This is a genomic window from Streptomyces sp. NPDC039424 (assembly GCF_055639495.1).
In genome coordinates, this window is sequence record NZ_JBVKAI010000002.1 from 267,844 (window position 1) to 323,053 (window position 55,210).

A 55,210-nucleotide genomic window follows, 5' to 3' on the forward strand; every position below is an offset into this window, starting at 1 on the left:
GCTGCCGTACGGGCACGTGGGGCCCGGACTCTACGTCGAGCGGGAGCCGTCCGTCTCCCCGGAGCCGGTGACGCTCGACGTGACGACCGTGGCGTACGACGTACGGGCGGACCACGATCTGCTGGCGCTGGACCGCCTGTTCGGCCTCACGACGGCACGCGACCTCCGGCAGAGCCACTTCCCCGGCATGAGCACCGCCCCGCTCGCCATCGGGGCGGCCCGCCAGTCGACGGTCGCCCAGTTCGGCGCCCTGGGCTTCCGCGCCGCCTCTGTCTCGGCCGTGATGGCCGCGCCGGGCTCCGTCCCCCAGTACCGCCACGAAACCACCGTCGTCCGCGCCGTCTTCGACCGCCCCTTCGGCTTCCTCGCCACGGACCGCGGCACGGGGCTGGTCCTGGTGGCCGGATGGGTCACGGAGCCCAGGGTGTACGACCGGGCCGTCGGGGGCGGATTCTGAGCAAGGGGCCGGACGCTGGATGCGCCGGCCCCTGTCCGTGACGTGCCGAACCGTACGACCGGCTCGGTCAGGACTGCACGGCATGGCCGAGCTGACCGAGCTGGAGACCGACCCTCTCGGCTTCAACACCACCGCACTCGTGTCCCAGCCCGAACGACGCCGTCTGCACGTCGGCGACTACCGCGTGGTCTACACGATCGACAAACGGGGAGCTGGTGGTCTGGGTCGTTCATGTGGGACACCGGTCCACCGTTCATGAGACCTGATTGCCGCTGAGCCCACCTCAGAATATCCAGCACCCATCCAGCACGGTGACGACGAAGGAGGCGGACTCGATAGCGTCCGCCCCCTTCTGAGCTGCAGGTTTGCCACGTCAGTGACGTGGTGTTATTTCATCCGCTCAGACGTTGAAGCGGAACTCCACCACATCCCCGTCCTGCATCACATACTCCTTGCCCTCCATCCGCGCCTTGCCCTTGGCGCGGGCGTCGGCGACGGAGCCGGTCTCGACCAGGTCGTCGAAGGAGATGACCTCGGCCTTGATGAAGCCCTTCTGGAAGTCGGTGTGGATGACACCGGCGGCCTCGGGGGCGGTGGCGCCCTTCTTGATGGTCCAGGCGCGGGATTCCTTGGGGCCGGCGGTGAGGTAGGTCTGCAGGCCGAGGGTGCGGAAGCCGACGTGGGCGAGGGTGGCGAGGCCGGGCTCGTCCTGGCCGACGGACTGGAGGAGTTCCAGGGCCTCGTCCTCGTCGAGTTCGGCGAGGTCCGCTTCGAGCTTGGCGTTGAGGAAGATCGCCTCGGCGGGGGCGACGAGGGCGCGCTGCTCGTCCTTGAAGGCGTCGTCCGTCAGCTCGTCCTCGTCGACGTTGAAGACGTAGAGGAAGGGCTTGGTGGTGAGCAGGTGCAGGTCGTGCAGAAGCTCGGCGCGCTCGCTGCCCTGGACGATGCCCTGGGAGAAGAGGGTGTCGCCCTTGTCGAGGATCTCCTTGGCCTCCTCGACGGCCTTGACCTTCGGCGCCACGTCCTTCTTGATCCGCGACTCCTTCTGGAGGCGGGGCAGGACCTTCTCGATGGTCTGGAGGTCGGCGAGGATCAGCTCGGTGTTGATCGTCTCGATGTCGTCCTTGGGCGAGACCTTGCCGTCGACGTGGACGACGTTCTCGTCCTTGAAGGCGCGGATGACCTGGCAGATCGCGTCGGACTCACGGATGTTGGCCAGGAACTTGTTGCCCAGGCCCTCGCCCTCGGAGGCGCCGCGCACGATGCCAGCGATGTCGACGAAGTCGACGGTGGCCGGCAGGATCCGCTCCGACTTGAAGATCGAGGCCAGCTTGGCCAGACGGGGATCGGGGACGCCGACCACACCGACGTTGGGCTCGATCGTGGCGAACGGGTAGTTGGCCGCCAGCACGTCGTTCTTGGTCAGGGCGTTGAACAGGGTCGACTTGCCGACATTGGGCAGACCGACGATTCCGATCGTGAGCGACACGTTGCGACTTCCCGTACGTGAGAGGGCCAGAGGCTGCCAGGAGGTGAGGGGCCAGGGGACCGGCCGATCCACCAGTCTACGGCGTCCCCGATATGGGCCCGGCGGCCCTGGGGATTGCTGGGGCGAGCTCCGGCCAACGGCGTGTCTGATGACCCGTTCGGCACATAAACCAACCTAGGTTGGTCCAGTGGAGCAACACAGGACGCCACCCGAGCGACACGGACCGCGACGAGGTACACGACCGACGCCCCTGCCGCCGCAGGCCAGACGGCGCCCGGGGGACGAGCGACGGCCCGCCCCGGGGACGGCCCGGCCCGGCGCGGCGGCACGACGGCTGCCGAACCCCAGGCTCACCGGGTTGGGTGGGGGGCTGTTCGGCGCGGCGGCGATGTTCCTGCTGGGCTGCCTGGACCAGTTGCTGTTCGGGGCGTCCCTCACGATGTACGGCGTGCTGTTCCTGCCGGTGTGCGTGCTGACCGCGCTGTGGGTGCGCGAGGGCGACCTGCTGACCGCGCCCGTGGTCGCGCCGATCGCCTTCACCGTGGGCCTGGTCCCCGTGGCCGACAGCACCGGGGGCATGGGAGGCCGGGTCATGGGCCTGGTGACCGCGCTGGCCACACAGGCGGGGTGGCTGTACGGGGGGACGCTCGTCGCCGGTTCGATGGTGCTCGTACGGCGGGTGCAGCTGGTGCGCCGCCGGACGGCGCGGCGCCGGCCGGGCTGACCACCCGGACCGGCCACCCGTCGGCAGCGCCCGGACTACCCGTTCTTGGCCGCCCGCATCGCCGCCCCCACGATCCCCGCGTTGTTCTGCAGCTGCGCGGGGACGATCTCGGCCTTGATGCCCTCGATGAGGTGCAGGAACTTGCCCGCCTTGCGGCTCACTCCGCCGCCGATGATGAACAGCTCCGGGGAGAAGAGCATCTCGACGTGGGCGAGGTACTTCTGCACCCGGTGCGCCCACTGCTCCCAGGTGAGGTCGTGGTCCTCCTTGGCCTTGCTGGAGGCCCGCTTCTCCGCGTCGTGGCCGTGCAGTTCCAGATGGCCGAGCTCGGTGTTGGGGACGAGGGTGCCGTCCACGAAGACGGCGCTGCCGATGCCGGTGCCGAAGGTGAGCAGGATGACCGTGCCCCGGCGGCCCTGACCGGCGCCGAACTCCATCTCGGCGACGCCCGCCGCGTCCGCGTCGTTGACCACGGTCACCGGCAGGCCGCCCAGCCGTCCGCTGAACAACGCCCGCGCGTCCGTGTCGATCCAGCCGCTGTCGACGTTCGCCGCCGTACGCACCGTCGCCCCGCCCGTGACCACGCCCGGGAAGGTGAGCCCGACCGGGCCCGTCCAGCCGAAGTGCTCGACGACCTGCTTCACGCCGTCGGCCACCCCGTCCGGCGTCGCCGGGTGCGGGGTGAGCACCTTGCAGCGTTCCTGGGCCAGGTCCCCCCTCTCCAGGTCCACGGGAGCACCCTTGATCCCGGATCCGCCGATGTCCACACCGAAGATCTGCATGACTCCACGCTACGACGTACGACTGTCGGTCAGGTCCGGGAGGTAGCGCCGCTCACGCCTGGGGCGTACCCGAACCGCCCCGCTCGGCCACCAGCGCGGCGGCCTCCTCGCGCAGGTCGCGGCGGAGTTCCTTCGGCAGCGAGAAGGTGATGGACTCCTCGGCCGCCTTGACGATCTCCACGTCGCCGTAGCCGCGCTCGGCGAGCCACTCCAGGACCTCTTCGACCAGGACCTCGGGCACGGAGGCGCCGGAGGTGACGCCGACCGTGGTCACGTCCCGCAGCCAGGCCTCGTCGATCTCGCTGGCGAAGTCCACGAGGTAGGCCTCGCGGGCGCCGGCCAGCTTGGCGACCTCGACGAGCCGCTTGGAGTTGGAGGAGTTGCGGGAGCCGACCACGATCACCAGCTCGGCCTGGGCGCCCATCTGCTTCACGGCGAGCTGGCGGTTCTGCGTGGCGTAGCAGATGTCGTCGCTCGGCGGGGAGATGAGCTGCGGGAACTTCTCCTTCAGGGCGTCGACCGTCTCCATGGTCTCGTCGACGGAGAGCGTGGTCTGGGAGAGCCAGACGACCTTGGACGGGTCGCGGACCTCGACCTTGGCGACGTCCTCGGGGCCGTCGACCAGCTGGATGTGGTCGGGGGCCTCGCCGGAGGTGCCGATGACCTCCTCGTGGCCCTCGTGCCCGATCAGGAGGATGTCGAAGTCGTCGCCCGCGAACCGGACGGCTTCCTTGTGGACCTTGGTGACCAGGGGGCAGGTCGCGTCGATGGTGGCGAGCCGGCCGCGCGCGGCCTCCTCGTGGACGACGGGGGCGACGCCGTGCGCGGAGAACATCACGATGTTCCCCGGCGGCACCTCCTCCGTGCGCTCGACGAAGACGGCGCCCTTCTTCTCCAGGGTCTGCACGACGTACTTGTTGTGGACGATCTCGTGCCGGACGTAGACCGGGGCCCCGTACTGCTCCAGGGCCTTCTCGACGGCGATCACGGCGCGGTCCACACCCGCGCAGTAGCCCCGGGGGGCGGCGAGCAGGACACGGCGGCCAGGCGAAGCAGTCATGGCACCCATCGTAAGGCCGCGTACCGGGGGCCGAAGATCGCGTGTCCGTGAGGCGGCGGCCCCCGGGGTTGTCGGTACCGGCCGTTACGCTCGGGCGCATGGCTGTGAACACGTCCGCGGACGCCCCGCTCCCCGTCGGCGAGGTCTCGCGGCTCATCGGGGGCTGGATCGACCGGCTCGGGGCCGTGTGGGTCGAGGGGCAGATCACGCAGTTGTCGCGGCGGCCGGGTGCCGGGGTGGTGTTCCTGACCCTGCGCGACCCGTCGTACGACATCTCCGTGAGCGTCACCTGCTACCGGCAGGTGTTCGACGCCGTCGCCGACGTGGTCGGCGAGGGGGCGCGTGTCGTCGTGCTCGCGAAGCCCGAGTGGTACGCCCCGCGCGGGCAGCTGTCGCTGCGGGCCGCCGAGATAAGGCCGGTGGGGGTCGGGGAGCTGCTGGCCCGGCTGGAGCAGCTGAAGAAGACCCTGGCGGGAGAGGGGCTGTTCGCGCCCGAGCGGAAGAAGCCGCTGCCGTTCCTGCCGCAGCTCATCGGGCTGGTCTGCGGCCGTGCCTCCGCCGCGGAGCGGGACGTGCTGGAGAACGCCCGCCACCGCTGGCCCGCCGTCCGCTTCGAGGTGCGCAACGTCGCCGTGCAGGGCGTGCACGCCGTCCCGCAGGTCGTGCAGGCGGTGAAGGAGCTGGACGAGAACGCCGAGGTCGACGTGATCATCGTGGCCCGCGGCGGCGGCAGCGTGGAGGATCTGCTGCCCTTCTCCGACGAGCAGCTGGTCCGGGCCGTGGCCGCCTGTCGTACGCCCGTGGTGTCCGCGATCGGGCACGAGCCGGACAATCCGCTGCTGGATCACGTGGCCGATCTGCGCGCCTCCACCCCGACCGACGCCGCCAAGAAGGTCGTGCCGGACGTGAGCGAGGAGCTGGAGCGGGTGCGGATGCTGCGAGGCCGGGCGCGGCGGTGTGCGACGGCGCTGGTGGAGCGTGAGGAGCGGGGGCTCGCGCATGCGCTGTCGCGGCCCTGCATGGAGGATCCGCACCGGATGATCGACGAGCGCGCCGACCATGTGGCGTCCCTCGCCGACCGGGGCCGCCGGACCCTCGGTCATCTCCTCGACCGCGCCGACTCGGAGCTGACGCACACGCACGCGCGCGTGGTGGCCCTCTCCCCCGCCGCGACCCTGAAGCGGGGGTACGCGGTGCTGCAGAAGGCCGACGGCCATGTGGTGCGCGACCCGGGCGAGGTGACGGCGGACGAGGCGCTGCGCGCGCGGGTCGCCGAGGGCGAGTTCTCCGTACGAGTGGACACATAGGGTGGGTGGATGACCGGCAAGGTGGATGAGGCGCTCGGCTACGAGCAGGCGCGGGACGAGCTGATCGAGGTCGTACGGCGGCTGGAGGCGGGCGGTACGACGCTGGAGGAGTCCCTCGCGCTCTGGGAGCGGGGCGAGGAGCTGGCCAAGGTCTGCCGGCGCTGGCTGGAGGGGGCGCGGGCCCGGCTGGACGCGGCGCTGGCCGAGGAGGAAGAGGAAGCGGCGAAGGAGTAGCAGCAGCGGCGGCTGTGAAGCGGATCACCATGCTCCGGCATTGGTTGAACCTTGAACTTCCTTGACGTACGGTCGTGCCGTCAGCCGGTCCGGTACCCCGGATCCGGACGTCACCCGTAGAGAGTTCAGCCATGCCCCTCGCTCTTGACCCCGCCGCCCAGGACCTGCTCTTCCGCGAGGCCCGCACCGCCAACGCCTTCACCGACGAGCCGGTGACCGAGGAGCAGGTGCAGGCGATCTACGACCTGGTCAAGTTCGGTCCGACCGCTTTCAACCAGACCCCGCTGCGCATCACGCTGGTCCGCTCCCCCGAGGCCCGCGAGCGCCTGCTCCCGCACATGGCCGAGGGCAATCGGGCCAAGACCGGCGCCGCCCCGCTGGTCGCGATCCTCGCCGCGGACAACGAGTTCCACGAGGAGCTGCCGCACCTGTTCCCGGCCTTCCCGCAGGCCAAGGACGCCTTCTTCGCCGAGCGTCCGGTGCGTGAGCGCTCCGCCACGCTGAACGCCGCCCTGCAGGCCGCGTACTTCATCGTCGGTGTCCGCGCCGCCGGTCTGGCCGCCGGCCCGATGACCGGCTTCGACCCCGAGGGCGTCCGCAAGGAGTTCCTGGACGACGACCACACCCCGCTGGTGATCGTCAACATCGGCAGGCCGGGCGAGGGCGCCTCCTACCCGCGCTCGCCGCGACTGGCGTACGACGAGGTCGTCACCACCGTCTGAGCGGCCCCGCACGACATGACCGAGGCCCCCGGCAGCTGCCGGGGGCCTCGGTCATGTCGCGGGTGCGGGCGCTCACGCCATCTTCAGCGCCTCGGCCATCTTCGTGAGCTCCGCGAACGACGCCGTGCCCGCCACCACCGTCGTGGAGCCGGGGGTGTCCTCCAGCACCAGGGCTTCGTAACGGCCACCGGAGTAGCGCGTCCACGTCCGGCCGTCGATGCTCTGGGTGACCTTGGTCGCCTTGGCGCCCTGGCTGGCGCTGTCGATGAAGTCCGCGCGCTTCTGAGTGGACTGCTCCACCGTCACGTACTGACCGTCGGGATTCTGGAAACCCAGATGCCAGCGGTCGAAGTCGTCACCCTGGAAACGGACGGAGGTCGCCTTCCAGGAACCGGGCAGGCCCTCGGGCGCGGCGACCGGGTAGTCCGCGGCGCGGCGCGCCGTCAGGAGCTCGACCCGGTAGTCGACCCGCTTGAGCTCAGGAGCGTGGTCGTCATGCGGGACGAAGAGGTAGATGACCCCCGCCGCGATCCCGATCAGGCCCAGGGAGAGGATCATGTCCCGGGCCGTCTTCTGCTTGCCTTTCGTACCTGCCACGCCCTCTATCGTCGCAGGTGCCCGACGCGCTCATCCGTGGGGTCCCCTGCTCATTTTGTCTGCCTAACGATAGAGTCGGGGGCATCACCCTCATCCGGCCGTCGTCGTATCAGAAAGGTGCGCTCCGATGACCGAGCATCATCACCTGCCCTCCGAACTGGATGTGCCTTCCGAGGCACCCGACCGCAACCTCGCCCTGGAGCTCGTCCGGGTGACCGAAGCCGCGGCGATGGCCGCGGGCCGCTGGGTCGGGCGCGGCGACAAGAACGGCGCCGACGGCGCCGCGGTGCGCGCCATGCGGACCCTCGTCTCCACCGTGTCGATGAACGGCGTGGTCGTCATCGGCGAGGGCGAGAAGGACGAGGCCCCGATGCTCTTCAACGGCGAGCGCGTCGGCGACGGGACCGGGCCCGAGGTCGACATCGCCGTGGACCCGATCGACGGCACCACGCTGACCGCCAAGGGCATGCCCAACGCGATCGCCGTCCTCGCGGCCACCGAGCGCGGCGCGATGTTCGACCCGTCCGCCGTCTTCTACATGGACAAGCTGGTCACCGGCCCCGAGGCCGCCGACTTCGTCGACATCGACGCGCCCGTGTCGGTCAACATCCGCCGGGTCGCCAAGGCCAAGCGGGCCACGCCCGAGGACGTCACCGTGGTGATCCTCGACCGCCCCCGGCACGAGGGCATCATCAAGGAGATCCGGGAGACCGGCGCCCGGATCAAGCTGATCTCCGACGGCGATGTGGCCGGCTCGATCCTGGCGCTGCGCGAGGGCACCGGCATCGACCTGCTGCTCGGCATCGGCGGCACCCCCGAGGGCATCATCTCGGCCTGCGCCGTGAAGTGCCTGGGCGGCACCATCCAGGGCAAGCTGTGGCCCAAGGACGACGAGGAGCGGCAGCGGGCGATCGACGCCGGGCACGACCTCGACCGGGTGCTGACCACGGAGGACCTGGTGACCGGCGAGAACGTGTTCTTCGTCGCCACCGGGATCACCGACGGCGAGCTGCTGCGCGGCGTGCGGTACCGGTCGGAGACCGCGACGACCGACTCGATCGTGATGCGGTCGCGGTCCGGCACGGTGCGGAGGATCGACTCCGAGCACCGGCTGAGCAAGCTGCGGGCCTACAGCGCCATCGACTTCGACAGGGCGAAGTAGAAGACAGGGCGAAGAAGAAGGTCCTACGTGAATGGGGCGCTCCCGGTGCGGAGGGGGCGCCCCATTCACATGCGGGTGAGCTCGGCTAACCCGCCGCGGCTATGCGGCTCGTCGCACGTGCCGCCTTCTTGAGTTCCATGTCGCGGCGGCGGCGCCGGGCGAGGACCACACGGCGTTCGGCGGCGGTCAGCCCGCCCCAGACGCCGTACGGCTCGGGCTGGAGCAGCGCGTGTTCGCGACACTCGACCATCACCGGGCAGCGCGCGCAGACCCGCTTGGCCGCTTCCTCGCGCGACAGCCGGGCGGCGGTGGGTTCCTTGGAAGGTGCGAAGAACAGGCCGGCCTCGTCGCGCCGGCACACCGCCTCGGTGTGCCAGGGGGCGTCTTGGTCCCTGTCCCGCTCCGGCACCCGCTGGGCCGGAACGGCGGCTACCTGCAGGGACGAATGCGGCGGTTGCAGCACGGTCTACTCCTGACGACGGCTTCGCGAGCGAGAGACGATGCAGCAAGCCCTACCCGCTGTGCGCGCGCCTATGCACTGCGTTCCGGGCCGCGGGAGTGCGGCGGCTGGTTCGCGACCCTGTGCGCCGGCTGTCGAAGGACCGAATCGTTCCGTTTCCGGTCGTCTTCACGACCGTCAACGGTCCAGGTGTTTGCGCAAACCCTTGTCGACCTTTCGCTGCACGCGGTCGAGGATGTCCGAGACGAGCTTGCCCCGCTTCGGCCGCGCCTCCACGTTGCCCAGCACGGCCCATCCGTCCACGTACACGACGGGGGCGTCGGACTCGACCGAATCCAGCGTGTCCACCTCGAAGGCGCCGAGCACACCGCCGCCGGTGCCGCGCAGCGACACGTTCTCCGGGACGCGTATCTCGACGTTGCCGAAGACCGACACGGCCTTGATCACGACCTGCTGGTACTCGAAGATCGCCTCACTGAGGTCGATCTCGACGGTGCCGAAGACGGCGTACGCGTGCAGCCGTCGCCCGGCGCGCCAGCGGCCCCGGCGGACGGCGCTGCTGAACACCGCCACCACGTGGGCGTCCGCCTCGGCCGGTATCGCGCCGGCGGTCGGGCGGGGCGGTACCGGCGTGTAGGCCGGGGGCGCCTGGCGCTCGTGGGCGGCGGGCAGGTCCCGTATGAAGGCCTCCAGCTCACCGACCGTCTTGGCGCTCAGCACCCCCTCCACACGCTCGGCGTGCTCGTCGGCGGTCAGACGCCCCTCGGCGAGGGCGTCCCGCAGGATGTCGGCGATGCGGTCACGGTCGGCGTCCGAGGCGCGCAGTTCGGTGACGCGCGGTTCGGTCTGCTTGTGAAGGTCCACGGACAGCAGCGTAGCGAAACGCGATAGATCGCGACCAGGGGTGTGGACAACCTCGGCGTGCCGAACTGAGCCTTACCTCACAGGCTCGCCGTCAGCGGCAGGTTCTACGCTGGTGGGCGCCCGCCAGCGTCGGCGGGCCGCCGTCCGTAGAGTGAGGAATGGGCTGAGATGCCTGAGTTCGCGTACACCGATCTGCTCCCCCAGGGAGAGGACACCACCCCCTACCGGCTGGTGACCTCCGAGGGTGTCTCCACCTTCGAGGCCGACGGGCGGACCTTCCTCAAGGTGGAGCCGGAGGCGCTGCGCAAGCTGGCCGAGGAGGCCATCCACGACATCCAGCACTATCTGCGCCCGGCCCATCTGGCGCAGCTGCGCCGCATCATCGACGACCCCGAGGCGTCCGGCAACGACAAGTTCGTCGCGCTCGACCTGCTGAAGAACGCGAACATCGCGGCGGCGGGCGTGCTGCCCATGTGCCAGGACACCGGCACGGCGATCGTCATGGGCAAGCGCGGGCAGAACGTGCTGACCGAGGGCCGTGACGAGGAGGCCCTCAGCCGCGGCATCTTCGACGCGTACACCCGGCTGAACCTGCGCTACTCGCAGATGGCCCCGCTGACCATGTGGGAGGAGAAGAACACCGGTTCCAACCTCCCCGCGCAGATCGAGCTGTACGCCACCGACGGCGGCGCGTACAAGTTCCTGTTCATGGCCAAGGGCGGCGGCTCCGCCAACAAGTCGTTCCTGTACCAGGAGACGAAGGCCGTCCTGAACGAGGCCTCCATGATGAAGTTCCTGGAGGAGAAGATCCGTTCGCTGGGCACGGCCGCCTGCCCGCCCTACCACCTGGCGATCGTCGTCGGCGGTACGTCCGCCGAGTACGCCCTGAAGACCGCGAAGTACGCCTCCGCGCACTACCTGGACGAGATCCCGGCCGAGGGCTCCGAGCTCGGTCACGGCTTCCGGGACAAGGAGCTGGAGCAGAAGGTCTTCGAGCTCACCCAGCGGATCGGGATCGGCGCGCAGTTCGGCGGCAAGTACTTCTGCCACGACGTACGGGTCGTCCGCCTCCCCCGCCACGGCGCGTCCTGCCCGGTCGCCATCGCCGTGTCCTGCTCGGCCGACCGTCAGGCGGTCGCGAAGATCACGGCGGAGGGCGTCTTCCTGGAGCAGCTGGAGACGGACCCGGCGCGGTTCCTGCCCGAGACCACGGACGAGCACCTGGAGCAGGACGGCGACGTCGTACGCATCGACCTGAACCAGCCGATGGACGACATCCTCGCCGAGCTGACCAAGTACCCGGTGAAGACCCGCCTGTCCCTCTCCGGCCCCCTGGTCGTGGCCCGCGACATCGCGCACGCCAAGATCAAGGAGCGGCTGGACGCGGGTGAGGAGATGCCGCAGTACCTGAAGGACCATCCGGTGTACTACGCGGGCCCGGCGAAGACCCCCGAGGGCTACGCCTCCGGTTCCTTCGGCCCGACCACGGCCGGGCGGATGGACTCCTACGTCGAGCAGTTCCAGGCGGCGGGCGGCTCGAAGGTGATGCTGGCCAAGGGCAACCGCAGCAAGCAGGTCACCGCCGCGTGCGACGCCCACGGCGGCTTCTACCTCGGCTCCATCGGCGGGCCCGCCGCCCGTCTCGCCCAGGACTGCATCAAGAAGGTCGAGGTCGTCGAGTACGAGGAGCTCGGCATGGAGGCGGTCTGGAAGATCGAGGTCGAGGACTTCCCGGCGTTCATCGTGGTGGACGACAAGGGCAACGACTTCTTCCAAGATCCCGCTCCGGCTCCGACGTTCACTTCGATTCCCGTACGGGGCCCCGGCCTGGCGTAGTGCCTCTGGTGCGGCGGGGGATGGATCTCGCCCCCGCCGCCCCTACCCGTCCCATCCCCAGGGGCGCCGCCCCTTCGCCCCCGGCCCTGGGGGCTCCGCCCCCAGACCCCCGCTCGGCCCCGAACGGGCCTCGTCCTCAAACGCAGGACGGGCTGAGTGGTGCCGTCGGACGAACAAGGGCAACGACTTCTTCCAGGACCCGGCGCCGCAGCCGACGTTCACGTCGATCCCGGTGCGGGGGCCGGGGCTGGCGTAGCGCCGTCGGGGCGGCCGGGGAGGGATTGCGCCCCCGCCGCCCCTACCCGTCCCACCCCCAGGGGCTGCCGCCCCTTCAACCCCGCCCGGGGCTCCGCCCCAGACCCCCCTTCGGACTGCCGGCCTCGTCCTCAAACGCCGGACGGGCTGGTGGGTGCCGCCGGACGAACAAGCCGAACGACTTCCAGGAACCGGCGCCGCAGCCGAGATTGCGCACCCGCCGCCCCTGCCGGACTCCGCCCCCTGGACCCCCGTTCGGGCTGAAGAGAGGGTCGGGCCGGAACATCCCCGGCGCCCCGATCGCTGTACCGGGTATGAGCGAATACCGGATCGAGCACGATTCCATGGGCGAGGTACGTGTCCCGGCGGACGCCAAGTGGCGTGCCCAGACTCAGCGTGCCGTCGAGAACTTCCCCGTCTCCGGGCAGCGCATCGAGCGGGCCCACATCGAGGCGCTGGCCCGGATCAAGGGGGCGGCGGCGAAGGTGAACGCCGAGCTCGGGGTGGTCGACAAGGACGTGGCGGAGGCGATCCAGGAGGCGGCGGCGGAGGTCGCCGAGGGGAAGTGGGACGCGCACTTCCCGGTGGACGTGTTCCAGACGGGGTCGGGGACCTCGTCCAACATGAACACCAACGAGGTCATCGCCACGCTGGCGACGGAGCGGCTGGGCCGGCCCGTGCACCCGAACGACCACGTCAACGCCTCGCAGTCGTCCAACGACGTCTTCCCGTCCTCCATCCACATCGCCGCCACCGCCGCCGTCACCCATGACCTGATCCCGGCCCTGGAGCACCTCGCCTCTTCGCTCGGCCGCAAGAGCGAGGAGTTCGCCGACGTCGTGAAGTCGGGGCGGACGCATCTGATGGACGCCACACCGGTGACCCTGGGTCAGGAGTTCGGCGGGTACGCCGCCCAGGTGCGGCACGGCGTGGAGCGGCTGCACGCCTCCCTGCCGCGGCTCGCGGAGCTGCCGCTGGGCGGTACCGCCGTCGGGACCGGCATCAACACCCGGCCGGGGTTCTCCGCCGCGGTGATCGCGGAGGTCGCCCGGGTCACGGGGCTGCCGCTCACCGAGGCCCGGGACCACTTCGAGGCGCAGGGCGCCCGGGACGGGATCGTGGAGACGAGCGGTCAGCTCAGGACCATCGCGGTCGGGTTGACGAAGATCGCCAACGACCTGCGGTGGATGGCGTCCGGGCCGATGACCGGGCTCGCCGAGATCTCCCTGCCCGACCTCCAGCCCGGCTCCTCGATCATGCCGGGGAAGGTGAATCCGGTCATCCCGGAGGCCGTCCTCATGGTGGCGGCCCAGGTCATCGGCAACGACGCCACCATCACCACGGCCGGCGCGTCCGGGAACTTCGAGCTCAACGTCATGCTCCCGGTCATCGCCAAGAACGTGCTGGAGTCCATCCGGCTGCTGGCCAACGTCACCCGGCTGCTCGCCGACCGCACCGTGGACGGCATCGTCGCCCACCGCGAGCGCGCGCGCGAGTACGCCGAGTCCTCGCCCTCCGTGGTCACGCCGCTCAACAAGTACATCGGGTACGAGGAGGCCGCCAAGGTGGCCAAGAAGGCCCTCGCGGAACGTAAGACGATCCGTCAGGTGGTGCTCGAGAGCGGGTACGTCGAACGCGGCGACCTGACCCGGGAGCAGCTGGACGAGGCGCTGGATGTCCTGCGTATGACGCACCCGTAACCGGCGGGGAACCATTCGCGCCGCCCGGCCGGAACCGTGACGCGCGCCGCAGCGTCGTATGCCTCGGGCACCTAATATCTGTGCATGGCAGACGGTGGAGCGGTGAGACGCGTGGAACGCGGGGAAGCGGGCGGTGCCTCGGCCTTCTGGGCGCCCGGGAGTCAGATCCTGTGGCGGTACCGGGAGAACGCCGGCGACCGCTTCCACATCGCGCGCCCCGTGACCGTCGTACAGGACGACGCGGAACTGCTCGCCGTGTGGATGGCGCCGGGCACCGAGTGCGTGCGGCCGGTGCTCGCCGACGGCACCCCCGTGCACCTGGAGCCGCTCCAGTCGCGCTACACCAAGCCGCGCTCGGTGCAGCGCGACCGCTGGTTCGGGACGGGCGTGCTGAAGCTGGCGCGGCCCGGTGAGCCGTGGTCGGTGTGGCTGTTCTGGGAGCCGGGCTGGCGGTTCAAGAACTGGTACGTCAATCTCGAGGAACCGCTGGCCCGGTGGGACGGCGGGGTCGACTCCGAGGACCACTTCCTCGACATCTCCGTGCACCCGGACCGTACCTGGCACTGGCGCGACGAGGACGAGTTCGCGCAGGCCCAGCGGGACGGCCTGATGGACGCCCGGCTCGCCGAACGGGTGCGGGAGGCGGGGCGGGAGGCGGTGGAGGTGATCCGCGCCTGGGGCCCGCCGTTCTCGGACGGCTGGCAGCACTGGCGCCCGGACCCGTCCTGGGCGGTACCGTCTCTGCCGGAGGACTGGGACCGTACGCCCGCGCATGTGTCCTCATGAGACCCTTGATGCGCCCCCGGTACACAACCGTAGGATCGTCCTCCGCAAGGAGGATCAACCACAACTCCCGGGGCAGGTACCGGGCTTGACCGAACGTCACCGAGGGGCGGCAGGACGTGAGCGAGTGGTACGAGGGCAACACCACCGCGGACCTGAGACGGTTCGCCGGTGGCACAGGCACGGCCCCTGACCACGCGGGAATTCCGTTCCTGGGGCACGTATTCCGGGTATCGGGATTTCTGCGGGACGAACTGCGCGCCCGGCGCGCGGCCCCGGACGGATGGATTCGACACGCGTGACGGAGCAGCCCACCTCCTACGAGCGCCCCCAGGCGGGCCTCGACCCCGCGGAGCCCCGCGGGGCGCTCCTGCGTACCCCGGCACCGCTCGGCCCCGCCGCCTTATCCGCACAGGCCCGCGCCGGCGAGACGCCCTCCTCGCCGGCTACCACCACGCCCTGCGGCAAGGGGAAGGAGCTCCCAGTCAACGGCCCCGAGCACGCCCAGCCGTCCGCCGCCGAGCCGGACGCCCACCGCCCGCGCCCCGCGCCGGAGACCATCCCGGCCCAGCCGGGCGCCGAGGCGGATCCGGGCTCCGGCGGCCAGGAGCGCCGTACCGGGCGTGGACTGCCGCCGGGGCGGCCCCTGCCGATGCGACGGGACGGTGACCGGCTGCGCTTCGTGGGCGCCGCGACCCGGCGGATCGCCCGCGGCATCGACCTCGACGAGATCGTGATGGGGCTGTGCCGGGCGACCGTGCCCACCTTCTCCGACGCGATCCTGGTCTATCTGCGCGACCCGCTGCCGGTCGGCGACGAACGCCCCACCGGGCCCGTGGTGCTGCGGCTGCGCCGCACCGACCGGATCCCGGAGGAGCGGGACACCGAAGGCGGCTTCCTGCCCGCGCCGGCCCCGGAGAGCGACCTCCCGGAGCTGTCCTCGGTGACCGCCGAACTGTGCGAGGTGCGGCCCGGCGGCGCGCTCAACGAGGTGCTGCGCGGGGTGCGGCCGGTGTTCGCCGACTCCCCCGCCGCGCGCGCCGCGCTGCCCGAGCTCCTGGGCGAGGGTGGCGAGTCCGTGGTGCCCGAGGGACAGCACGCGATCCTCGCGCCGCTGCGCGGACGCCGCCGGGTGATCGGGGCCGCGCTGTTCCTGCGCCGTCCGGAGCGGCCGGCGTTCGAGGCCGACGACCTGCTGGTCGCCGCCCAGCTGGCCACGCACAGCGCCCTCGGCATCGACAAGGCGGTGCTGTACGGCCGTGAGGCGTACATCGCCGACGAGCTGCAGCGCACCATGCTGCCCGAGACCCTCCCCCGCCCGACCGGCGTCCGGCTGGCCTCCCGCTATCTGCCGGCCGCCGAGACCGCACGGGTCGGCGGCGACTGGTACGACGCGATCCCGCTGCCCGGCAGCCGGGTCGCGCTGGTCGTCGGTGACGTCATGGGCCACTCCATGACCTCGGCGGCGATCATGGGCCAGCTGCGCACGACCGCCCAGACCCTCGCCGGGCTCGATCTGCCCCCGCAGGAGGTGCTGCACCATCTGGACGAACAGGCCCAGCGGCTGGGCACCGACCGGATGGCGACCTGCCTGTACGCCGTGTACGACCCGGTCTCGCACCGCATCACCATCGCCAACGCCGGCCATCCCCCGCCCGTCCTGCTGCACCTGGGCGGCCGGGCCGAGGTGCTGCGGGTGCCGCCGGGCGCGCCCATCGGCGTCGGCGGCGTCGACTTCGAGGCCGTCGAGCTGGACGCGCCCGCCGGGGCCACGCTGCTCCTCTACACCGACGGCCTGGTGGAGTCCCGCCTCAGGGACGTGTGGACCGGCATAGAGCAGCTGCGCGAGCGGCTCGCCGCGACCGCCCAGCTCACGGGGCCCGACCATCCGCCGCCCCTGGAAGCCCTGTGCGACGAGGTGCTCGACATGCTCGGCCCGGGCGACCGGGACGACGACATCGCGCTGCTCGCCGCCCGCTTCGACGGGATCGCGCCGAGCGACGTGGCCTACTGGTTCCTGGAGCCGGAGGACGCGGCCCCCGGCCGGGCCCGCCGGCTGGCCCGGCGCGCGCTGGCCCGCTGGGGCCTGGAGGAGCTCAGCGACTCGGTCGAGCTCCTGGTCAGCGAGGTCGTCACCAACGCCGTCCGCTACGCGTCCCGCCCGGTCACCCTGCGTCTGCTGCGCACCGACGTGCTGCGCTGCGAGGTCGGCGACGACGTGCCCCAGCTGCCGCGGCTGCGCCAGGCACGGGCCACGGACGAGGGCGGGCGCGGGCTGTACCTGGTGAACCGGCTGGCCCGGCGCTGGGGCGCGACGCGCCTGAGCACCGGCAAGGTGGTCTGGTTCGAGCTGAACCGCAGTTAGGGCCTGTCCGGCGGAACGCCGGACAGGCCCTGGGCCGGTTCAGAGCCGCTCGGCCTACTGACCGGCGCTTCCCGGGTTGAGCGGGTTGTCCGTGATGCCGCCCGTCGGGGTGTTCGACGGGGTCGGTGGCGCGGACGACGTCGGTGGCGCGGAGGAGGTCGGCGGCTTGCTGCTCGTCGGGGGCTGCGACGGTGTCGCGGAGGACGGCGACGCGGAGGACGGCGGCGCGGAGGAGGGCGGCGCGGACTCGGTCTCGGTCGGCGACTGGGAGAAGGTCGGGGTCCTGGTCGGCTCGACCGCGGCGCCCTGGGTGGTGTTCAGGTCGAACTTGGCCTTGTGCGTGACCCCGAAGGTGTACACCGCCCAGATCTTCGCCGGGTAACCGCCACCGTTGATCCGTCCGGGGGGCTTGAGCAGGCCGGTCGCGCCCGTCAGGGGCACGTGCTCGTGGGTCTTGGGGTTCTCGCCGAACAGGCCGACGGAGGTGACCAGGTCGGGCGTGTAGCCGGTGAACCAGGCCGACCGGTTCTCGTCGGAGGTACCGGTCTTGCCGGCCACCTGCTGGCCGTTGCGCAGCGGGTTCCGCGCCACCGACTCATTGGCCGTACCGTCGTCGACCACGCCGGTCAGCACCGAGGTGACCGTGTCGGCGGCGGTACGGCTGATCACCTGGCTGCCGATCGGGTTGGGGATCTCGGGCGAACGGCCCTTCTTCTCCGCCGACTTGATGATCGACGGGGTCACCTTGGCGCCGTGGTTGTCGAGGGTGGCGTACACCCCGGCCATCTCCAGCGGGCTCGCGCCCATGGTGCCCAGGGTCTGCGCGGGCACCGCCTCCAGGTCCTCGGTGTCCATGCCCAGTTCGCCCGCGACCTCCAGGACGTTCTTCATGCCGACGTCCACGCCCATCTGCGCGAAGACGGAGTTGACGGAGCTGTTCATCGCCTGCTGGACGGTGATGTCGCCGTAGTTGCGGCCGTCCTCGTTCGGCGGCGCGAAGCCCACCTTGGTGCCGTGGTCCACGACCGGGCGGCGACTGGTGCCGTCGTAGATCGTGTCCGGGTTGATCGGCTTGCCGTCCTGCGTCTGGGCGCCCTGCTCCATCGCGGCGGCGAGGATCAGCGGCTTGAACGTCGACGCGGGCTGGAAGTCCCGGCGGGTGGCGTTGCTGTAGAAGTGCGTGAGGTAGTTCGTGCCGCCGTACAGGGCGACGACCTTGCCCGTCTTCGGGTCGACCGACACGGCCCCGGCCTGGACGTAGCCGTCGACCTTGCGCTTCTTCGGGTTGAGCTTGCTGGTCAGCTCGGACTTGACCGCCTTCTCCAGCTGCGCCTGCTTCTTCTTGTCGATGTTCAGGGTGATGGTCCAGCCCTGTCTCTCGACCTTCGCCTCGGCGTCGGTCCGGGAGATGCCCTCGTCCTTCATCAGCTGCTGTGCCAGCTGCGAGTTGGCGAGCGCGACCAGATAGCCCTTCTGGCCCTCCATGCCGGGGGCGCCCTTCGGCTCCTTGGGCTTGGGGAAGTGCATGTCCTTGCGCTTGGCGGCGTCCAGCCAGTGCTCCTCGACCATGTTGTCCAGGACGTAGTTCCAGCGCGCCGTGACCAGCTTCTTGCCGGTGGGGGACGCGGCCGCCCAGTCGTACTGGCTCGGCGCCTGGAGCAGCGCGGCGAGGTACGCGCCCTGTGCGACGCTGAGCTTTTCGGCGTCGACCTGGTAGTAGGCGCGGGCGGCGGCCTGGATGCCGTAGGCGCTGCGGCCGTAGTAGCTGGTGTTGATGTAGCCCGCGAGGATCTCGTCCTTGCTCTTCTCGCGTTCCACCTTCAAGGAGATGACCAGTTCCCTGAGCTTGCGGGTGACGGTCTGGTCCTGGTTCAGGTAGTAGTTCTTGACGTACTGCTGGGTGATGGTCGAACCACCCTGCTTGCCCTTGCCCGCCAGCGTGTTGAGCAGTCCGCGGGCGGTGCCCTTCAGGTCCACGCCGTGGTCGTGGTAGAAGTTCTTGTTCTCGGCGGCCACGAAGGTCATCTGGACCTTCTTCGGCACCTTCGCCAGGTCCACGGCCTCCCGGTCGACCTTGCCGTCCCGGGCCAGGATCGTGCCGTCGCTGTACTTGTAGATGTTGCTCTGCTGCTGTGCGGCCACGTTGCCTGCCGGGATGTCCACGGACAGGTAGAGCGCGATGAAGGCGCCGATGCAGAGCAGGCACAGTCCGAAGAACGTGCCGAGGATCTTCTTCCAGGTGAACAGCCGGCGTATTCGGCCCTTGGCGGGCTTGCCGCCGGCGGCCGGCTTGCCGGTCCCCGCGGCGGCCGCGGCGTTCGCCGTTGCGGGGGCGTTCGCCGCGGCCTGGGCGTTCCCGGTGGGCTGCGAGCGGCGCTTGGGCGCCGCGCGGTGGCCACCGCGCTGCCGCGCTCGTCTCTCTTCCGCTCGTCCCATGGGCCCCTACGCTCCGCTTCGGTCTCAGGTCAGCTCAGAAAGCTAACACCGCTGTATATGACAAAGGAGCTCCGATCCGCCCTTTTGCGGACGTGACAATCAGCACCCCGTTCCAAGAGAACCGACGGCTGACGAGGTCGGAGGGTTGCTTCCGGGGTGAAAAAGCGGGTGCCGCCGCGGCGGACCGCGGAGCGGGCCGTGTAGCAGAACCGTGACAATCGGCCCCCACCTGCGCGCCCGCACCCCCCGCCACGGCCTGCGCACTCCGCGTATACACCCGACGTATACACCCTATGTAGAGTGCTGTCATGTCCATCGGTCACACCCTTCTGGGGCTCCTGGAGTCCGGCCCGCGACACGGCTACGACCTCAAGCGGGCCTTCGACGAGAAGTTCGGTCACGACCGGCCGCTGCACTACGGCCAGGTCTACTCGACGATGTCCCGGCTGCTGAAGCACGGCCTCGTCGAGGTCGACGGGATCGAGGCGGGCGGCGGGCCCGAGCGCAAGCGGTACGCGATCACCGACGCCGGCATCACCGATGTGGAGCGCTGGCTGGCGACGCCGGAGAAGCCGGAGCCGTACCTCCAGTCGACCCTCTACACCAAGGTCGTACTCGCGCTGCTGACGCACCGGAACGCGGCCGACATCCTCGACACGCAGCGCGCCGAGCACCTGCGCAGCATGCGGATCCTGACCGACCGCAAGCGCAAGGGCGATCTGGCGGACCAGCTGATCTGCGACCACGCCCTGTTCCACCTCGAGGCCGACCTGCGCTGGCTGGAGCTGACCGCCGCGCGCCTCGACAAGCTCCGAGAGGCGGTCTCCGCATGATGGCCCCCCCCGCTGGTTCCCTGCTCACCGCCGACGGGCTGCGCAAGGCCTACGGGCCGACCGTGGCCCTGGACGGCGCCGACTTCTCCATCCACCCCGGCGAGGTCGTCGCCGTGATGGGGCCCTCCGGGTCCGGCAAGTCGACGCTGCTGCACTGTCTCGCCGGGATCGTGCCGCCCGACTCGGGCTCGATCACGTACGACGGGCGGGAGCTCGCCACCATGAGCGACGCCCAGCGCAGTGCGCTCAGGCGCAGTGATTTCGGGTTCGTGTTCCAGTTCGGGCAGCTCGTCCCGGAGCTCACCTGCGTGGAGAACGTGGCGCTGCCGCTGCGGCTGAACGGCACCTCCCGCAAGCAGGCCGAGCGGACCGCGCTCACCTGGATGGAGCGGCTGGAGGTCGACGACCTGAAGGGCAAGCGGCCCGGCGAGGTCTCCGGCGGCCAGGGGCAGCGGGTCGCCGTGGCGCGATCCCTGGTCACCAGCCCGCGGGTGCTCTTCGCCGACGAGCCGACCGGCGCGCTCGACTCGCTCAACGGCGAGCGGGTGATGGAGCTGCTGACGGAGGCGGCCCGGTCCACCAACGCCGCCGTGGTGCTGGTCACGCACGAGGCCCGGGTGGCCGCCTACTCCGACCGCGAGATCGTCGTACGGGACGGCAAGTCACGGGACATGGAGCGCGCCGTATGAGCGTGCGGCAGTGGTCCAGGGATCTGGCCATGGGGGCCCGGTTCGCCGTCACCGGCGGACGCGAGGGCTGGGTACGGATGCTGCTGACCGGCGTCGGCGTCGGGCTCGGCGTGGCGCTGCTGCTGCTGACGACGGCCATTCCGAACGCGCTGTCGGTGCGGCACGAGCGTGAACAGGCCCGGCTGGACTACACGTACAGCCAGAAGACGCTGCCCAAGGCGGACGACACCCTCGTCATCGCCGACATCGACTCCACGTTCCGCGACAGATCCGTGCGCGGGCGTCTGGTGGAGCCGGAGGGGCCGCACGCGCCGCTGCCGCCGGGTGTGCGGGAGTACCCGGCGACCGGCGAGATGGTGGTGTCCCCGGCGCTGAAGTCGCTGCTCGCCTCCGACGGGGGGAAGCTGCTCAGGGAGCGGCTGCCGTACCGGATCGTCGGGACCATCGCGGAGCGCGGGCTGGTCGGCTCGCACGAACTCGCCTACTACGCGGGCGCCAAGGGGCTCGCGGCGAAGATCGACCACTCCCAGGTGAACCGCATCGACCGCTACGGCGACCCGCACCCGTCCTCGGAGCGGACGGACCCGGTGCTGGTCCTGCTCACCCTCGTCGTCTTCGTCGTGCTGCTGATGCCGGTCGCCGTGTTCATCGCCGCGGCCGTACGGTTCGGCGGTGAGCGGCGCGACCGCAGGCTGGCGGCGCTGCGGCTGGTCGGCTCCGACAGCCGGATGACCCGCCGGATCGCGGCGGGCGAGGCCCTCGCGGGCTCCCTGCTCGGCCTGGTCCTGGGCACGGTCTTCTTCCTGATCGGCCGTCAGGCGGCGGGTTCCGTCGACCTCCTCGACGTCAGCGTCTTCCCCAGCTACCTCAACCCCTCCCCCCTGCTCGCCGTGCTGGTCGCGGTCGCGGTCCCGGCGGCGGCCGTGGCGGTCACGCTGTTCGCGCTGCGCGGGGTGGTCATCGAGCCGCTGGGAGTGGTCCGTACGACACGGCCGGCGCGTCGGCGCCTGTGGTGGCGGCTGCTGCTGCCGCTCGCGGGGCTCGGGATGCTCTTCCCGATGATCGGGCAGGGCCGCGACAACGGGGACTTCAACCAGTACCTGGTCGCCGGCGGCGTCATCCTGCTGCTCGTCGGCGTCACCGCGCTGCTGCCGTGGGTGGTGGAAACGGTCGTCGCCCGTCTCGGCTCCGGCGGGGTCGCCTGGCAACTGGCGATCCGGAGGCTGCAGTTGAGCAGTGGCACGGCCGCGCGCATGGTCAACGGCATCGCGGTCGCGGTGGCCGGGGCGATCGCGCTGCAGATGCTGTTCTCCGGGGTGGACAGCGCCTACACCAAGCAGTCGGCGAACGATCTGTCCCGGGCGCAGATGCAGGTGGCCGTGCCGACCGGGGTCGAACTGGCCTCGGCGACCGAGAAGTTCACCGGCACCAAGGGCGTGCGCAAGGCCACCGCCCTGGCCAGTGGCGAACTCGCGAGCACCCGCAGGGATCCCGGCACCTCCAGCCAGATCACCGTCGGCGACTGCGCCGCCCTGCGCGAGGTGGCCGCCCTGCCCTCCTGCCGGGACGGTGATGTCTTCGTCCTCCAGGGGGGCGAGTACGACACCGACACGCCGAACCTCGCGCGTCCCGGCCGGACGCTGTACATCGACCCGACCTACTCCGGTGACCGGGGCGCCGAGATCGCCTGGACCGTGCCCCAGCACCTCGACCGGGTCCGGTCCGTGAAGGACCCCACGAGCGTGCGGCGCGGCGGCTTCCTGATGACTCCCGGCGCGGTGCCCGAAGGGGCGGCGGAGACGCTGTACGGGGAGGTCTTCCTGTCGCTGGACAAGTCCGTGCCGGACGCTCAGGAGTACGCGCGCAACACGGCGGCGGAGATCGACCCGATCGCGGACGCCATGATGTGGTCGTCCACCGAGCAGTCCGAGCAGTTCACCTCCATCCGCACCGGCCTGTTCGTCGGCGCCGCCTGTGTGCTGGCGCTGATCGGCGCGAGCCTGCTGGTGTCGCAGCTGGAGCAGCTGCGCGAGCGCAAGAAGCTGCTCTCCGCCCTGGTCGCGTTCGGCACCCGGCGCCGCACGCTGGGCCTGTCCGTGCTGTGGCAGACGGCCGTGCCGATCGCCCTCGGTCTGCTCCTCGCCTCCACGGTGGGCCTGACGCTGGGCGCGGTACTGCTCCGTATGACGGCCACACCGGTGCGCGTCGACTGGGCGAGCGTCCTGTCGATGACCGGCGTGGGCGCGGCGGTCGTCCTCACGGTGACCCTGCTCAGCCTGCCGCCCCTGCTCCGGCTGATGCGGCCGGAGGGCCTGCGGACCGAGTAGGACTCCGGTCCGGCGTTCGCGAGGGCCCCTTTCCCGGGAGACGGGAAGGGGCCCTCGCCGTCGTCCTACGCCCGGTCCAGGACCCGTACGGGCAGCGGTCGCAGGGCCTCCCGGAGGGCGGTCGCGAGCTCCTGGTACTCGGCGCCGCGGGCCGCGCCGGCGCGCATGGCGAGGGCGATGCGACGGCTCGGGGCGGGCTCGGCGAAGTAGCCGGTGAGGAGCTGGTTGCTGCGGGTCGTCTCGACCTTCACGGCGGTGCGCGGGAGCAGGGTGCAGCCGAGTCCGCCGGCGACGAGCTGGACCAGGGTGGACAGGCCCGCCGCCGTGGTGGTGACCGGCGCGTCCTCCCGTCCGGCCTCCCGGCAGATGTCCAGCGCCTGGTCGCGCAGGCAGTGCCCCTCGTCGAGGAGGAGCAGATTGAGCTCCTTCAGGGCCTCGCGCGGGATGCCCTCACGGCCGCCGAGCCAGTGTTCGAGGGGGGTGACGAGCACGAAGTCCTCGTCGAAGAGGGGGAGTTCGACGACCCCGGGCACGCCCAGCGGGACGGCGAGCAGCAGCAGGTCGAGCCGTCCGCTGGTCAGGCCGTCGATGAGGCTGACGGTCTGCTCCTCGTGCACCTGGAGGTCGAGGTGCGGATAGCGGTCGTGGACCAGGTTGAGGACGGTGGGCAGCAGATAGGGCGCGACGGTCGGGATGACCCCGAGCCGCAGCACCCCCGTGAACGGCGCCCGGACCGCCTCGGCCTCCTCCAGCAGCGCCCCGACCTCGTCCAGCACGGCCTTCGCCCGTACGGCGAGACGCTCACCGGCGGGCGAGAGCAGCACCTTGCGGGTCGTACGCTCGAGGAGCGTGACCCCGAGGGCCTCCTCCAGGGCGGACACCGCCCCCGACAGCGCGGGCTGGCTCATCCCGATGGCCGCCGCCGCGTCCCGGAAGTGCAGGTGCTCGGCCACCGCGGCGAAGGCGCGCAGCTGGGAAAGGCTGGGCTGCCTGCGCTTACTGCTACTCATGGTCACTGATAGCTACCTCCGATCAACACGACCGAGTGTAGCTATTTCCCGAATCAATGCACCCTGTGCCAACATCGAAAAAGTCCAACCCATGGGAAACACCTGCGATCCAGGTGCTTCTTCGCTGCAAGGAGAGCGTGTGCTCACTGTCGGTGACAAGTTCCCCGAGTTCGAACTGACCGCCTGCGTCTCGCTGGAGAAGGGCAAGGAGTTCGAGACGATCGACCACAAGACCTACGAGGGCAAGTGGAAGGTCATCTTCGCCTGGCCCAAGGACTTCACCTTCGTGTGCCCGACCGAGATCGCCGCGTTCGGCAAGCTGAACGACGAGTTCGCCGACCGCGACGCCCAGGTTCTCGGCTTCTCCGGTGACTCCGAGTTCGTCCACCACGCCTGGCGCAAGGACCACGACGACCTGCGCGACCTGCCGTTCCCGATGATGGCCGACTCCAAGCACGAGCTGATGCGGGACCTCGGCATCGAGGGCGAGGACGGCTTCGCCAAGCGCGCGGTCTTCGTCGTGGACCAGAACAACGAGATCCAGTTCTCCATGGTCACGGCGGGCTCGGTCGGCCGTAACCCCAAGGAGGTCCTGCGGGTGCTGGACGCGCTGCAGACGGACGAGCTCTGCCCGTGCAACTGGAGCAAGGGCGACGAGACGCTCGACCCGGTCAAGCTGCTGGCCGGGGAGTGACCTGACATGTCGCTCGACTCCCTCAAGTCCCGGATACCGGACTACGCCAAGGACCTGAAGCTCAACCTGGGCTCGGTCATCGGCAACTCCGAGCTGCCGGCGCAGCAGCTGTGGGGCACGGTGCTGGCGACCGCGATCGCCTCCCGCTCCCCGATCGTGCTGCGCGAGCTGGAGCCCGAGGCGAAGGCGAACCTGACGCCGGAGGCGTACACGGCGGCGAAGTCCGCCGCGGCGATCATGGCGATGAACAACGTCTTCTACCGCACCCGCCACCTGCTGTCGGACCACGAGTACGGCACCCTGCGGGCGGGTCTGCGGATGAACGTCATCGGCAACCCCGGTGTCGACAAGGCCGACTTCGAGCTGTGGTCCTTCGCGGTCTCCGCCATCAACGGCTGCGGCATGTGCCTGGACTCCCACGAGCAGGTGCTCCGCAAGGCCGGCATCGACCGTGAGGTCATCCAGGAGTCCTTCAAGATCGCCTCCGTGATCCAGGCGGTGGGCGTGACGCTGGACGCCGAGGCGCTGCTCGCCGAGTAGATCGGGTTCCCTCCGGGCCCCGCTCACCCTTGGGTGGGCGGGGCCCTCGGCGTTGGCGGGCCCCTTGCCCAGGGACGCGCCGGGCAGGCCCTAGGAAGCGGGCTCGGCGGTCGGCTCGGCTTCCGGCTCCGGCGTCGCTTCGGCCTGGGCGGCGGCCAGTCGGCGGGTCTGTTCGTGGGAGTAGGCCCGCAGGTAGGCGACCACCGTGTTGGTCACCGCCACCAGCGGCACCGCCACCACCGCACCGCCGATCCCCGCGATCATGCCCCCGGCGGCCACGGACAGCACCACCGCCAGCGGATGGACCCGTACCGCCCGGCCGAGGATGAACGGCTGGAGGATGTGCCCCTCGATCTGCTGCACCGCCAGGACCACCAGCAGCGTCATCACCGCCGTGAAGACGCCCTGGGTGACCAGTGCCACCACCACCGCCAGCGCGCCGGAGACCACCGCACCGACCAGCGGGATGAAGGCGAAGAGGAAGATGAAGACCGCGAGCGGGACGGCCATCGGGACATCGAGGAAGTAGATGCCGAGGCCGATGAAGATGGCGTCGATGAGAGCGACGATCACCGTGCCGCGGACATAGGCCGTGAGGGTGCGCCAGGCGCGCGGACCCGCTCCGGCCACGCCCGGCCGCGCCGCCGCCGGCACCAGCTTCAGCGTCCACTCCCAGATGCGTCGGCCGTCGTAGAGCAGGAAGAGCGTCGAGAAGATGGTCAGCAGGATGCCCGTGAGGGCCTCCACGACGACCGTCACGCCCTCCAGGCCCGCCGAGGTGATCTGGTCGGTGTTCGCCCCGATCGCCTCCCGCAGGTTCTTGGCGATCTGGTTGATCTGCTTGTCGGTGACGTGGAAGGGGCTGTTCAGCAGCCACTTGCGCAGCTCGTCGATGCCGTCCTGGATCTGGTCGGAGAGGTTGTCGATGTTCTCCATCACCTGCCAGGTGACGAACCATCCCATCAGCCCCATGATGACGAAGCCGAGGATCGCGGTGAGCGCGGTGGCAGGACCCCGCGGCAGCCCCCAGCGCCTCAGCCGCGCCACCGTGGGCTGCAGCAGCGCGGTGATGAGCAGCGCGGTCGCGAAGGCGAGCACCACCAGCTGTACGGCGCTGATGACCCGCATCAGCACCCAGACCGTGCCGGCCAGCACCAGCAGCCGCCAGCCGGCCTCGGCGGCGACCCGTACGCCCCACGGCACCGCCTGGGCGGGATCGGGGCGGACCGGGACGACGACCGGTGCCTGGTAGTCGATGGGCGCCGGTTCGGCCTGGGGCGCCGACGAGCCGGAGGAGCCGCTGTGGTCCTTCTCCACCTCGGCCCTGCGTTCGTCCAACCGCTCGCCCACCTCGGTCAGTCCGGCTCCGAGCCGACCGAGCCACCCTGGCACTCGTGACATGATCCGTCCTCTTCCCCCGTGTCCCTCGTGTCCGCGGGTGCTTTCCACCACTCCCCCCATGGAGTCGTCCGGGTCCGACCGTACATGGCAACAGCCCCTCCCCGTAGGACGGGGAGGGGCTGCGCGGGGTTGAGAGTGGCGCGGCTCAGTAGTAGTGGTTCGCCTGCCAGAACGCCCAGGCGTCGCACGGACTGCCGTAGCGGCCGTTCATGTAGCTGAGGCCCCACTTGATCTGAGTGGCCGGGTTGGTCTGCCAGTCGGCACCGGCGGACGCCATCTTCGAGCCGGGCAGTGCCTGGACGAGGCCGTAGGCGCCGGAGGAGGCGTTGGTCGCCCGGTAGTTCCAGCTGGACTCGTGGTCCACGATGTTGCTGAAGCACTGGAACTGTCCCGCGCCCACGATCTGACGCGCCATCGCCTGGATCTGCGCGACGGAGTAGGAGCCCTGGACCGGGAAGCTGGAGGAATCGCGGACGTCGCTGCGGCTGGCCGCGGCCTTCGTCTCGGCGCGCTCCTTGGCAGCCTTCGCCGCCGCCTTCTCGGCGGCCTCCTTCTTCGCGATAGCCGTCTCGGCCGCCGCCTTGCGGGCCGCTTCCTCGGCGTCCTTCTTGGCGCTCGAGTCCGCGGCGATGGCCTGCGTGTCGGCCTGCTGCGTCAGGGACGCGGTCTGCACCTGGGCCTGCTGGCCCGCGGGGATGTCCGCAAGCAGCGTGGTGTCGGCGGCCGTCGGCTCGGCGTCGTTGTTCTGCGCGACGCTGCCCGAGGCAACTCCGACGACGCTTCCGACGGCGGTGACCGCGGTGGCCGAGGCCACTGCGAATCCCCGGACCGAAATCCGGCTCACACGGTTTCCTTCCAGCATCGCCCGCTTCGGTGACCCTGGCGGACGCAATCGTGCCCCTTGGCGCTGGCCTCCCAACTGCGGGGTCACGGGAGGCACGGGCCCGGTGGGCAACTCCCCCAGGGGGAGCGCCGCGTGGTGCGCGGGCGGCATACGACGTCGGTATGGAGTTGAGGTGGTGCTCACGTGGTGCCGTACCGCTGGGGGTACAGGTGTGTCGTATGCGGGGCCTGACAGGAATGAGACTCTGCCGCAACCGGACGCCGGGTGGCAATTCTGAGTTGCGTGTGAAAGCTCACATCCCGTTTGAGCCGGGGGATTCCACGAAACGGCCACACACGAAGGCGCCGCCCGGCTAGGCTCATGGCCTTTTGCCGGACGGCGCCCACTGAACTCCGGTCAGATATGCCCGTCTTCGAGCATTTCCGTCACAAGCGCGGCGATCTGGGACCTCTCAGACCGGGTCAGCGTGACATGCGCGAAGAGCGGATGCCCCTTCAGCTTCTCCACGACGGCGACCACACCGTCGTACCGGCCGACCCGCAAATTGTCCCTTTGTGCCACATCATGGGTCAGAACCACGCGTGAATTCGCGCCGATTCGGGACAGAACGGTGAGAAGTACGTTCCTCTCCAGCGACTGCGCCTCGTCCACGATCACGAACGCGTCGTGCAGCGAGCGCCCGCGGATGTGGGTGAGCGGCAGGACCTCCAGCATCCCGCGCGCGGTGACCTCCTCGATGACCTCGCGGCTGGTGACCGCGGAGAGGGTGTCGAAGACCGCCTGCGCCCAGGGGCTCATCTTCTCCGCCTCGGAACCGGGCAGATAGCCCAGCTCCTGCCCGCCGACCGCGTACAGCGGACGGAAGACCATCACTTTCTGGTGCTGGCGGCGCTCCAGGACCGCCTCCAGACCCGCGCACAGCGCCAGCGCCGACTTGCCGGTGCCGGCCCGGCCGCCCATCGAGACGATGCCGACGTCCGGGTCGAGGAGCAGGTCGAGCGCGATCCGCTGCTCGGCACTGCGGCCCTTGATGCCGAACGCCTCCCGGTCGCCGCGCACCAGACGGACGTTGCCCTCCGCGGTGACCCGGCCGAGCGCCTTGCCGCGCTCCGACTGGATCGTCAGGCCGGTGTGCACGGGGAGGTCGGAGGCCTCCGGCACATACGCATGGCCTTCCTCGAAGAGGATGTCCACCTGCTCGCCGGAGAGCGTCAGTTCGGACATCCCGGTCCAGCCGGAGGAGTCCGTGATGGCGAGCTCCGCGCGGTACTCCTCGGCGAGGAGGCCGACGGAGGAGGCCTTGATCCTGAGCGGCAGGTCCTTCGACACGACGGTGACGTCGAACCCCTCGGCCTGCAGGTTGCGCGCGACCGCGAGAATGCGGGAGTCGTTGTCCCCCAAGCGGTAGCCACTGGGCAGCACGCTGGGGTCCGAGTGGTTGAGCTCGACACGGATCGTCCCGCCGAGTTCCCCGATCGGGATGGGGGCGTCGAGGCGACCGTACTTCACCCGGTAGTCGTCCAGCAGGCGCAGGGCCTGCCGGGCGAAGTAGCCGAGTTCGGGATGGTGCCGCTTGGCCTCCAGCTCCGTCACCACGACGATGGGGAGCACGACCTCGTGCTCCTCGAAGCGGGTCAGGGCGTTCGGGTCGGCCAGCAGGACGCTGGTGTCGAGAACATAGGTGCGCCGGTCTGGCTTGTGGCGCTTTGTGCTGGTCACCACGGAAGGACGTACCCCCTCGGATGAGGTCGGGGAGCGACGAGGTGGAGCTGGACCGGTTGACGGCCTCCGCGCACGGCGGGCCGAGAACCGGCCCTCCGCGGCTGCGTCCGTGCAGTGACCGCACGGTCGGGCTGGTGCAAAGGGCCTCCCGGGCGGACGGCCCCGAGCCGTCCACTGAGATGCGACACCCGTGGTTCGGGTGTCGACCTGCTTGGCTTATGCCCTCGAACAAGCGGCGCCATGCAGACGCATGACACAGCGCGCTGATGAACTCCTTGTTACACCCGCTTGAAATGGGGTATACGCACGTCTTTCCCCCAGGGGTACGTCCCGGAGGCCGACGCCCGCCGGTCAGCCGCCGTAACGCCGGTGACGTGCGGCGTAGTCGCGCAGGGCGCGCAGGAAGTCGACCTTGCGGAAGGCCGGCCAGAAGACCTCACAGAAGTAGTACTCGGAGTGGGCCGTCTGCCACAGCATGAATCCGGACAGCCGCTGCTCGCCGCTGGTGCGGATCACCAGATCGGGGTCGGGCTGGGCACCGGTGTAGAGGTGACGTCCGATCATGTCGACGTCGACGGAGTCGGCGAGCTCCTCCAGTGAGACGCCCTTGTCCTGGGCTTCGAAGAGCATCGAGCGGACGGCGTCGGCGATCTCCTGGCGGCCGCCGTAGCCGATGGCGACGTTGACCAGTATCCCGTCGACGTGCGCGGTGGTCTCCTCGGCCTCCTTCAGCGCGGTCTGCATCTGCGAGGGGAGGATGTCCGGGGTGCCGACGTGGTGCACCCGCCAGCGGCCGTCGGCGGCCAGGGTGCGGACGACGTCCTCGATGATGCCGAGGAGCGGGACGAGCTCGTCCTTCGGCCGGTCGAGGTTGTCCGTGGACAGCAGCCAGAGCGTGACGACCTCGACGTCCGTCTCGGTGCACCAGCCGAGGAACTCCTCGATCTTGTCGGCGCCGACCCGGTGACCGTGGACCGTGCTGGAGCCGGAGGCCTTCGCCCAGCGGCGGTTGCCGTCCATGATGACGCCGATGTGCTTGGGCACCTGAGCGTGGTCCAGGTGGCCTTCCACCCGGTGTGCGTACAGCCTGACCAGCAGGCCGCGCAGCCTGTCGCGCAGGTTCACGTGATTGTCAGCCCCTCCGGTGTGGCGGTCCCCGCGGGCGAAGCCTACCTCTGCGGGACTTCGGCACGGGATTCCGGGCGTTGGTGGTGGGTGAGTGCGGCCGAGTGGAGGACCCACTCCCGCGGGCAGAAAAAACGGGCCGGTCCGTGGGGGGGAGACGGACCGGCCCGAGGGGGGGTTTCCACCATAACCCTTCGTAAGGGCCGGCGTGTGCATCAGCGCGCCACAACTACTCTCCGGAGTCGCCCGACGACGTGGCGCTGAGTGTGGAACTCTTCGTTCAGCGGGTTCACATGGCCGATTCACAGCTGATTCCCAGGGATTCGGGCCACATAAGGAGAGATTATGAGGTTTTGCGGCACCTTGAGGGCCGTTCGGCGAGTTGTCCTCCCCGTCCCCCCGATGGGCGACCCGGTCGCGAACGAACGCTTGACGTGCGCCCGGACCGGATTCGGGCACCGCGCAGCCCCCTCCGCCGCGCGGTGCCGCCCGCGCAGCTTTGCTTACGCGAATTACCTTGGTCTGAACTTACGTGGGTCGCCGTGCGGATTCGAGACGCCCGGGATAACGATGTGGAAACTCCAGGGAGATGGAAGGTGAACTCGGCGTCAGCTTGTCCACCTACGCACCGATCGCCCGATTACCGCTTCCGGCCCCCGGGCTGTTCCGGCTTCCGCGCGTCGAAGAGGTGACGGGTGCTGTGCGCCACGAAGGGGCCGTGGGCCTCGATCCGCTCGTGCAGGGCGCGTAGCCGCGGCTCGTACGCCTCGACGGTGAAGCCCGGCACCATCCAGACGACCTTGCGCAGGAAGTGGACGACGGCGGCGATGTCGTGGAACTCCATCCGCAGCCGCTCGGCCCGCAGATCGACGACCTCCAGCCCCGCCGCCTCGGCGCCGGCCCGCTCGCGGTCGGGGTGGCGTCCGCCGCGCACGCTCTCCGGCTGCGGCCCGAGGAAGAACTCCACGAGCTCGAACACGCTGTGCGGCCCCACATGCTGGGCGAAGTACGTACCCCCCGGCCGCAGCACCCGGGCGATCTCCTCCCACCGCGGGCTCACCGGATGCCGGCTGAGCACCAGGTCGAAGGCCTCGTCGGCGAAGGGCGGCGGCGCGTCCTCGGGCGTGGCGACCACCACGACCCCGCGGGGCCGCAGCAGGGCGGTCGCCTTGGCGACGTTCGGCGGCCAGCCCTCGGTGGCGGCGGCCAGTACGGGCCGGGCCGGGGCCGCCCTGCCGAGGGCGAAGTCCAGCACCTCCCCTCCCCCGGTCTGGATGTCCAGCGCGGCGGTGGCGCGGGCCAGCCGGTCGCCCGCCGAGCGGGCGTATCCCCACGAGGGCCGCGCCTCGGTGGCCCGTCCCTCGAACCAGGAGAAGTCCCAGCCCTCGGTGGGCACGGCGGCGCCTTCGGCGACCAGGTCTTCGAAGGTGCGGCGGCTTGAGGTGGAGGTGTCGGGTGCCATGGGGAAATCGTGACAGGACACGGCTCGCGCGGCTGCTAATTTTCCCGGCATGACAGCTGACACGGGCGGGGGGTCGGCCTACGCGGCCGACGAGAAGGCGATACTGCACGCGAGTCTCGACCGGCAGCGGGACGCGGTCCTCTGGAAGCTGGAGGGCCTCGGCGAGGAGCTGGTGCGGCGCCCGATGACCCCGTCCGGGACCAACCTCCTCGGCCTGGTCAAGCACCTGGCGTCGGTCGAGTACGGCTGGCTCGTCGGCACCTTCGGCCGCGAGGTCGAGCCGCTGTGGTTCGACCCGTACACCGACGAGGACATGACCGCCGCCCCCGACGAGACCACGGAACGGATCGTCGCCTTCTACGGCCGCGCCCGCGCCGCCGCCGACCGCACGATCACCGAGCTGCCCCTGGACACCCTGGGCCGGCCGGCCTGGCGGGACCATCCCGTCTCCCTGCGCTGGACCCTCACCCACATGATCGAGGAAACCGCGCGGCACGCCGGGCACATGGACATCCTGCGGGAACTCATCGACGGGGCGACGGGCGTTCGCCCGCCCGTCACAGGCGCGGTCTGACCGGCTCGGGGGGTGCGGAACTCCCCACGTCCTCGATCACCGCGCCCTCTCCGGGTCCCGGAGCACGAGCAGCACATGCTCGTCCTCGCCGTGCCGCAGCGTGCCGTCGTGTTCGAAGCCGTGCTTCTCCAGGAGGCGGACGGAGGCGGTGTTCCCGGCGAACGGGTCGGCGTACAACGGCCGGACGGGCTCATGCAGGAGAAAGCGGGTCAGGGCCCGGCTGCCGATGCCCTTCCCCCAGTACGGCCGCCCGAGCCAGTACCCGAGGAAGCGGCGGTCGCCCTCCCACCAGGACACGATGCTCCCGGCCACCTCGCCGCCCACGGTGACGGTCCGCACCAGGCAGCCCGGGTCGCCCAGGACGTTCTCCCGCCAGTGCGTCAGGAAGACGTCCCGGGGCCGGGGCGTGAACCGCGACCGCCGGACGGCTTCCGGATCGTGCTCGTAGGCGAGGAAGAACTCGAGGTCGGCATCGATGACGTCGCGCAGCTGTACGTGGTCGTCATGGGTCTCGGTCATGGCGCCGAGTGTGGCACCGGGCACTGACAACGGCCCGCGCCACGGCGGTAGACGGTCCTCAGGGCACGAGGGGCCTGACCTCCTCGGCCGCGAACCGCACGAATCCCTCCGGGTCGGGCTCGTCCCCCGTCGGCTGCAGGACCACGGTGTCGGCCCCGGCGTCCGCGAGCCTGCGCACGGCCTCCGCGACGGCGCCCGCGTCCCCCGCGACACCGAGATCCGGCACATGGGCGAGCTCCTCGGCCGCCAGCTCGGCGCGCAGGCGATCGGAGGCGTCCGCCCCGGTGGCGGCGAGCAGATAGACGACGACCTTGTGGGGCCCGGACCGCCCCGCCGCCGCCCTCCCCTCGTCGATGAGCCGCCGTGCCGTGCGCACGCCCTCTGGCGGCGTGCCCGCCGTGAGGACCGTGCCGTCCGCCGCCTCCCCGGACAGCCGCAGCGTACGCGGGCCGGTGGCGCCGGCGAGCACCTCCACGGGAGCCTCCGGCGGCCAGTCGAGGGCGACGTCGTCCAGCTTCACGTACCGCCCCTCGACCGTGAGCCGCTCCCCGCGCAACAGGGCCCGCAGCGCGAGGAGATGCTCCCGCAGCAGCGTCACCGGCGACTCGACCCGCGCCCCGACCTGCCCCATCCACTCCTGCACCCCGTGCCCGACGACGACCACGGCCCGCCCCGGGAACATCCGGTGCAGCCCCGCCGCCTCCATCGCGCTGACCGCGACGTTCCGCAACGGCACCGGCAACAGCCCGACCCCGACCCGCACCCTCTCGGTCCACGCGAGAGCGGCGGCAGCCGTCGAGATCCCGCCCTCCCGGAAGCAGTCCTCCCACAGCCACAACTCCTCCAGCCCTGCCCGATCCGCCAGCTCGGCGATGAATCGGAGGCGTTCTGGGGGGAGTTGGGGACGGAATACGGCGCCTAGTGTCGTCATGGTGACTTTTCTATCCAGGCTGTCAACCGGCGGCGAGCCTTTCATCGAATAGAAGGGGTGAATCGCGGCCCGTGGATCGGCCGGGCGCCGTGGGGGACTTCGGGGGCTGGGGAGAGTCGGGTGGTGAGGAGCCGTGGTGGGCGTGCGCGGGTCGTGCCGTAAGTTCCGTTGTCACCCTGCCTCCGCGTGCGTGCCGGTGAACGTGCGCGCGATAGAGCTGAGGCCTCTTCGGCTGGAGTTGGACATGACCGAGCCCCTGGTCGCGCTGGAGCACGAGTTCGTCCTCGACATCGAGTACGACCCGAGCCGGTGGCTGGAGATTCCGCCGCGCTGGGATGCCGAGGAGTGGCGGGACATCGGCGGGTGGGCGCGGGAGTGTGCCGAGCTCTTCTGGCGAGCGTACGGAGGCGAACCGGCTGGGCCGGGCGGGCCGGGGGTCCTCTTCCTCGCGGAGACGTTGTGCCGCTTCGCGGAGGCCTTCGCGCCCGCGCCCTTCGACACCCGGGTGCTGTTGCGGGTGTGGGAACCGACGAGTCCGCCGCTGCAGCTCTTCGCCATGGTCAAGCCCGCGTACGGGGACCGTGAGCAGACGCTTCGGTTCCTCGTCGGCGCGGAGGATCCGGACGCCCTCGACCTGCCGGCCGCCGAGACCTTCCGCACGGAGCTGCTCGGTGAGGGGCTGCGGGCGTTTCGGTACCTGCGGCAGGACGGCACGGCCGAGGTGGTCGCCGGACTGCGGTACGCGTGGCGGGACGAGGCGATCGGCGCCGACGTGGTGCTGTGGACCGCCACCGACGACACCGCGCAGATCATCCGGGCCGCCTCGGACATCGAGGAGCTGGCGCACGGGGTGAGCGTGGCGGTCTGGGGCGTACCGGAATGAGGCCCGTGCGGCCCGTGCCGGGGTCTTCCCCCCTCGATCGTCGATAACGTCGGCCCGGACGGCTTGCGGCGGTACGGCGGAGGGGGCCCGCATGGGGCGGTGGCGGGACGGGCGGGGGACCTTGGTCGTGCCGGCGGAGGGCGGGGCGGTCACCGTTCCGCTGGAGATCGCCGCCTCCTACCGGGCACGCACCAGAGGACTGCTGGGGCGGGACTCCGTCGACGGGGCCATGCTGCTCTCGCCCGCCGGCAGCGTGCACACCTTTCGTATGCGGATACCCATCGACGTCGCCTACCTCGACCGCCGGCTCACCGTCATCGCCGTACGCACCATGCGGCCCGGCCGCCTGGGCCTACCCCGGCTCCGGTCCCGGCATGTACTGGAGGCCGGGGCGGGGGCCATGGAGGGATGGGGGGTGCGGGTGGGGGTGCGGGTGGCGGTCGAGCGAGAGGGCTCGACACCCGGGCGTACCCGATTTTGATCGCGGCTCATGTCGGAAAACGGTGGCGCGAAATCCCCTTGCTCAATGGTCAAGAATCGTTGACCATTGCTCGCATGCCTACCGATGACCTTCCCGAGACGTTTCACGTCACCACTGACGACCAGCTGCGCGCCGTCTCCAATCTCACGCGTCACCGGATCATGGCCGTGCTCCGCTTCGAGCCGGCGACGATCACGCAGATCGCCGAGCGGGTTGGCCTTGCGAAGGGGAGTTCCAGCTATCACGTGCGGCTGCTGGAGCGGGCCGGCCTGGTGAAGGTGGTGCGGACGCGGAAGGTGCGGGGGGTCACCGAGCGGTATTACGCGATGGCCGCGCGGGCGATCGTGCTGCCGGATCCGGCCGAGGGCGGGCCGGATGTGCTGATGCGGCATGCGGTGGCGGATCTGGAGGCGTCGCCGGTGGACGGCGAGCGGCACGTGCGGATGGCGCATCTGCGGCTCACCGAGGAGCAGTTCGCGGAGCTGGGGGCGCGGCTGCAGGCATTGGCGGACGAGTACCGGGAGCTGTCCGATCCGTCGCTGCCGGACGCGTCACTCGTCTTCGCACTGTTCCACCCGACACCGCGCGAGCAGGCCGAAGGGGACGCCAAGTGACCTCATACATACGGAATTTACCGACCGGATTCGGACGGCTGTGGACTGCGCAGACGGTGTCCTCGCTCGGTGACGGGGTGTCGCATGCCGCGCTGCCGCTGCTCGCGTTGACGTTGACGCGGGATCCGATGGCGCTCGCCGTCGTCACGGCCGCCGGAACGCTGCCGTGGCTGCTCTTCGGGGTGCTCGGCGGTGCGCTGGTGGACCGCTGGGACCGTCGGCGCACGATGTGGGTCATGGACGCGGCACGTGCGGTGCTGCTCGCGATACCGGCGGCAGCGGCCGCGCTCGACGTGCTGAGCATTCCACTGCTCGCGGCCGTCGCCTTCCTGCTCGGCCTCGGTGGACTCTTCTTCGACACGGCCGCCACGGCCTATCTGCCGGATCTGCTCGGCCGCGACCCCGCGCTCCTGGAGCGCGCCAACTCCCGCCTGCGCGGCACCCAGACCGCCGCGTCCGGCTTCGCGGGGCCGCCTGCGGGCAGTGCCCTGCTCGCGCTCGGGCGGGCGGTTCCGCTGCTCGCCGACGCGGTGTCGTTCGCGCTCTCCGCACTGCTCGTACGTACGCTGCCCGCCATGCCCCGGCCCGTGCCGGAGATCCACGAGTCGCTGCTTCGGCAGGCTCGGGCCGGGGCCTCGTACGTCTTCCGGGACCGGGTGCTGCTCGGGCTCGCGCTCCGCCCGGCGGTCGGGAACGTCGCCTTCCTCGCCGTGGAGACCGTCCTCGCCCTCTTCGCGCACGACCGACTCGGCATCGACACCTACGGCTTCGGCCTGCTCCTCACGGCGGAGGCCACCGGCGGCCTGCTCGGTGCGGGCATCGCCTCCTACCTTGGCCGACGACTCGGCACCGGCACCGCACTGACCTGCACAGCCGCCGTCGAAGGGCTTGCCATCCTGAGCCTGGCCGCTGCCCCGAACCCGTACGTGGCCGGGCTGGCGCTCGCCGTCTGCGGGGCCGGCATGGGCGCCACGATGGTCCTCGGCCCCTCCCTCCGGCAGGCGATCGTCCCGGCCCACCTCATGGGCCGGGTCGCCTCCACCTCCCGCATGCTGGCCATGTGCGCCGCCCCCCTAGGGGCCTTCCTCGGCGGCTGGCTGGCCACCACCTACGACATCCGCACCCCGCTCTACGCCGCCGCCATCCTCCTCCTGGCGATGACGGCCGTCACGGCATCCATGACCAGCAACCGCCGGGTCGAAGCCGCACTGCGCGCAGCCGCCCCGGCCGGCGGTCCAGATCACCCGGCATCCAAGGATCCCGCCGCCGCGCCGGGGCGCGTCAACTCCCCCCGCGCGGGAAGGTGACCTCGACCCGGCGGTTCTTCCTGCGGCCCTCCTCCGAGGAGTTGTCCGCGATCGGGTACTGCTCGCCGTAGCCCCGCACCTCGAAGGTGACGTCCGAGTCGTTCAGGTCCTGGTCCAGGACCGCCTGTACGGCGTTGGCGCGCTGCTTGGACAGGACGTCGCCGTGTGCCGAGGAACCCAGGTTGTCCGTGAAGCCGAAGACTCTGACCTGGGTCGCGTTCTGCTTCTTGATCTCCTCGGCGATCGCGGCGATGCGGGCCTTCGCCTCCTCGCTCAGTTTCGCGCTGTCCTTGCTGAACAGCACCTCTGCCTGGAGGGCGAACTTCACGTCCGCGTTGGTGTCCTCGCGGCGCTCGTCTCCGCTCTGGTCCTCCACCACCGACTTGATGTCCAGAACCTTGGCCTCGGCCAGAGTGGCACCCTCGGGGAGCTTCAGATCCGGGTCGGTGGGGTCCACCTCGACGGGGGCGGAGGCGGAGGGCTCGGTGCCTGGGGGGACGCTGGGGTCGGTGTCGTCGGCGTGGGCCGCGCCGAGGTTTGTGGCGGCGAGGAGGGTGACGGCCAGGAGGGTGAGGGGGAGGCGGGGTTTGGTGGTCACTGGGGCCTCACCCGGAGATCTGGATGGTGCCGCTGGAGAAGGTGGGTAGTTGGAGGGTTAGTTCGGTGGTTCCTTCCGGTGGCGACGGAAACTGCATGAAGACTGGGAGACTCTGGCCGGCGGCGAGGGTTGCAAGGGCGGTCGTGGTGAGCGGTCGGCCTTCCGTGTCACGGAGCACGTAGTAGCGCTTCTTTCCCTTGGAGTCCACGAGAGTGGCACCACCGAGAGAGGGACCGTGCTTGACGATCTCCGTCTCGTCACCACTGACCTGTGCGGGGACGACCACCGACTTGGCCGCGTCGTTCTTGAGATTCCCGTTCACTGTGACGAACCCGCCCGGGTCCCGTTCCGCGGAGGTGATTTGCAGAAGCAGTCCGTTTGTTCCCTTGAGCTCGGCCAAAGGCGTCTCCGACTGTCCCTCCTGGGCACTTGGTCCGGACCCATCGGCCTTGGATGCGGACGCCGATGTTTTCGGCTTCGTGTGGTCGTCGCCACCGCTACCGCAGCCGGTCACACCGACAGCGAGACCGGCCGCAACGGTCAACGCGGCCATTCCCCTGCGGGCCTTCGCAGTGAACCGAATGCTCATCGCTCTGCTTCCTTCTTCAATCGTCGTTCGCTTGTCAGTCGGCCAGGTGGACGTTGAAGAGATCCTCGGGCCCGGGAAGATGCGTGGGATCGTCGGGATTCAGGTCCCAGTCCCTGTCCTTGCAAGTCAGTAGCGGCAAAGCATCGCCCTCGACATCCTCGCCGGGGAGCTTGAAGGTGCAGAGTGGCTCGATCACGGCTTTGGCTGACGCCGTCGATTTGGTGTTCTCCGTGCCAGGCACGACGGAGTCTCCAACAGGCCTGTTGGTCTGGACGTCGACGGTGTAGGTAAAGGGATCCGGCGCAGTACAGTTCTGCACCTGGGCATCGTTGCTCGCGGCAAGCTGATAGGCCCGCCAGCACGAGGGGTCGACCGGAACCTTCCCGTCGAAGACGTCCTGCCACTTGGTCGGATCAAGTACGTCCTCCAACCACTTCCCCGCCAACTGATCGCGCGTGTCCTGAGCCGCTGCGAGCGCCGCCGCGTCTGCAGCCGTCTGGGCACCGTTCCGGTTCGCCGCGGCCTGACCGACCGCAAGGTAGGCGAACGCAAGAAAGAGCAGACCCGCCACCACCGTGATGTAGATGGGGAAGGCCTGCCCTGCGTCGCTGTACTTGCGGGGGAGCTTCAGGTGATTTCGTTGATCTTTTCCTGAATCTTGTTGAGGATCGTCTGGCCGATGTTGGTTCCCGTGATCGCCAGCACGATCGCCACCACCACCGCGATGATCCCCAGATACTCGACCGCCGTCTGCCCCCTGTCCCCCGCCCGGCGTCGCAGTGCCTCGGCCGTCGTGTTCTTCCAGCCGCTCACGCGAACCTTGGTCGCCACGGCCGTCTTCAGCATCAGGTCGCTCATGGTGTTCCCTCCGGGGTTCGCTTCCGACCCCGGCACCGTATGGCCGGGGGCCCCGGTCTCCACAGGGCCCCTGGGCCCAATCCCGGCGCACTTCACGCCACCCCGAGCCACTTGGCCGCGGCCTGGGAACGGCTGGTGCTGTGGAGCTTGGCGAAGATGCGGTTGATGTGGTTCTTGACGGTCTTCTCGCTGATGAAGCAGGAGGCGGCGATCTGCTGGTTGTTCAGGCCGGTTGCGATGAGGTCCATGATCTCCGCCTCCCTTGTGCTCAGCCGGAACCGTGACTTCATTGACTGTCCCACATATGGTTGCAGTTGCGAAAGGTTTGGGGAGGGAATTTGGCTTGAGACCACTGGGAGTTCGGCGATTTCATGTGCAGTCGTTAGCGCGGTCGCCGCAGTGGGCGTGAAGTGCGGCCGGCCCGACCTGATGTCCCGGACGGCGGTGAGCAGTTGCTCCACGGTGAACTCGCCGTGGACGAGGTAGCCGCTCGCTCCGAGTCGTACCGCCTCCCGGACGATCCGGGACTCGTGGCTGTAGGTGAGCATCATGACCGGGGCCAGCGGGACGAGGTGGGGAAGGGCGGAGAGGCCGTCGACGCCGGGCATGCGGACGTCGAGGAGGACGAGGTCGGGGCGGTGGCGGCGGGCCGCGTCGCAGGCCTCACTGCCGTTGGCGGACTCGGCGACCACCGTGATGTCCTCGCGGCCGGACAGGAGGGCGGTCAGACCGGCGCGGACCACCGGGTTGTCGTCGGCCACCACGATTCGGAGCATCTGGGGTGCCTCCTCTCATGCGTCCTGGGGCTGGGGCTGCCCGGGGGGTGTCAGGGCCGCCAGAGGCAGTTCCAGGCGGACCTCGGTGCCTGTGGTGTGTTCGCCTCTTCCTATACGGATGCGGGCGCCCACCGACGCGGCCCGTTCGACCATGCCGACCAGCCCGAAGTGGCCGGTCCGGCGGAGGTCTTCGAGGGTGGTGTCGGGTGGGAGGCCCCGGCCGTCGTCGTGGACCGTGAGGCGGAGTACGTCCCCGTGCACTCCTGCCCGTACGTCCACGCGGGTGGGGGACGCGTGGCGGTGGGCGTTCTCCATGGCTTCCGAGGCGATGCAGAGGAGTTGCCGGGCCACCGCGGGCGGGAGGAGCGGGAGTACGTGGTCGCCCACGGGGCGGTACGTGGCCGGGACTCCGGTGCGGGTGGTGAAGTCCTGGGCACGGGCGGACAGTTCCGCCGACACGTCCGTGCCGTGCGCCGGGTCCGTCTCGCGCCGGAGGTCGGTCAGCAGTTCGCGTGCCTCCGTCGCCGCCCGGCGCGCCGAGCGGGCCACCAGTTCCGCCTGCCGCCGGATCAGGGCCGGGTCCCTGCGGTCCGCCACCGCCGACGCCGCCAGGCCGTCCGCGGCCAGGGCCACCCCGTACAAGGTCTTGGTCACCGAGTCGTGCATGTCGCGTGCCAGGCGGGCCCGTTCCGCGCTCACCGCTTCCGTCACCGCCAGGCGGGCCTGGATCGTCGTCAGGGCCTGGGTGGCGGCGCCGAAGCGGAGCATCAGGTTGCGGAGCGTCGAGCCCAGGGCGCCGGTGATGACGCAGAGGCCGGGCAGGAGCAACGACTCGGCGAGGTCGGTCTCGTGATGCGCCTTCAGCGTGGCGTGGACCAGCAGCAGGATCAGGGACTGGAGAGAGGCGAAGCACGCCGCGCCCCGCCAGCTGTAGAGCAGGCCGGCGAGCAGGGGTGTGCAGACGCTGACGTACGCGAGGGTGGTGTCCGGGCCGGCCGAGACGAGGAGGAGAGAGCCGAAGAGGGTGTCCACCGCCAGGAGGGTGGGGTGGCGCAGGAGGAGGGGGCCGAAGCGTTCCCAGTCCCTGAAGAGGACGTACGAGACCATGAAGGTGACGACCACCGCGGCGCCGACCAGGCGGGTGCCGATGCCGGGGGCGGCGTTGAGGAGGGCGGCGGGGGCGGCCAGGGCGATCATGGCGAGACGGAGGCCGAATACCTGCCGGCACATTGCCTGCAAGGCTCGGAGCTGCAGCTTTTCCGGGTCCGGCGGTGCGGGTGCCCTTGCGGGTGCGTGCGGGGGTACGGCCGGGCCCTGTGGGGCGTCGTCGCCGTCGGCGGCCCACTGTTCGTTCGGCTCCGCCGTGATCTCCGGCGGCCTGCGCCTCGTCGCCATCGCCATCACCCCACCCCCGCCTACTTCCCGGTGATCGTGCCGAAGTCCACGCCGGAGCCGAGGAGCAGGCCCGCGGTGAGGAGGAGCATGGTGGCCGGGACCATGAAGGTGGTGATCATCAGGGTGGCCCGGGGGACCGCCCGGGCGGCCTTGCGGCGGGCGTTCTGGGCGTCCGTACGGCGCATGTCCTTGGCGAGGGCGACCAGGGTGTCGACGATGGGCGCGCCCAGTTCCTCGCCCTGCTGCAGGGCCGTGACGAACATCGCCACCTGCTCGGAGTCGTTGCGGCGGCGGAGTTCCGTGAAGGCCTGGCGGCGGCTCATACCCAGGTCCATCTGGCGGAGGGTGATGCGCAGTTCGTCCGCCCAGGGACCCTCGTACCGGGAGGCCACGCGGTCCAGGGCCTGGCGGAAGCCGAGGCCGGCGCTCACCACGACCGCGAGCACGTCCAGGAAGTCGGGCAGTGTCCGCTCGATCACGTCCTTGCGGATGCGGATCGCCGACCAGATGCCGACCTCCGTCCAGAACGCGCCGAAGGCGAGGAGGAGCAGGGCCACGAACCACTGGCCGCGCAGCAGGAACACCAGGAAGCCGACGCCGCCGAGTGCCCCGTACACCGCGCGGCGCGCCGCGTAGCGGTCGATGGTCAGGCCGCCGGGGTTGCCCGCGAGGTCGATCCTGCGGCGGTACTTGGCGACCTGCTTGGGGCCCATCAGGCGCAGGACCGCGGGGGCGTAGCGCATGCCCATGCGGTCGATGAGGGAGTTGGCGGCGCCGGTGCGGGTCGCGCCCACCTCCAGGGCCAGCGCGAGGTCGCCGGGCAGCTTGGCGTCCGCGCGGTACATGCGGATGCCGGTGAAGACGCCCAGGACGCTCAGGCCCATGAGGAGTGCGAGGAGCAGGCCCATGTTCACGGTCATCCCCTCAGACGTCGATTCGGCTCATACGGCGGATCAGGACGAAGCCGATCGCGTACAGGGCGAAGGCGATGAGCACACTGGCCTGGCCGATCGGTGAGCCCGTCATTCGGTCCAGAGCGCCGTCCTTGACGCCGTTCATCAGGAACAGGGCGCCGATGCCGAGGACGGGGACGGCGTACGAGGTCATGGTCACCTGGGAGAGCTGGGTGCGGATCTCGCGACGGGTCTCCTTGCGTTCCTCCAGTGTCTCGGTCAGGTTGCGCAGGGCGGAGACCACCTGGCCGCCCGCCCTGTTCGACAGGACCAGGGTGGTGACCAGGACGACCAGTTCACGGGACGGGAGGCGGTCGGCGAGTTCGCCGAGGGCGTCGTCCATCGAGTGGCCGATCGCCAGCTGGTCGGCGACCTTGGCGAGTTCCTCGCCCGCCGGGGCCTCCAGTTCCTCCGCGGCCATCCCGATGGCGGTGCGCAGGGCGAGGCCGGCCTGGGTGGCGTTGGCCAGGATGCGCGCAAGTTCGGGGAGTTGGTTGATGAAGCGCTCGATACGTTTCTGGCGCTGCCAGTTGAGGAACTGCCATGCCGCCCAGATGCCCAGTAGTCCGGCGAGGGGGCCGAAGAAGGGGGCCAGGGTGGCCTGGCCGATCAGCCACAGGGCGGCGACCGTGGCGAGCATGTAGGCGAAGAACTCCCCCGGGGTGACGTCCAGGCCGGTCGCCGCCAGGCGCAGTTCCAGTCTCCGGCCGAGTGAGGTGCCGCGCAGTCGGCGGTCCAGGTTGCGAAAGCGGCGCCGGCGGCCGGTGACCGCGACCTGGCCGGTGTACGTCAGCCGCTCCACCAGTTCCGCCCGCTGGGCCCGGCCGGTGGCGTAGGCGTGCAGGCCCAGCACGGCCAGGACGCAGGTCAGCAGGGTGATGCCCGTGGTGAGGGTGACTAGCGTGTGCAGATCCATGGGCCTACCTACCTGGCTTCTCGGGTGGTGAGCTGGTCCAGCGTGTGGGCGACGCCGAAGGCCTGGGGGATCGGCTGGCTCGCCATGTAGAGGCGGTCGGCGGTGCGGCGCGGCAGCGGGAAGTAGTGGAAGGCGCCGTACACCCGGCCGTTGGGGGTCATCGGCTGGGCGTCGAAGCGGGCCACGGTGGCCAGGCGGTAGGGCTCGCCGCCGTGGCTGTCCAGCAGGGCGATCTCGGTGATGCGGCGGGCGCCGTCGGCGAAGCGGGTGAGCTGGACGATCACGTCCACGGCGCTGTTGATCTGGTCGTGCAGCGCGACGAAGGGGACCTCCACGTCGGACATGGAGGCGAGCGTCTGGAGACGGGTGAGCGCGTCCTCGGCGCTGTTGGCGTGCACGGTGGCGAGGGAGCCGTCGTGGCCCGTCGACATCGCCTGGAGCATGTCCAGGGACTCGCCTCCTCGGACCTCACCGACCACGATCCGGTCGGGGCGCATCCGGAGGGAGTTGCGGACCAGGTCCCGGATGGTGACCTGGCCCTTGCCCTCGACGTTCGGCGGGCGGGACTCCAGGCGGACCACGTGGGACTGCTGGAGCTGGAGTTCGGCCGAGTCCTCGATGGTGATGATGCGCTCGTGCGCCGGGATCAGGCCGGAGAGGGCGTTGAGCAGGGTCGTCTTGCCGGTGCCGGTGGCGCCGGAGACGATGATGTTGAACTTCGCCTGCACCAGACCGGCCAGCAGGAACACCATGTGCTCGTCCAGCGAGCCGAGGCCGATCAGCTCCTGGAGGGTGAAGGAGCGCGGGAAGCGCCGGATGGTGAGGGTGGGGCCGGTCAGCGACAGCGGCGGGATGATGACGTTCACGCGCTCGCCGGAGGGGAGTCGGGCGTCGACCATCGGGTTCGACTCGTCCACGCGGCGGTTGACCGTCGACACGATCCGCTCGATCGTCTGCATCAGCTGGTCCTGGGAGACGAAGCGGATCGGCAACTGCTCCACCCGGCCGCCGCGTTCGACGAAGATCGCGTCCGGGCCGTTGACCATGATCTCCGTGATCGACGCGTCTTCGAGGAGGGGTTCGAGGATGCCGAGGCCCAGTGCCTCGTCGACCACCCGGCGGATCAGCTGGGAGCGCTCCACCGTCGACAGGACCGGGCCCTCGCGGCTGATGATGTGCCCGAGCACCCGCTCCAGCCGCGCCCTGCGCTCGGCGGCGGCCAGCGAACTCATCTCCGCGAGGTCGATCTCCTCCAGCAGCTTGGCCCGGTAGGAGGCGACCAGATGGCCGTCCTCGCCCCGGCTGCCGTGCTCCTCGGGGGTGTTGATGCGTGCGCGGAGGCTCATGGGTGGGGGGCTCCTCGTTTTCCGGTCAGTGGTCCTCGGTCAGTGGTCGAGCGGCATGGTGGCGGTCCGCCGGGCGTCGCCGAGTTCCCAGACGATCTTGGGGATGTGGACGGTGGCGGTGACGGTGACCGTGTCGCCCTGCTCCGAGGACTCGCACGCCACGGTGAGCCCACCGCTGACCGCGTCCCGGCACGCCTGCCCGACGTTCTGCCGCAACGAGGCGGCGCGCGCCCCCGCCCTGGCCGCCGTCCCCGCCTGCTCGGCGGCATAGGCGACCGCCCCGATCTGGATGCCGGCCATGGCGACGATGAGCAGGATCGGGATGAACCCGAGGTACTCGATGGCGACTTGTCCCCGGTCGCGGCGGCGTTCACGGTCGTACGGCATCTCAGCGCTTCACCTCCTCCACGGTGCCGGCGTGGCCGTGCACCGTCACGGGGAAGTCGATGGAGCCCGGGAAGAGGACCGGTACCTTGAGGTCGACGTCCGCGGTCACATAGCCGGTCCCGCCGCACTGCCGCACCGTGGCACCCCCCTTCCAGGCCCCCGAGAGGTGTTTCAGCGCCGCCTGCTGGCACGCGCCGAAGCGCTCCCCGCGTGGTACCGCCGTCCCCGCCCGCACCCCCTCGTCCGCGGCATTCCCGGCGAGCGTGTAGGCGTACCCCGTGAGCACGCACTGCCACATCAGCACCAGCGTCAGCACGATCAGCGGGGTCATGCCGAGCAGCTCGATGCTCACCTGGCCCCGGTCCCGCTCCGGCCGTCTCACCCGCCCGCCTCCTTCCGTCGCCTGAACCCCGCCGACCCGCGGTCGTTGCGCGCCCGGCCGCGTCGGCCTCCCTCGGCTGCCTTGACCAGCCCCAGCTCGCCCGCGAGGGCCCACAGGGCCTGCTTCACCGTGCTCCTGGCGTCGAGTTCGTGGACGCGTCCGGCGTCCACGGCACCCTGGAGTTCCTTGAAGGCCGCGGGGACGGACGTGCGGGCCAGCGCGGTGCCGGTGATGCGCTGGATGAGCGGCGGCTGGATCTCCGTACCGCGCGTGTGGCGGTTGACGACGGCCGTGGTCTCCTCGGCCTTGCGGATCTGCAGCCGGTCCCACATCCGTACCGTGCGCTTGGCGGCGCGGACGGCGACCACGTCCGGGGTGGTGACCAGGAGCGCCGTGTCGGCCATCTCCACGGCTGCCGCGCCGGCGCCGCTGAGCTGGGCGCCGCAGTCGACCACGACGACCTCGTAACGGGAGCGCAGGGCGCTGACGATCTGGCGGGCGGCGCGGTCGGTGACCTCCTCGCCGCGTTCGCCCTCGCCGGGGGCGAGCAGCAGGGCGAGGCCGGTGTCGTGGCGGAAGACGGCGTCGGCGAGGACGCGGGGCGAGATGTCGGTGATGGTCGCCAGGTCGACGACCGAGCGGCGGAACTGGACGTCCAGGTAGGAGGCGACGTCGCCGGTCTGGAGATCCATGTCGACCAGGGCGGTGGAGCGGCCGGAGGCCTGCGCGGCGAGGGCCAGTTGGATGGCGGCGAAGGTGGCGCCGACGCCTCCCTTGGCTCCGCTGACGGTCACGACGGTGCCGCCGACGCCGCTGAACACGTCGGCGCCGTGGCCGAGGTGGCGTCGTACGCCCATGGACCACTGGGCGACGGCCTGGACCCGCATCGCCAGTTCCTCGTAGCCGAGCGGGAGGGTGACCAGGCCGCGGGCGCCGGAGTCCATGGCGGCGGCGAACAGGCCGGGTCCGGCGTCGGAGGTGACGAGGATGACGCCTACGGCCGGGAAGCGCAGGGCGACCTCGCGGACGAGTTCCAGGGCCGGGACCGGGCCGATCCGCTCGTGTACGACGACGACCTCGGGCAGTTCGTCGACGGACTCGGCGGCGAGGCGGGCGAGGGTGTCGATGAGCTGGGTGGAGTCGGCCACCGGCGGGACCGGTTCGGCGTCCGGGAGCTGGCTGAGCAGGGTCGTGAGGGACCGGACCGCGTCCGCGTCACCGACCGCCGGGAGGATCCTGGTGGGCATGCGGGGCGCCTCTCACTTGTCCGTCGCGAGTTCGTACGTGCGGTCCTTGTCGGGGACGGTGGTCTCGCTGCCGGGGGCCACCAGGGCGAGCCGGACCCGCTGGGCGAACGACTCGGCGTACGTGATGCGCTGGGCGTCGATCGTGGACAGCGCGAAGGTGATCGGGACGGCGTCGGTGGGCTGCTGGTTCTTGTTGTCGGGCTCCAGGGAGGTCAGTTTGCCGACGTCGAGGACCCGGGCGTTGGTCACGATGATCTTCGACTGGTCGGGGTCGCCCTCCTTCTTCCCCTCGAAGGTGGCGTAGACGTTGACCCGGGAGCCGGGGGTGATCTTGCCGGCGACTCCGGTGGCCGCGTCGATCATGATCGCGACCTCCTGCTGGCCCGCCTGGAGCGCGGGCTGGTCGACGACCATGTCGGTCTGCAGGAGGGAGCCCTTTTCCAGGGTGGTCACGGCGATCTTGCCCTGGATCTCCCGGAGGCTGGTGACGGCGTTGGAGGACAGCCACCGCTCGGGCATCTTGATCTTCTCGAACTGCCCGGCGTTCAGGGTCGTATAGGGCGCCACCTCGGACCGGACCCGGTACGCGGTGACCTCGGGCCCGACCTTGGACCGCACGTCATCGATGACGGAGAGCACACCGGCGAACGCGCCGAGCGCGCAGAGGACCGAGAGGATCAGGAGTATCACGCCGCGGCGCTGACGGGAGTTCATGAACCGTGCAACCTCATTGGGGGAATCGGTCGAGCGGGGTCGGGGTGCGGGCGGGGCGGTGCGGAGTCGCCGGTCAGGCGGGCGTTCGCTGTTCCAGGGCCCGTGGCGCGGGCGCCTCGTACACGGGCGGGGTGGCGGAGCAGAAGACGCAGCGGTCGCCGATGACGTCGACGCCGCACCAGTGGCAGCTGCTCTGCCGGACCGAGGTGACCAGCTGGTAGAGGACCGAGAGGTCGGCGAGATAGCTGCAGAACTCGACCACCTTCCCGGTTCCCCACCAGGCCGGAGACTCGGCGGGCAGCGGTACCTCACGCATCCCGTGCACACCCCAGGACTTGCCCAGCGTGGCCCCGACCCACTCGGACTGGAGCTGTCCCTTGGCGACCAGCATCGAGGTGGCGAACTCCGGGCCGCTCAGGGTGGCCTCGGGCCCGACCCGGACCAGTTGCGGCTCGGGGTGGGCGACCACCGCGAACTGGCTGCCCGGCACCCAGGACTTGGCGTGCGCCTTCAGGCCGACCGGTACGCGGTCCAGCTTGGCCACGGAGCCGAGGACCGCGCCGGCGTGGATGTAGTGGGTGAGCAGCCGGCCGGCGGAGGCCAGCACGCCCGGGCTGAGATCGCAGGAGGCCAGCTGCCGCAACTGGCGGGCCAGGACGGCGATTCCGAGGGGCGGCAGCTCGGGGCGGAACAGGGCTATGCGGTCGCTCTCCATGAGGGAGCGCAGCGTGTGCAGCCGCCGGGTCACCCCCGCGGGGGCGGCCTGCGACGACACGACGACGACATGCCCGTGCTGCTCGACGAGCGCCTGGAGTTCGGCCAGGGCCTGGTCGAGCGGTCGCTGGTCGAGCTCGCGCAGCACGACGGCGGGCACGGTCCGCTCGTCCTGCGGCGGCAGCGCCATGTCGGCGCTGGTCACGGCGATGGCAGTTGGCACGCGCAGCTCCCCGCTCTTCACACCCGTCGGCCCACCGGCTGTTACTCCAATACGGCGGGACGACTTCACTGCGTGACTACGTGAGCACTGTAACCACGCCGCTGTGGCCGGAGAACAGCGTTTGTGTAGGTGGGCGGGAACTGGTTCTGCGCAACACCTGTCAAACCGGGGCAGGTTGAGCATCCCGCCCGCCGCCCAGTTTGGTCTGGACCTATTGACAGTCAGATTGGTCTGGACCAACTTGGAGCGCATGCCTCCCGTTACCAGACACAGCCGACGCATCCGTTGGAGCGCCTGCGGCGCACTCGCCCTGGCCCTCTCCATGGCAGGCCTCACCGCCACCCCCGCGTCCGCGGCGGACGTGAACAACATCAAGAACGCCGGCTTCGAGTCCGGCCTGACCAACTGGACCTGTTCCGCGAACAGCGGTACGGCCGTCACCTCCCCGGCGCACGGCGGCACGGCCGCGCTCAGGGCGACGCCGGCCGGGCAGGACAACGCCCGCTGCACCCAGACGGTGGCGGTGAAGCCGAACTCGACGTACACCCTGAGCGCGTGGGTGCAGGGCGGCTACACCTACCTGGGCGTGACGGGCACGGGCACGACGGACATCTCGACCTGGACCCCGGACTCGGCGTCGTGGAAGCAGTTGTCGACGACGTTCACGACCGGGTCGACGACGACCTCGGTCACGGTGTACACGCACGGCTGGTACGGCCAGGCCGCCTACTACGCCGACGACGTATCGGTGTACGGCCCCGACGGCGGCGGAGGCGGCGACCCCGCCCCGACGGTCCCGGCGGCGCCGGGCGGGCTGAGCGTGTCGGGCACGACGTCCTCGTCGGTGTCGCTGACGTGGTCGGGCGTGTCGGGGGCCACCGGCTACAACGTCTACCGCGGCGGTACGAAGGTGGCGTCCGCCTCGGGAACGTCGGCGACCGTGACCGGCCTCGCGGCTTCCACCTCGTACTCCTTCCAGGTCACGGCGACCAACTCGGCGGGTGAGTCGGCGAAGTCGGCGGCGGTGACGGCCACGACGGCGGCGACCGGGGGCGGGGGCGGAGGCACCTTGCCGAAGCACGCGGTGACCGGCTACTGGCAGAACTTCAACAACGGGGCCACCGTGCAGAAGCTCTCCGCCGTCCCCTCCGCCTACGACATCATCGCGGTGGCCTTCGCGGACGCCACCTCGACACCCGGCGCCGTCACCTTCAACCTCGACTCGGCCGGCCTCGGCGGCTACACGGTCGACCAGTTCAAGGCGGACATCAAGGCCAAGCAGGCGGCCGGGAAGAAGGTCATCGTCTCGGTCGGCGGCCAGAACGGCACGGTGTCGGTGAGCGACTCGACGTCGGCGGCGAACTTCGCCAACTCGGTGTACTCGCTGATGCAGACATACGGCTTCGACGGCGTCGACATCGACCTGGAGAACGGCCTCAACGCGACCTACATGACGCAGGCGCTGAGGTCCCTGTCGGCGAAGGCGGGGTCGTCCCTGGTGCTGACGATGGCCCCCCAGACGATCGACATGCAGTCGACCTCGAACACCTACTTCCAGACCGCCCTGAACCTCAAGGACATCCTCACGGTGGTCAACATGCAGTACTACAACAGCGGTTCCATGCTGGGCTGCGACGGCAAGGTGTACTCCCAGGGCTCGGTCGACTTCCTGACCGCCCTCGCCTGCATCCAGCTGGAGGGCGGCCTCTCCCCGTCACAGGTGGGCCTGGGCCTTCCGGCGTCGACGAGCGCGGCGGGCAGCGGATACGTCTCCCCCACGGTCGTGAACAACGCCCTGGACTGCCTGACCAAGGGCACCGGTTGCGGTTCCTTCAAGCCCTCGAAGACCTATCCCGACCTGCGGGGCGCGATGACATGGTCCACCAACTGGGACGCGACCTCGGGGAACGCGTGGTCGGGTTCGGTGGGGGCGCATGTGCACGGGCTGCCGTAGCGACGGCGCGGGTGGTGGCGTGATGTCGCGTTGCGCTCCGTAACCACCTCGTGTGATCTTTGGGAACGTGCGGCGGGCGCGGGCGGGACCCGCCCCGCCGCAGGACGTCTTCGACGCGTTTCTTCTGGCCTGTGAAATGGATCAACGGATCATTATGTCGACTCGCGGCGAGCAGGCGATGCAAGTGCTCGGCAGGTTCGGAGAGCTCGCGTGGTTCAAATTGCCCACAGAGATCAATCCCACGTTCGGCTACCCGCAGGTGCCTTACTTGGGGTGGCGTTACGCGTCCCCCCAGGAAGGGGTCGCAGGGCTCATGGAAGCTGCCGTAAGAACGCTGCCGACGCAAGTTGACTGGACACTTGACAGGTCACGGAGAAATTGGATTCTTGTCCCGACCCGGCTTCTGCGCGAGGCGCAAGGGCTGGCCAACCCTGCATTTAATGATGTCGTCCACTCCATCAATACCCAAGATCAGGAGTTCTGCCTCAGAGCACTGACAGATTTTGGACTCATCATCGAGCGCCTGCGACAGATCCCTATCCCAGAAGACTGATTGGAGCTGAAGGAAAGCGTTCCGGATGAAAAGGGAAGTCGCCATCAACCAACTTGAGGCTGCTTTGCGCCGCTTGGCATTGAACGCCGATGAACAAATCGCCTTGGGGTCGGGCCTGACGAACTGGCCCTAGAATTTGACGAATTGGAAGCGGACTCGGGCGAGTGAGACCGAGACGGGCACCGGTGTCACCAGCTACGCCTTGCACGCAGACCGTGCGTATTTCGCCGAGGTGTGAGATCGCCGTCATCTGGCCGGGGCTTGCGGGCCGCGGCCGTGTGTCATGGCCGCGGCCCGCAAGGGGTACGTCCCGTTCGGCCTGTCCCCTCGTCCGTCTCCACCCGCAGCAACGTGCCACGCGGCGCCCGACCGGCTCGATCTCCGTGAGGACCACGTTCAGTGCGGCGCGGTGCCGGGTGCTTTTGGAAGATCCGGTGACCGCCTCGTGTGGCGAGCCGACCATCGGTTCTCCTTTCCGTCCGACGTGATCAACGAGCTACGGCGTCGCCAGTTCGCACCACACGTACTTGCCCCGGCTTTCGAATCGGGTCGACGGCTGCCACCCCCACAGGTCGGCGCAGGCCCGTACCAGCGCCAGGCCCCGCCCATCCTCCAGCTCGGCGGCCTGGCCCAGCGGTTGGGGTGGTGGGGGTGGCTCTGGGTCCGTGTCCCATGCCCCGATCCAGACCACCCCCTCCGCCGATCGGCGCACCCTGAGGGCAGCCGGCCCTTTGGTGTGCCGTACGGCGTTGGAGACGAGCTCTGTCGCGAGCAGTTCCGCGGTGTCGACCAGGCCGATCAGTCCGTGCAGGGTGAGGATCAGGCGCAGGGTGCGGCGACAGACGGTGACGGCTCGGAGGTCGTTCGGGATGTGGAGGGTGTAGTCCCAGGTTTCGGGCATGCGTCAACTCCGGTCAGGGAAAGGGGGGTCCACGCTCGGTGGCATTGCCGCAGCCGTCATGGCAGGACGGAGTGGTGCGCTTCCGCTGTGTGTGCGTCGCATCACTGACGGTAGAGCAAAAATTTTTCCTCACGCAAGCCAATCGCGTAACCTGGCCCCGGACGAGGCACGCCGGCACGGCGGTTGAGGGTCGGGAGGGCACATGGCGCCGAGGAGCCAACCCACGGCACGGCAGGTGCGCCTGGGCACCGAGCTGCGCAGGCTGCGAGAAGCGGCCGGCCTGAAAGCACGTGAGGTGGCGGGTCTGCTCAGTTCGACCTCGGCCCAGATGAGTCAAGTCGAAGCGGGCCTGGCGGGTGTCAGCGAGGCGCGGGTACGACGTCTGGCTGCCCACTACGCCTGCGCCGACGAGACGTTGACGGAGGCCCTGGTCGCGATGGCCACGGATCGCACACAGGGCTGGTGGGAGGAGTACCGAGGGGTGCTGCCGCCGGTGTTCCTGGACGTCGCCGAGATCGAGCACCACGCCACGTTCTTGTGTGAGGTCGTTACCAGCCATGTGCCCGGGCTGCTTCAGACCCCGGATTACGCCCGCGCCGTCTTCGGCTACATGGTCCCGGAGCTCCCGGAGAGCGAGCTGAGACCTCGCGTCGAGCACCGGATGAGGCGCAGGGCCGTATTGGAGCGTGACGTCCCCGTCCTCTACGAGACGATCATCCACGAGGCGGCACTGCGGATCCTGGTGTCGGATCGCCGTATCGCCCGTGCGCAACTCTTGGAAGTCTTGCGGGCGATCGAGTGCGAAAGCGCCACGGTGCGCGTCATCCCGTTGTCACGGGAGGGGTTCGCCGGGGCGGGGATCGAGATGATGCACGTGGGCGGCCCGCTGCCTCGGCTGGACACTGTGCTGCGCGACGCTCCGCACGGCACCGCCTTCATCGATGCCGAATCTCAGCTGACACGCTTCCGGGCCCTGCTCAATAAGGTGGGGAAGGCAGCGCTGGAGCCCGTGGAGTCGCGGGACTTCATCCACCGTATGACGAAGGAACTGTGAGGCATCCGCATGACCCAGGCCGTTCGCTGGAAGAAGTCGTCGTACTCCGGCGGAGGCGACGGCAATACCTGCGTCGAGATAGCGCACGCGGACACCCACATAGCCGTCCGCGACTCCAAGGACCCGGCGCGAGCCACCCTCACCTTCCCGACCGACGCCTTCACCCCCTTCATCCAAGCCCTGAAGACGGCTTAGGGCGACACCGCCCAAGGCGCGGCGCGGCCGGTATGTCACCCACTCTCCTTGCGCATACTTGACCTGAGCATGCCAGCGCTTCACCATGGCGCCAACCCGCACAGCGGACGCACAGCCCGCACCCGCACGTCGCACTGAAGCACCCCCGCTCCACCCCACGCACTCCCGAGCTCCACTCCCCACATCCGGCGACCCCGGATTCCCTGGAGACCCAAGGAGAGTTCATGCGACTTCGCACACGCGGTTCAGGCGTGCGCGCCGGCAGACGTACCGCCACGCTCGGTGCCCTGCTCGCTCTCGCCCTCGCGGCACCCGTGTCGGCGACGGCCACGCATGCCACGGCCAGCAGCGCCCACAAGCCGGCGCCGTCGGCCGACGACATCCGGCAGTACGAGATCCACCAGAGCACGACTCCCGTGACCCGTACGGCCATTCAGCAGACCGGCGTCACGGTGGACGAGGCCGACGAGGAGACGGTGGTGGTCTCCGGGCGGGCCGATCAGATCGAGCGGTTACGGAAACTGGGGTACGACGTCGACCCGTTGGGCGCCGCCCCTGACCGGTCCAGCAGCGCCGACGAGCTGCGGCTGTACGACTTCCCCTCGGCCGACTCGAAGTACCACAACTACGCCGAGACGAACACGGAGATCGACCAGCGGCTGGCCGCCTACCCGGGCATCATGAGCAAGCGCGTGATCGGCAAGTCGTACCAGGGCCGGGACATCGTCGCCATCAAGGTGAGCGACAACGTGGGCACGGACGAGGACGAGCCCGAGGTGCTGCTCACCTTCCATCAGCACGCCCGCGAGCATCTGACCGTGGAGATGGCGCTGTACCTGCTGCGGGAGCTGGGCGCCGGGTACGGGAGCGACTCCCGGGTGACCGGCCTCGTGAACAGCCGGGAGATCTGGATCGTGCCGGATCTGAATCCGGACGGCGGCGAGTACGACATCGCCAGCGGGTCGTACCGGTCGTGGCGCAAGAACCGGCAGCCCAACAGCGGGTCGTCGTACGTCGGTACCGACCTCAACCGCAACTGGAACTACAAGTGGGGCTGCTGCGGCGGCTCGTCGGGCTCCACGTCGTCCGAGACCTACCGGGGTGCGGCGGCCGAGTCCGCGCCGGAGGTGAAGGTGGTCTCCGACTTCGTGCGGGGCCGGGTCGTCGGCGGGAAGCAGCAGATCAAGGCGGGCATCGACTTCCACACGTACAGCGAGCTGGTGCTGTGGCCGTTCGGGTACACGTACTCCGACACCGCCACCGGGATGACGGCGGACGACGCCGCCGCGTTCAAGGCCGTCGGGCAGAAGATGGCCGCCAGCAACGGCTACACGGCGGAGCAGTCGAGTGACCTGTACATCACGGACGGGTCGATCGACGACTATCTCTGGGGTGTGCACAAGATCTTCGACTACACCTTCGAGATGTATCCGACGTCCAGTTCGGGAGGGGGGTTCTACCCGCCCGACGAGGTGATCGAGCGCGAGACCTCCCGGAACCGGGACGCGGTGTTGCAGCTGCTGGAGAACGCGGACTGCATGTACCGGTCCATCGGGAAGCAGGCCCAGTACTGCAGCTAGCGGCGGCCGGCGGCTACTCCTCGAAGTAGGCGTCCAGCACCGCGTCCAGCTGCTCGTCCCACTCCTTGAAGCGACTCCTGGCCGGCGCCTCGATCTCGATCGGGTACCAGCGGCGGTCAGGAGTGTGCACCGTGACGGTGTACCGCTTGCCGAAGCGGGGGGACTCCGTCTCGATCGCGCCTATCTCGTCCCAGCGGAACTCGCAGGCCTCCTCGTCGAGGCCGAGGCGGACCCCTCTGCGGTCGGCCACGATCTTCGCGCGGCGGTCGGAGGCTTCGAAGACGGGGCCCTCGGAGGCATCGGCCTCGGCCTCGTCATCGGCCTCGGCATCGGTCTCCTCCTCGGCCGCCGCGTCGGGCTCCGTCGACGCCTTCTCCGACGCCTCCGGCTCCGCCTCCGCCTTCGTCAGGCCGGGCTTCTCCTCGGACTTGGCGTCCTCGGGCTCCTCCGCCGCGGGCGAGGTGAGCCCTGGGATGAAGGCCGGGTCGAATCCGGCGCCCTCCAGGGGCTGGCTGCTCGAACCTATGCGCTGCTCCACGGCGGAAGTATGGACGACGTTCCTGTGCCGTCACCAGCCGGACCACCATTCACCCGGGTTCGCCCCGGAATCGGGGATCACTCGTCCATGAAGACGATCCGCCGCGTCCGCCCCCCGTCCCCCGGCACCGGCGTCACCGCCGCCCGCC

57 protein-coding genes and 1 pseudogene (2 of these 58 running past the window's edge) are annotated in these 55,210 nt (G+C 70.1%); 26 read left to right on the forward strand and 32 right to left on the reverse strand.

All coding sequences use genetic code 11. The features are described from left to right. Positions 1-457 carry the 3' portion of a serpin family protein gene (locus tag ACZ7L0_RS06045; protein ID WP_471241207.1) on the forward strand. 749 nt of this gene lie to the left of the window's left edge, so only the last 457 of its 1,206 coding nucleotides appear in the window; the start codon falls outside the window, past its left edge; the stop codon is at positions 455-457. An 82-nt stretch (positions 458-539) separates the two neighbouring features. Beyond that, positions 540-723, forward strand: a pseudogene (locus ACZ7L0_RS06050) (type II toxin-antitoxin system RelE family toxin); the annotation flags it as partial. A gap of 134 nt (positions 724-857) precedes the next feature. On the opposite strand, the gene ychF reads toward ACZ7L0_RS06050, so the two are convergent. After that, the gene (gene ychF, locus ACZ7L0_RS06055; RefSeq protein ID WP_471241208.1) at positions 858-1,946 is read right to left on the reverse strand and encodes a redox-regulated ATPase YchF; all 1,089 of its coding nucleotides are present in this window, start codon (positions 1,944-1,946) and stop codon (positions 858-860) included. A gap of 187 nt (positions 1,947-2,133) precedes the next feature. On the opposite strand from ychF, the gene ACZ7L0_RS06060 reads away from it, so the two are divergent. Beyond that, a complete protein-coding gene (locus tag ACZ7L0_RS06060) occupies positions 2,134-2,670 on the forward strand; it encodes a DUF6542 domain-containing protein (RefSeq protein ID WP_471241209.1) in 537 nt (178 codons plus the stop codon). Positions 2,671-2,705: 35 nt separating this feature from the next. Here the strand turns inward: ACZ7L0_RS06060 and ppgK are convergent, their stop codons facing one another. Continuing rightward, positions 2,706-3,452: a polyphosphate--glucose phosphotransferase gene (gene ppgK, locus ACZ7L0_RS06065; protein ID WP_471241210.1), complete on the reverse strand. Its 747-nt coding sequence runs from the start codon at positions 3,450-3,452 to the stop codon at positions 2,706-2,708. 52 nt (positions 3,453-3,504) lie between these two features. Then, positions 3,505-4,521, reverse strand: coding sequence for a 4-hydroxy-3-methylbut-2-enyl diphosphate reductase (locus ACZ7L0_RS06070; protein ID WP_471241211.1), 1,017 nt, complete (start codon positions 4,519-4,521; stop codon positions 3,505-3,507). Between the two features lie 89 nt (positions 4,522-4,610). Between ACZ7L0_RS06070 and xseA the strand changes: the two genes are divergently transcribed. The 3 genes from xseA (at position 4,611) to ACZ7L0_RS06085 (ending at position 6,775) form a co-directional block, all read left to right on the forward strand. Beyond that, positions 4,611-5,819, forward strand: coding sequence for an exodeoxyribonuclease VII large subunit (gene xseA, locus ACZ7L0_RS06075; RefSeq protein WP_471241212.1), 1,209 nt, complete (start codon positions 4,611-4,613; stop codon positions 5,817-5,819). Between the two features lie 9 nt (positions 5,820-5,828). Next, the gene (locus tag ACZ7L0_RS06080) at positions 5,829-6,053 is read left to right on the forward strand and encodes an exodeoxyribonuclease VII small subunit (RefSeq protein WP_471241213.1); all 225 of its coding nucleotides are present in this window, start codon (positions 5,829-5,831) and stop codon (positions 6,051-6,053) included. Between the two features lie 131 nt (positions 6,054-6,184). Next, a complete protein-coding gene (locus tag ACZ7L0_RS06085; RefSeq protein WP_471241214.1) occupies positions 6,185-6,775 on the forward strand; it encodes a malonic semialdehyde reductase in 591 nt (196 codons plus the stop codon). 72 nt (positions 6,776-6,847) lie between these two features. Here ACZ7L0_RS06085 and ACZ7L0_RS06090 read toward each other — a convergent pair whose 3' ends face one another. Next, on the reverse strand, positions 6,848-7,372 hold the full coding sequence (locus tag ACZ7L0_RS06090) for a DUF4245 domain-containing protein (protein WP_471241215.1): 525 nt from the start codon (positions 7,370-7,372) through the stop codon (positions 6,848-6,850). A gap of 127 nt (positions 7,373-7,499) precedes the next feature. On the opposite strand from ACZ7L0_RS06090, the gene glpX reads away from it, so the two are divergent. After that, positions 7,500-8,534 (forward strand): class II fructose-bisphosphatase, encoded by a 1,035-nt coding sequence (glpX, locus tag ACZ7L0_RS06095; protein ID WP_471241216.1) that lies wholly within the window; start codon positions 7,500-7,502, stop codon positions 8,532-8,534. A gap of 85 nt (positions 8,535-8,619) precedes the next feature. On the opposite strand, the gene ACZ7L0_RS06100 is transcribed toward glpX, so the two are convergent. Both ACZ7L0_RS06100 and ACZ7L0_RS06105 read right to left on the reverse strand, forming a co-directional pair. Then, positions 8,620-8,997: a WhiB family transcriptional regulator gene (locus ACZ7L0_RS06100; protein WP_471241217.1), complete on the reverse strand. Its 378-nt coding sequence runs from the start codon at positions 8,995-8,997 to the stop codon at positions 8,620-8,622. 174 nt (positions 8,998-9,171) lie between these two features. Continuing rightward, a complete protein-coding gene (locus ACZ7L0_RS06105; protein ID WP_471241218.1) occupies positions 9,172-9,858 on the reverse strand; it encodes a DUF1707 SHOCT-like domain-containing protein in 687 nt (228 codons plus the stop codon). Positions 9,859-10,026: 168 nt separating this feature from the next. Here ACZ7L0_RS06105 and ACZ7L0_RS06110 point away from each other — a divergent pair, with 168 nt between their 5' ends. From ACZ7L0_RS06110 to ACZ7L0_RS06125, 4 genes are all read left to right on the forward strand, one after another. After that, complete coding sequence (locus tag ACZ7L0_RS06110) at positions 10,027-11,694, forward strand: fumarate hydratase (protein ID WP_471241219.1); 1,668 nt, start codon at positions 10,027-10,029, stop codon at positions 11,692-11,694. Between the two features lie 569 nt (positions 11,695-12,263). Then, positions 12,264-13,649, forward strand: coding sequence for a class II fumarate hydratase (locus ACZ7L0_RS06115; RefSeq protein WP_471241220.1), 1,386 nt, complete (start codon positions 12,264-12,266; stop codon positions 13,647-13,649). An 84-nt stretch (positions 13,650-13,733) separates the two neighbouring features. Next, positions 13,734-14,435, forward strand: a complete 702-nt coding sequence (gene fomD / locus ACZ7L0_RS06120) for a cytidylyl-2-hydroxypropylphosphonate hydrolase (RefSeq protein WP_471241221.1) — start codon at positions 13,734-13,736, stop codon at positions 14,433-14,435. A 295-nt stretch (positions 14,436-14,730) separates the two neighbouring features. Then, positions 14,731-16,797: a SpoIIE family protein phosphatase gene (locus ACZ7L0_RS06125; protein WP_471241222.1), complete on the forward strand. Its 2,067-nt coding sequence runs from the start codon at positions 14,731-14,733 to the stop codon at positions 16,795-16,797. 54 nt (positions 16,798-16,851) lie between these two features. Here the strand turns inward: ACZ7L0_RS06125 and ACZ7L0_RS06130 are convergent, their stop codons facing one another. Next, positions 16,852-19,233, reverse strand: a complete 2,382-nt coding sequence (locus tag ACZ7L0_RS06130) for a transglycosylase domain-containing protein (RefSeq protein ID WP_471241223.1) — start codon at positions 19,231-19,233, stop codon at positions 16,852-16,854. A 308-nt stretch (positions 19,234-19,541) separates the two neighbouring features. Between ACZ7L0_RS06130 and ACZ7L0_RS06135 the strand changes: the two genes are divergently transcribed. Genes ACZ7L0_RS06135 through ACZ7L0_RS06145 form a run of 3 tightly spaced genes read left to right on the forward strand, consistent with a single transcriptional unit; the run spans position 19,542 to position 23,082 of the window. After that, positions 19,542-20,066: a PadR family transcriptional regulator gene (locus ACZ7L0_RS06135; RefSeq protein ID WP_471241224.1), complete on the forward strand. Its 525-nt coding sequence runs from the start codon at positions 19,542-19,544 to the stop codon at positions 20,064-20,066. Beyond that, positions 20,066-20,755, forward strand: coding sequence for an ABC transporter ATP-binding protein (locus ACZ7L0_RS06140; protein WP_471241597.1), 690 nt, complete (start codon positions 20,066-20,068; stop codon positions 20,753-20,755). The genes ACZ7L0_RS06135 and ACZ7L0_RS06140 overlap by 1 nt, the downstream gene beginning before the upstream one ends. Beyond that, a complete protein-coding gene (locus tag ACZ7L0_RS06145; RefSeq protein ID WP_471241225.1) occupies positions 20,752-23,082 on the forward strand; it encodes an ABC transporter permease in 2,331 nt (776 codons plus the stop codon). Before ACZ7L0_RS06140 ends, ACZ7L0_RS06145 begins: the two co-directional genes overlap by 4 nt. Positions 23,083-23,147: 65 nt before the next feature. Here the strand turns inward: ACZ7L0_RS06145 and ACZ7L0_RS06150 are convergent, their stop codons facing one another. Beyond that, complete coding sequence (locus tag ACZ7L0_RS06150) at positions 23,148-24,092, reverse strand: LysR substrate-binding domain-containing protein (protein WP_471241226.1); 945 nt, start codon at positions 24,090-24,092, stop codon at positions 23,148-23,150. A 139-nt stretch (positions 24,093-24,231) separates the two neighbouring features. On the opposite strand from ACZ7L0_RS06150, the gene ACZ7L0_RS06155 reads away from it, so the two are divergent. Further along, on the forward strand, positions 24,232-24,786 hold the full coding sequence (locus ACZ7L0_RS06155; protein ID WP_471241227.1) for a peroxiredoxin: 555 nt from the start codon (positions 24,232-24,234) through the stop codon (positions 24,784-24,786). A 6-nt stretch (positions 24,787-24,792) separates the two neighbouring features. Beyond that, positions 24,793-25,326: an alkyl hydroperoxide reductase gene (locus ACZ7L0_RS06160; RefSeq protein ID WP_471241228.1), complete on the forward strand. Its 534-nt coding sequence runs from the start codon at positions 24,793-24,795 to the stop codon at positions 25,324-25,326. Between the two features lie 90 nt (positions 25,327-25,416). Here ACZ7L0_RS06160 and ACZ7L0_RS06165 read toward each other — a convergent pair whose 3' ends face one another. The 5 genes from ACZ7L0_RS06165 to ACZ7L0_RS06185 form a co-directional block, all read right to left on the reverse strand. Further along, entirely contained in the window at positions 25,417-26,727 is a 1,311-nt protein-coding gene (locus tag ACZ7L0_RS06165; RefSeq protein ID WP_471241229.1) for an AI-2E family transporter, read from the reverse strand. A gap of 145 nt (positions 26,728-26,872) precedes the next feature. Beyond that, positions 26,873-27,571, reverse strand: a complete 699-nt coding sequence (locus ACZ7L0_RS06170; protein ID WP_471241230.1) for an aggregation-promoting factor C-terminal-like domain-containing protein — start codon at positions 27,569-27,571, stop codon at positions 26,873-26,875. Between the two features lie 396 nt (positions 27,572-27,967). Beyond that, positions 27,968-29,293 carry a PhoH family protein gene (locus ACZ7L0_RS06175; protein WP_471241231.1) on the reverse strand — a complete coding sequence of 442 codons (1,326 nt, stop codon included), beginning with the start codon at positions 29,291-29,293 and terminating at the stop codon, positions 27,968-27,970. A gap of 351 nt (positions 29,294-29,644) precedes the next feature. Further along, the gene (locus ACZ7L0_RS06180; RefSeq protein ID WP_471241232.1) at positions 29,645-30,418 is read right to left on the reverse strand and encodes an isoprenyl transferase; all 774 of its coding nucleotides are present in this window, start codon (positions 30,416-30,418) and stop codon (positions 29,645-29,647) included. Between the two features lie 640 nt (positions 30,419-31,058). Further along, on the reverse strand, positions 31,059-31,880 hold the full coding sequence (locus ACZ7L0_RS06185) for a methyltransferase domain-containing protein (RefSeq protein WP_471241233.1): 822 nt from the start codon (positions 31,878-31,880) through the stop codon (positions 31,059-31,061). Between the two features lie 49 nt (positions 31,881-31,929). On the opposite strand from ACZ7L0_RS06185, the gene ACZ7L0_RS06190 reads away from it, so the two are divergent. Next, positions 31,930-32,454, forward strand: coding sequence for a DinB family protein (locus ACZ7L0_RS06190; RefSeq protein ID WP_471241234.1), 525 nt, complete (start codon positions 31,930-31,932; stop codon positions 32,452-32,454). A 36-nt stretch (positions 32,455-32,490) separates the two neighbouring features. Here ACZ7L0_RS06190 and ACZ7L0_RS06195 read toward each other — a convergent pair whose 3' ends face one another. Further along, the gene (locus ACZ7L0_RS06195) at positions 32,491-32,973 is read right to left on the reverse strand and encodes a GNAT family N-acetyltransferase (RefSeq protein WP_471241235.1); all 483 of its coding nucleotides are present in this window, start codon (positions 32,971-32,973) and stop codon (positions 32,491-32,493) included. Between the two features lie 58 nt (positions 32,974-33,031). Next, entirely contained in the window at positions 33,032-33,904 is an 873-nt protein-coding gene (locus tag ACZ7L0_RS06200) for an LLM class flavin-dependent oxidoreductase (protein WP_471241236.1), read from the reverse strand. Positions 33,905-34,148: 244 nt separating this feature from the next. Here ACZ7L0_RS06200 and ACZ7L0_RS06205 point away from each other — a divergent pair, with 244 nt between their 5' ends. The 4 genes from ACZ7L0_RS06205 (at position 34,149) to ACZ7L0_RS06220 (ending at position 37,189) form a co-directional block, all read left to right on the forward strand. Next, positions 34,149-34,787, forward strand: coding sequence for a hypothetical protein (locus ACZ7L0_RS06205; protein WP_471241237.1), 639 nt, complete (start codon positions 34,149-34,151; stop codon positions 34,785-34,787). Between the two features lie 91 nt (positions 34,788-34,878). Next, the gene (locus tag ACZ7L0_RS06210) at positions 34,879-35,268 is read left to right on the forward strand and encodes a DUF192 domain-containing protein (RefSeq protein WP_471241238.1); all 390 of its coding nucleotides are present in this window, start codon (positions 34,879-34,881) and stop codon (positions 35,266-35,268) included. 74 nt (positions 35,269-35,342) lie between these two features. Continuing rightward, a complete protein-coding gene (locus ACZ7L0_RS06215) occupies positions 35,343-35,882 on the forward strand; it encodes an ArsR/SmtB family transcription factor (protein ID WP_471241239.1) in 540 nt (179 codons plus the stop codon). Beyond that, positions 35,879-37,189 carry an MFS transporter gene (locus ACZ7L0_RS06220; protein WP_471241240.1) on the forward strand — a complete coding sequence of 437 codons (1,311 nt, stop codon included), beginning with the start codon at positions 35,879-35,881 and terminating at the stop codon, positions 37,187-37,189. The genes ACZ7L0_RS06215 and ACZ7L0_RS06220 overlap by 4 nt, the downstream gene beginning before the upstream one ends. On the opposite strand, the gene ACZ7L0_RS06225 is transcribed toward ACZ7L0_RS06220, so the two are convergent. From ACZ7L0_RS06225 to ACZ7L0_RS06290, 14 genes are all read right to left on the reverse strand, one after another. Continuing rightward, positions 37,164-37,787 carry an OmpA family protein gene (locus ACZ7L0_RS06225; protein WP_471241241.1) on the reverse strand — a complete coding sequence of 208 codons (624 nt, stop codon included), beginning with the start codon at positions 37,785-37,787 and terminating at the stop codon, positions 37,164-37,166. The genes ACZ7L0_RS06220 and ACZ7L0_RS06225 overlap by 26 nt on opposite strands. A 7-nt stretch (positions 37,788-37,794) precedes the next feature. Next, complete coding sequence (locus ACZ7L0_RS06230; protein ID WP_471241242.1) at positions 37,795-38,376, reverse strand: hypothetical protein; 582 nt, start codon at positions 38,374-38,376, stop codon at positions 37,795-37,797. A gap of 34 nt (positions 38,377-38,410) precedes the next feature. After that, positions 38,411-39,007 carry a pilus assembly protein TadG-related protein gene (locus tag ACZ7L0_RS06235; RefSeq protein WP_471241598.1) on the reverse strand — a complete coding sequence of 199 codons (597 nt, stop codon included), beginning with the start codon at positions 39,005-39,007 and terminating at the stop codon, positions 38,411-38,413. Further along, positions 39,004-39,234 carry a Flp family type IVb pilin gene (locus tag ACZ7L0_RS06240; RefSeq protein WP_471241599.1) on the reverse strand — a complete coding sequence of 77 codons (231 nt, stop codon included), beginning with the start codon at positions 39,232-39,234 and terminating at the stop codon, positions 39,004-39,006. Before ACZ7L0_RS06240 ends, ACZ7L0_RS06235 begins: the two co-directional genes overlap by 4 nt. A gap of 92 nt (positions 39,235-39,326) precedes the next feature. Beyond that, positions 39,327-40,010: a response regulator transcription factor gene (locus ACZ7L0_RS06245; RefSeq protein ID WP_471241243.1), complete on the reverse strand. Its 684-nt coding sequence runs from the start codon at positions 40,008-40,010 to the stop codon at positions 39,327-39,329. A gap of 15 nt (positions 40,011-40,025) precedes the next feature. Beyond that, positions 40,026-41,405: a sensor histidine kinase gene (locus tag ACZ7L0_RS06250; protein ID WP_471241244.1), complete on the reverse strand. Its 1,380-nt coding sequence runs from the start codon at positions 41,403-41,405 to the stop codon at positions 40,026-40,028. Between the two features lie 20 nt (positions 41,406-41,425). Beyond that, a complete protein-coding gene (locus ACZ7L0_RS06255; protein WP_471241600.1) occupies positions 41,426-42,313 on the reverse strand; it encodes a DUF5936 domain-containing protein in 888 nt (295 codons plus the stop codon). A 16-nt stretch (positions 42,314-42,329) separates the two neighbouring features. Beyond that, positions 42,330-43,274: a type II secretion system F family protein gene (locus ACZ7L0_RS06260; protein WP_471241245.1), complete on the reverse strand. Its 945-nt coding sequence runs from the start codon at positions 43,272-43,274 to the stop codon at positions 42,330-42,332. A gap of 8 nt (positions 43,275-43,282) precedes the next feature. Then, a complete protein-coding gene (locus tag ACZ7L0_RS06265; protein ID WP_471241246.1) occupies positions 43,283-44,620 on the reverse strand; it encodes a CpaF family protein in 1,338 nt (445 codons plus the stop codon). Positions 44,621-44,659: 39 nt separating this feature from the next. Beyond that, positions 44,660-45,007: a TadE/TadG family type IV pilus assembly protein gene (locus ACZ7L0_RS06270; protein WP_471241247.1), complete on the reverse strand. Its 348-nt coding sequence runs from the start codon at positions 45,005-45,007 to the stop codon at positions 44,660-44,662. A 1-nt stretch (position 45,008) separates the two neighbouring features. Next, positions 45,009-45,389, reverse strand: coding sequence for a TadE family protein (locus ACZ7L0_RS06275; protein WP_471241248.1), 381 nt, complete (start codon positions 45,387-45,389; stop codon positions 45,009-45,011). Further along, entirely contained in the window at positions 45,386-46,636 is a 1,251-nt protein-coding gene (locus ACZ7L0_RS06280) for an AAA family ATPase (protein WP_471241249.1), read from the reverse strand. The genes ACZ7L0_RS06275 and ACZ7L0_RS06280 overlap by 4 nt, the downstream gene beginning before the upstream one ends. Before the next feature lie 12 nt (positions 46,637-46,648). Then, a complete protein-coding gene (gene cpaB, locus ACZ7L0_RS06285; RefSeq protein WP_471241250.1) occupies positions 46,649-47,350 on the reverse strand; it encodes a Flp pilus assembly protein CpaB in 702 nt (233 codons plus the stop codon). Between the two features lie 73 nt (positions 47,351-47,423). Then, complete coding sequence (locus tag ACZ7L0_RS06290; RefSeq protein WP_471241251.1) at positions 47,424-48,287, reverse strand: hypothetical protein; 864 nt, start codon at positions 48,285-48,287, stop codon at positions 47,424-47,426. Positions 48,288-48,537: 250 nt separating this feature from the next. Between ACZ7L0_RS06290 and ACZ7L0_RS06295 the strand changes: the two genes are divergently transcribed. Both ACZ7L0_RS06295 and ACZ7L0_RS06300 read left to right on the forward strand, forming a co-directional pair. Then, positions 48,538-50,241 (forward strand): chitinase, encoded by a 1,704-nt coding sequence (locus tag ACZ7L0_RS06295; protein WP_471241252.1) that lies wholly within the window; start codon positions 48,538-48,540, stop codon positions 50,239-50,241. A gap of 52 nt (positions 50,242-50,293) precedes the next feature. After that, positions 50,294-50,794 carry a hypothetical protein gene (locus ACZ7L0_RS06300; protein ID WP_471241253.1) on the forward strand — a complete coding sequence of 167 codons (501 nt, stop codon included), beginning with the start codon at positions 50,294-50,296 and terminating at the stop codon, positions 50,792-50,794. A 496-nt stretch (positions 50,795-51,290) separates the two neighbouring features. Here the strand turns inward: ACZ7L0_RS06300 and ACZ7L0_RS06305 are convergent, their stop codons facing one another. Continuing rightward, positions 51,291-51,695, reverse strand: a complete 405-nt coding sequence (locus ACZ7L0_RS06305) for an ATP-binding protein (protein WP_471241254.1) — start codon at positions 51,693-51,695, stop codon at positions 51,291-51,293. Between the two features lie 202 nt (positions 51,696-51,897). Here ACZ7L0_RS06305 and ACZ7L0_RS06310 point away from each other — a divergent pair, with 202 nt between their 5' ends. From ACZ7L0_RS06310 to ACZ7L0_RS06320, 3 genes are all read left to right on the forward strand, one after another. After that, positions 51,898-52,749: a helix-turn-helix domain-containing protein gene (locus ACZ7L0_RS06310; protein WP_471241255.1), complete on the forward strand. Its 852-nt coding sequence runs from the start codon at positions 51,898-51,900 to the stop codon at positions 52,747-52,749. A gap of 9 nt (positions 52,750-52,758) precedes the next feature. Further along, entirely contained in the window at positions 52,759-52,944 is a 186-nt protein-coding gene (locus ACZ7L0_RS06315; protein WP_471241256.1) for a DUF397 domain-containing protein, read from the forward strand. Positions 52,945-53,168: 224 nt separating this feature from the next. Further along, complete coding sequence (locus ACZ7L0_RS06320) at positions 53,169-54,524, forward strand: M14 family metallopeptidase (protein WP_471241257.1); 1,356 nt, start codon at positions 53,169-53,171, stop codon at positions 54,522-54,524. A gap of 13 nt (positions 54,525-54,537) precedes the next feature. Here the strand turns inward: ACZ7L0_RS06320 and ACZ7L0_RS06325 are convergent, their stop codons facing one another. Continuing rightward, positions 54,538-55,062: a hypothetical protein gene (locus tag ACZ7L0_RS06325; protein WP_471241258.1), complete on the reverse strand. Its 525-nt coding sequence runs from the start codon at positions 55,060-55,062 to the stop codon at positions 54,538-54,540. A 77-nt stretch (positions 55,063-55,139) separates the two neighbouring features. After that, on the reverse strand, positions 55,140-55,210 hold the end of the coding sequence (locus ACZ7L0_RS06330; protein ID WP_471241259.1) for an AAA family ATPase. 1,495 nt of this gene lie beyond the right edge of the window; the window shows 71 of its 1,566 coding nt (coding positions 1,496-1,566); its start codon lies off the right edge, out of view — the gene reads right to left on this strand; its stop codon occupies positions 55,140-55,142.

Coding starts and splice junctions, on each gene's coding strand:
- ACZ7L0_RS06140 (WP_471241597.1), top strand. CDS start 20,066: ATGGCCCCCCCCGCTGGTTCCCTGCTCACCGCCGACGGGCTGCGCAAG.
- ACZ7L0_RS06320 (WP_471241257.1), top strand. CDS start 53,169: ATGCGACTTCGCACACGCGGTTCAGGCGTGCGCGCCGGCAGACGTACC.
- ACZ7L0_RS06215 (WP_471241239.1), top strand. CDS start 35,343: ATGCCTACCGATGACCTTCCCGAGACGTTTCACGTCACCACTGACGAC.
- fomD (WP_471241221.1), top strand. CDS start 13,734: ATGGCAGACGGTGGAGCGGTGAGACGCGTGGAACGCGGGGAAGCGGGC.
- ACZ7L0_RS06190 (WP_471241234.1), top strand. CDS start 31,930: ATGACAGCTGACACGGGCGGGGGGTCGGCCTACGCGGCCGACGAGAAG.
- ACZ7L0_RS06160 (WP_471241228.1), top strand. CDS start 24,793: ATGTCGCTCGACTCCCTCAAGTCCCGGATACCGGACTACGCCAAGGAC.
- xseA (WP_471241212.1), top strand. CDS start 4,611: ATGGCTGTGAACACGTCCGCGGACGCCCCGCTCCCCGTCGGCGAGGTC.
- ACZ7L0_RS06130 (WP_471241223.1), bottom strand. CDS start 19,233: ATGGGACGAGCGGAAGAGAGACGAGCGCGGCAGCGCGGTGGCCACCGC.
- ACZ7L0_RS06310 (WP_471241255.1), top strand. CDS start 51,898: ATGGCGCCGAGGAGCCAACCCACGGCACGGCAGGTGCGCCTGGGCACC.
- ACZ7L0_RS06305 (WP_471241254.1), bottom strand. CDS start 51,695: ATGCCCGAAACCTGGGACTACACCCTCCACATCCCGAACGACCTCCGA.
- ACZ7L0_RS06260 (WP_471241245.1), bottom strand. CDS start 43,274: ATGGATCTGCACACGCTAGTCACCCTCACCACGGGCATCACCCTGCTG.
- ACZ7L0_RS06185 (WP_471241233.1), bottom strand. CDS start 31,880: ATGGCACCCGACACCTCCACCTCAAGCCGCCGCACCTTCGAAGACCTG.
- ACZ7L0_RS06280 (WP_471241249.1), bottom strand. CDS start 46,636: ATGCCCACCAGGATCCTCCCGGCGGTCGGTGACGCGGACGCGGTCCGG.
- ACZ7L0_RS06265 (WP_471241246.1), bottom strand. CDS start 44,620: ATGAGCCTCCGCGCACGCATCAACACCCCCGAGGAGCACGGCAGCCGG.
- ACZ7L0_RS06110 (WP_471241219.1), top strand. CDS start 10,027: ATGCCTGAGTTCGCGTACACCGATCTGCTCCCCCAGGGAGAGGACACC.
- ACZ7L0_RS06165 (WP_471241229.1), bottom strand. CDS start 26,727: ATGTCACGAGTGCCAGGGTGGCTCGGTCGGCTCGGAGCCGGACTGACC.
- ACZ7L0_RS06240 (WP_471241599.1), bottom strand. CDS start 39,234: ATGAGCGACCTGATGCTGAAGACGGCCGTGGCGACCAAGGTTCGCGTG.
- ACZ7L0_RS06150 (WP_471241226.1), bottom strand. CDS start 24,092: ATGAGTAGCAGTAAGCGCAGGCAGCCCAGCCTTTCCCAGCTGCGCGCC.
- ACZ7L0_RS06250 (WP_471241244.1), bottom strand. CDS start 41,405: ATGGCGACGAGGCGCAGGCCGCCGGAGATCACGGCGGAGCCGAACGAA.
- ACZ7L0_RS06195 (WP_471241235.1), bottom strand. CDS start 32,973: ATGACCGAGACCCATGACGACCACGTACAGCTGCGCGACGTCATCGAT.
- ACZ7L0_RS06085 (WP_471241214.1), top strand. CDS start 6,185: ATGCCCCTCGCTCTTGACCCCGCCGCCCAGGACCTGCTCTTCCGCGAG.
- ACZ7L0_RS06315 (WP_471241256.1), top strand. CDS start 52,759: ATGACCCAGGCCGTTCGCTGGAAGAAGTCGTCGTACTCCGGCGGAGGC.
- ACZ7L0_RS06070 (WP_471241211.1), bottom strand. CDS start 4,521: ATGGGTGCCATGACTGCTTCGCCTGGCCGCCGTGTCCTGCTCGCCGCC.
- ACZ7L0_RS06205 (WP_471241237.1), top strand. CDS start 34,149: ATGACCGAGCCCCTGGTCGCGCTGGAGCACGAGTTCGTCCTCGACATC.
- ACZ7L0_RS06135 (WP_471241224.1), top strand. CDS start 19,542: ATGTCCATCGGTCACACCCTTCTGGGGCTCCTGGAGTCCGGCCCGCGA.
- ACZ7L0_RS06210 (WP_471241238.1), top strand. CDS start 34,879: ATGGGGCGGTGGCGGGACGGGCGGGGGACCTTGGTCGTGCCGGCGGAG.
- ppgK (WP_471241210.1), bottom strand. CDS start 3,452: ATGCAGATCTTCGGTGTGGACATCGGCGGATCCGGGATCAAGGGTGCT.
- ACZ7L0_RS06295 (WP_471241252.1), top strand. CDS start 48,538: ATGCCTCCCGTTACCAGACACAGCCGACGCATCCGTTGGAGCGCCTGC.
- ACZ7L0_RS06115 (WP_471241220.1), top strand. CDS start 12,264: ATGAGCGAATACCGGATCGAGCACGATTCCATGGGCGAGGTACGTGTC.
- ACZ7L0_RS06145 (WP_471241225.1), top strand. CDS start 20,752: ATGAGCGTGCGGCAGTGGTCCAGGGATCTGGCCATGGGGGCCCGGTTC.
- ACZ7L0_RS06200 (WP_471241236.1), bottom strand. CDS start 33,904: ATGACGACACTAGGCGCCGTATTCCGTCCCCAACTCCCCCCAGAACGC.
- ACZ7L0_RS06270 (WP_471241247.1), bottom strand. CDS start 45,007: ATGCCGTACGACCGTGAACGCCGCCGCGACCGGGGACAAGTCGCCATC.
- ACZ7L0_RS06230 (WP_471241242.1), bottom strand. CDS start 38,376: ATGAGCATTCGGTTCACTGCGAAGGCCCGCAGGGGAATGGCCGCGTTG.
- ACZ7L0_RS06255 (WP_471241600.1), bottom strand. CDS start 42,313: ATGGGCCTGCTCCTCGCACTCCTCATGGGCCTGAGCGTCCTGGGCGTC.
- glpX (WP_471241216.1), top strand. CDS start 7,500: ATGACCGAGCATCATCACCTGCCCTCCGAACTGGATGTGCCTTCCGAG.
- ACZ7L0_RS06245 (WP_471241243.1), bottom strand. CDS start 40,010: ATGCTCCGAATCGTGGTGGCCGACGACAACCCGGTGGTCCGCGCCGGT.
- ACZ7L0_RS06080 (WP_471241213.1), top strand. CDS start 5,829: ATGACCGGCAAGGTGGATGAGGCGCTCGGCTACGAGCAGGCGCGGGAC.
- cpaB (WP_471241250.1), bottom strand. CDS start 47,350: ATGAACTCCCGTCAGCGCCGCGGCGTGATACTCCTGATCCTCTCGGTC.